At 36.6% G+C, this 57671-nt stretch carries 53 protein-coding genes; 18 read left to right on the top strand and 35 right to left on the bottom strand.

The window, feature by feature from the left end:
* Positions 1 to 20 precede the first annotated feature (20 nt).
* Positions 21 to 1232, top strand: coding sequence for a nucleotidyltransferase (locus ACTWQM_RS07335; RefSeq protein ID WP_443257534.1), 1212 nt, complete (start codon positions 21 to 23; stop codon positions 1230 to 1232).
* Between the two features lie 373 nt (positions 1233 to 1605).
* Here ACTWQM_RS07335 and ACTWQM_RS07330 read toward each other — a convergent pair whose 3' ends face one another.
* Complete coding sequence (locus tag ACTWQM_RS07330; protein ID WP_443257533.1) at positions 1606 to 2628, bottom strand: SepM family pheromone-processing serine protease; 1023 nt, start codon at positions 2626 to 2628, stop codon at positions 1606 to 1608.
* Positions 2629 to 2842: 214 nt separating this feature from the next.
* Between ACTWQM_RS07330 and ylbJ the strand changes: the two genes are divergently transcribed.
* Positions 2843 to 4051 (top strand): sporulation integral membrane protein YlbJ, encoded by a 1209-nt coding sequence (gene ylbJ / locus ACTWQM_RS07325; RefSeq protein WP_443257532.1) that lies wholly within the window; start codon positions 2843 to 2845, stop codon positions 4049 to 4051.
* 40 nt (positions 4052 to 4091) lie between these two features.
* Here ylbJ and coaD read toward each other — a convergent pair whose 3' ends face one another.
* From coaD to ACTWQM_RS07285, 8 genes are all read right to left on the bottom strand, one after another.
* Positions 4092 to 4571: a pantetheine-phosphate adenylyltransferase gene (gene coaD, locus ACTWQM_RS07320; RefSeq protein WP_443257531.1), complete on the bottom strand. Its 480-nt coding sequence runs from the start codon at positions 4569 to 4571 to the stop codon at positions 4092 to 4094.
* 16 nt (positions 4572 to 4587) lie between these two features.
* Positions 4588 to 5142 (bottom strand): 16S rRNA (guanine(966)-N(2))-methyltransferase RsmD, encoded by a 555-nt coding sequence (gene rsmD / locus ACTWQM_RS07315; RefSeq protein WP_443257530.1) that lies wholly within the window; start codon positions 5140 to 5142, stop codon positions 4588 to 4590.
* Positions 5143 to 5919: 777 nt separating this feature from the next.
* Positions 5920 to 6195 (bottom strand): YlbG family protein, encoded by a 276-nt coding sequence (locus tag ACTWQM_RS07310; protein WP_443257529.1) that lies wholly within the window; start codon positions 6193 to 6195, stop codon positions 5920 to 5922.
* A 68-nt stretch (positions 6196 to 6263) separates the two neighbouring features.
* Positions 6264 to 6707 carry a YlbF family regulator gene (locus ACTWQM_RS07305; RefSeq protein ID WP_443257528.1) on the bottom strand — a complete coding sequence of 148 codons (444 nt, stop codon included), beginning with the start codon at positions 6705 to 6707 and terminating at the stop codon, positions 6264 to 6266.
* A 57-nt stretch (positions 6708 to 6764) separates the two neighbouring features.
* Positions 6765 to 6998 (bottom strand): YlbE-like family protein, encoded by a 234-nt coding sequence (locus ACTWQM_RS07300; RefSeq protein WP_443257527.1) that lies wholly within the window; start codon positions 6996 to 6998, stop codon positions 6765 to 6767.
* A 10-nt stretch (positions 6999 to 7008) separates the two neighbouring features.
* Complete coding sequence (locus tag ACTWQM_RS07295) at positions 7009 to 7407, bottom strand: YlbD family protein (protein ID WP_443257526.1); 399 nt, start codon at positions 7405 to 7407, stop codon at positions 7009 to 7011.
* A 596-nt stretch (positions 7408 to 8003) separates the two neighbouring features.
* Positions 8004 to 9068, bottom strand: a complete 1065-nt coding sequence (locus ACTWQM_RS07290; protein WP_443257525.1) for a CAP domain-containing protein — start codon at positions 9066 to 9068, stop codon at positions 8004 to 8006.
* A 249-nt stretch (positions 9069 to 9317) separates the two neighbouring features.
* Positions 9318 to 9746, bottom strand: coding sequence for a CBS domain-containing protein (locus ACTWQM_RS07285; protein WP_443257524.1), 429 nt, complete (start codon positions 9744 to 9746; stop codon positions 9318 to 9320).
* Between the two features lie 156 nt (positions 9747 to 9902).
* On the opposite strand from ACTWQM_RS07285, the gene ACTWQM_RS07280 reads away from it, so the two are divergent.
* Both ACTWQM_RS07280 and ytvI read left to right on the top strand, forming a co-directional pair.
* Positions 9903 to 10268, top strand: a complete 366-nt coding sequence (locus ACTWQM_RS07280) for a YugN family protein (protein ID WP_443257523.1) — start codon at positions 9903 to 9905, stop codon at positions 10266 to 10268.
* A gap of 172 nt (positions 10269 to 10440) precedes the next feature.
* Complete coding sequence (gene ytvI / locus ACTWQM_RS07275; protein ID WP_443257522.1) at positions 10441 to 11499, top strand: sporulation integral membrane protein YtvI; 1059 nt, start codon at positions 10441 to 10443, stop codon at positions 11497 to 11499.
* 31 nt (positions 11500 to 11530) lie between these two features.
* Here the strand turns inward: ytvI and ACTWQM_RS07270 are convergent, their stop codons facing one another.
* The 7 genes from ACTWQM_RS07270 to cyoE form a co-directional block, all read right to left on the bottom strand.
* Positions 11531 to 11986 carry a DUF420 domain-containing protein gene (locus ACTWQM_RS07270; protein ID WP_443257521.1) on the bottom strand — a complete coding sequence of 152 codons (456 nt, stop codon included), beginning with the start codon at positions 11984 to 11986 and terminating at the stop codon, positions 11531 to 11533.
* Positions 11987 to 12425: 439 nt separating this feature from the next.
* Entirely contained in the window at positions 12426 to 13334 is a 909-nt protein-coding gene (gene ctaG / locus ACTWQM_RS07265) for a cytochrome c oxidase assembly factor CtaG (RefSeq protein WP_443257520.1), read from the bottom strand.
* 397 nt (positions 13335 to 13731) lie between these two features.
* Positions 13732 to 14055 carry a cytochrome c oxidase subunit IVB gene (ctaF, locus tag ACTWQM_RS07260; RefSeq protein ID WP_443257519.1) on the bottom strand — a complete coding sequence of 108 codons (324 nt, stop codon included), beginning with the start codon at positions 14053 to 14055 and terminating at the stop codon, positions 13732 to 13734.
* Between the two features lie 3 nt (positions 14056 to 14058).
* Positions 14059 to 14682, bottom strand: coding sequence for a cytochrome (ubi)quinol oxidase subunit III (locus ACTWQM_RS07255; protein ID WP_443257518.1), 624 nt, complete (start codon positions 14680 to 14682; stop codon positions 14059 to 14061).
* A gap of 1 nt (position 14683) precedes the next feature.
* Positions 14684 to 16537, bottom strand: coding sequence for a cytochrome c oxidase subunit I (ctaD, locus tag ACTWQM_RS07250; RefSeq protein ID WP_443257517.1), 1854 nt, complete (start codon positions 16535 to 16537; stop codon positions 14684 to 14686).
* 55 nt (positions 16538 to 16592) lie between these two features.
* On the bottom strand, positions 16593 to 17645 hold the full coding sequence (coxB, locus tag ACTWQM_RS07245; protein WP_443257516.1) for a cytochrome c oxidase subunit II: 1053 nt from the start codon (positions 17643 to 17645) through the stop codon (positions 16593 to 16595).
* Positions 17646 to 17710: 65 nt separating this feature from the next.
* Positions 17711 to 18652, bottom strand: a complete 942-nt coding sequence (cyoE, locus tag ACTWQM_RS07240) for a heme o synthase (protein WP_443257515.1) — start codon at positions 18650 to 18652, stop codon at positions 17711 to 17713.
* 511 nt (positions 18653 to 19163) lie between these two features.
* On the opposite strand from cyoE, the gene ACTWQM_RS07235 reads away from it, so the two are divergent.
* Positions 19164 to 20072 carry a COX15/CtaA family protein gene (locus tag ACTWQM_RS07235; RefSeq protein WP_443257514.1) on the top strand — a complete coding sequence of 303 codons (909 nt, stop codon included), beginning with the start codon at positions 19164 to 19166 and terminating at the stop codon, positions 20070 to 20072.
* Positions 20073 to 20181: 109 nt separating this feature from the next.
* Here the strand turns inward: ACTWQM_RS07235 and pyc are convergent, their stop codons facing one another.
* From pyc to ACTWQM_RS07220, 3 genes are all read right to left on the bottom strand, one after another.
* Complete coding sequence (gene pyc / locus ACTWQM_RS07230; RefSeq protein WP_443257513.1) at positions 20182 to 23625, bottom strand: pyruvate carboxylase; 3444 nt, start codon at positions 23623 to 23625, stop codon at positions 20182 to 20184.
* A complete protein-coding gene (ftsW, locus tag ACTWQM_RS07225) occupies positions 23613 to 24800 on the bottom strand; it encodes a putative lipid II flippase FtsW (RefSeq protein ID WP_443257512.1) in 1188 nt (395 codons plus the stop codon). Before ftsW ends, pyc begins: the two co-directional genes overlap by 13 nt.
* A 239-nt stretch (positions 24801 to 25039) precedes the next feature.
* The gene (locus ACTWQM_RS07220; protein ID WP_443257795.1) at positions 25040 to 25321 is read right to left on the bottom strand and encodes a DUF1507 family protein; all 282 of its coding nucleotides are present in this window, start codon (positions 25319 to 25321) and stop codon (positions 25040 to 25042) included.
* A gap of 165 nt (positions 25322 to 25486) precedes the next feature.
* Between ACTWQM_RS07220 and ACTWQM_RS07215 the strand changes: the two genes are divergently transcribed.
* The gene (locus ACTWQM_RS07215; protein ID WP_443257511.1) at positions 25487 to 25978 is read left to right on the top strand and encodes a hypothetical protein; all 492 of its coding nucleotides are present in this window, start codon (positions 25487 to 25489) and stop codon (positions 25976 to 25978) included.
* A 354-nt stretch (positions 25979 to 26332) separates the two neighbouring features.
* Complete coding sequence (locus ACTWQM_RS07210; RefSeq protein ID WP_443257510.1) at positions 26333 to 26932, top strand: YhcN/YlaJ family sporulation lipoprotein; 600 nt, start codon at positions 26333 to 26335, stop codon at positions 26930 to 26932.
* 823 nt (positions 26933 to 27755) lie between these two features.
* Here ACTWQM_RS07210 and ACTWQM_RS07205 read toward each other — a convergent pair.
* Positions 27756 to 28058, bottom strand: a complete 303-nt coding sequence (locus tag ACTWQM_RS07205; protein ID WP_443257509.1) for a hypothetical protein — start codon at positions 28056 to 28058, stop codon at positions 27756 to 27758.
* A 139-nt stretch (positions 28059 to 28197) separates the two neighbouring features.
* On the opposite strand from ACTWQM_RS07205, the gene ACTWQM_RS07200 reads away from it, so the two are divergent.
* The gene (locus tag ACTWQM_RS07200; RefSeq protein WP_375051568.1) at positions 28198 to 28401 is read left to right on the top strand and encodes a YlaI family protein; all 204 of its coding nucleotides are present in this window, start codon (positions 28198 to 28200) and stop codon (positions 28399 to 28401) included.
* A 33-nt stretch (positions 28402 to 28434) separates the two neighbouring features.
* Here ACTWQM_RS07200 and ACTWQM_RS07195 read toward each other — a convergent pair whose 3' ends face one another.
* Positions 28435 to 28677 (bottom strand): YlaH-like family protein, encoded by a 243-nt coding sequence (locus ACTWQM_RS07195; RefSeq protein WP_443257794.1) that lies wholly within the window; start codon positions 28675 to 28677, stop codon positions 28435 to 28437.
* Positions 28678 to 28899: 222 nt separating this feature from the next.
* Between ACTWQM_RS07195 and ACTWQM_RS07190 the strand changes: the two genes are divergently transcribed.
* Complete coding sequence (locus ACTWQM_RS07190; RefSeq protein WP_209480314.1) at positions 28900 to 29070, top strand: DUF5325 family protein; 171 nt, start codon at positions 28900 to 28902, stop codon at positions 29068 to 29070.
* Between the two features lie 473 nt (positions 29071 to 29543).
* Here ACTWQM_RS07190 and ACTWQM_RS07185 read toward each other — a convergent pair whose 3' ends face one another.
* Positions 29544 to 30353 carry an inositol monophosphatase family protein gene (locus ACTWQM_RS07185; RefSeq protein ID WP_443257508.1) on the bottom strand — a complete coding sequence of 270 codons (810 nt, stop codon included), beginning with the start codon at positions 30351 to 30353 and terminating at the stop codon, positions 29544 to 29546.
* Between the two features lie 163 nt (positions 30354 to 30516).
* A complete protein-coding gene (locus tag ACTWQM_RS07180; RefSeq protein WP_443257507.1) occupies positions 30517 to 30708 on the bottom strand; it encodes a hypothetical protein in 192 nt (63 codons plus the stop codon).
* A gap of 209 nt (positions 30709 to 30917) precedes the next feature.
* Between ACTWQM_RS07180 and ACTWQM_RS07175 the strand changes: the two genes are divergently transcribed.
* Positions 30918 to 31535: a YktB family protein gene (locus ACTWQM_RS07175; RefSeq protein WP_443257506.1), complete on the top strand. Its 618-nt coding sequence runs from the start codon at positions 30918 to 30920 to the stop codon at positions 31533 to 31535.
* Positions 31536 to 31644: 109 nt separating this feature from the next.
* Here the strand turns inward: ACTWQM_RS07175 and ACTWQM_RS07170 are convergent, their stop codons facing one another.
* The 4 genes from ACTWQM_RS07170 to ACTWQM_RS07155 form a co-directional block, all read right to left on the bottom strand.
* Positions 31645 to 31914, bottom strand: coding sequence for a UPF0223 family protein (locus ACTWQM_RS07170; RefSeq protein WP_443257505.1), 270 nt, complete (start codon positions 31912 to 31914; stop codon positions 31645 to 31647).
* 14 nt (positions 31915 to 31928) lie between these two features.
* The gene (locus tag ACTWQM_RS07165; RefSeq protein ID WP_443257504.1) at positions 31929 to 32888 is read right to left on the bottom strand and encodes an NAD(P)H-dependent flavin oxidoreductase; all 960 of its coding nucleotides are present in this window, start codon (positions 32886 to 32888) and stop codon (positions 31929 to 31931) included.
* Between the two features lie 210 nt (positions 32889 to 33098).
* On the bottom strand, positions 33099 to 33203 hold the full coding sequence (locus ACTWQM_RS07160; protein ID WP_375051574.1) for a GapA-binding peptide SR1P: 105 nt from the start codon (positions 33201 to 33203) through the stop codon (positions 33099 to 33101).
* 518 nt (positions 33204 to 33721) lie between these two features.
* Entirely contained in the window at positions 33722 to 34612 is an 891-nt protein-coding gene (locus ACTWQM_RS07155) for a polysaccharide deacetylase family protein (protein ID WP_443257503.1), read from the bottom strand.
* A gap of 328 nt (positions 34613 to 34940) precedes the next feature.
* Here ACTWQM_RS07155 and ACTWQM_RS07150 point away from each other — a divergent pair, with 328 nt between their 5' ends.
* The gene (locus ACTWQM_RS07150; RefSeq protein WP_443257502.1) at positions 34941 to 36449 is read left to right on the top strand and encodes a glycine betaine uptake BCCT transporter; all 1509 of its coding nucleotides are present in this window, start codon (positions 34941 to 34943) and stop codon (positions 36447 to 36449) included.
* Between the two features lie 206 nt (positions 36450 to 36655).
* On the opposite strand, the gene lpdA is transcribed toward ACTWQM_RS07150, so the two are convergent.
* The 5 genes from lpdA to ACTWQM_RS07125 form a co-directional block, all read right to left on the bottom strand.
* Positions 36656 to 38062 carry a dihydrolipoyl dehydrogenase gene (gene lpdA / locus ACTWQM_RS07145; protein ID WP_443257501.1) on the bottom strand — a complete coding sequence of 469 codons (1407 nt, stop codon included), beginning with the start codon at positions 38060 to 38062 and terminating at the stop codon, positions 36656 to 36658.
* A gap of 3 nt (positions 38063 to 38065) precedes the next feature.
* Positions 38066 to 39379, bottom strand: coding sequence for a dihydrolipoamide acetyltransferase family protein (locus ACTWQM_RS07140; protein WP_443257500.1), 1314 nt, complete (start codon positions 39377 to 39379; stop codon positions 38066 to 38068).
* Positions 39380 to 39402: 23 nt separating this feature from the next.
* Positions 39403 to 40380, bottom strand: coding sequence for an alpha-ketoacid dehydrogenase subunit beta (locus ACTWQM_RS07135; RefSeq protein WP_443257499.1), 978 nt, complete (start codon positions 40378 to 40380; stop codon positions 39403 to 39405).
* Positions 40381 to 40383: 3 nt separating this feature from the next.
* On the bottom strand, positions 40384 to 41466 hold the full coding sequence (gene pdhA, locus ACTWQM_RS07130; protein ID WP_443257498.1) for a pyruvate dehydrogenase (acetyl-transferring) E1 component subunit alpha: 1083 nt from the start codon (positions 41464 to 41466) through the stop codon (positions 40384 to 40386).
* Positions 41467 to 41912: 446 nt separating this feature from the next.
* Positions 41913 to 42605, bottom strand: a complete 693-nt coding sequence (locus ACTWQM_RS07125) for a YkyA family protein (protein WP_443257497.1) — start codon at positions 42603 to 42605, stop codon at positions 41913 to 41915.
* Between the two features lie 180 nt (positions 42606 to 42785).
* Here ACTWQM_RS07125 and def point away from each other — a divergent pair, with 180 nt between their 5' ends.
* The 3 genes from def (at position 42786) to rnjA (ending at position 45849) form a co-directional block, all read left to right on the top strand.
* Positions 42786 to 43337 carry a peptide deformylase gene (def, locus tag ACTWQM_RS07120; protein ID WP_443257496.1) on the top strand — a complete coding sequence of 184 codons (552 nt, stop codon included), beginning with the start codon at positions 42786 to 42788 and terminating at the stop codon, positions 43335 to 43337.
* Positions 43338 to 43962: 625 nt separating this feature from the next.
* Positions 43963 to 44178: a DNA-dependent RNA polymerase subunit epsilon gene (locus ACTWQM_RS07115; RefSeq protein WP_443257495.1), complete on the top strand. Its 216-nt coding sequence runs from the start codon at positions 43963 to 43965 to the stop codon at positions 44176 to 44178.
* Positions 44179 to 44181: 3 nt separating this feature from the next.
* Complete coding sequence (gene rnjA, locus ACTWQM_RS07110) at positions 44182 to 45849, top strand: ribonuclease J1 (RefSeq protein ID WP_443257494.1); 1668 nt, start codon at positions 44182 to 44184, stop codon at positions 45847 to 45849.
* 361 nt (positions 45850 to 46210) lie between these two features.
* Here rnjA and ACTWQM_RS07105 read toward each other — a convergent pair whose 3' ends face one another.
* Positions 46211 to 46873, bottom strand: a complete 663-nt coding sequence (locus ACTWQM_RS07105; protein WP_443257493.1) for a potassium channel family protein — start codon at positions 46871 to 46873, stop codon at positions 46211 to 46213.
* Positions 46874 to 47158: 285 nt separating this feature from the next.
* Here ACTWQM_RS07105 and ACTWQM_RS07100 point away from each other — a divergent pair, with 285 nt between their 5' ends.
* The 4 genes from ACTWQM_RS07100 to cydC are packed head-to-tail and all read left to right on the top strand — an operon-like array spanning position 47159 to position 52997.
* Entirely contained in the window at positions 47159 to 48505 is a 1347-nt protein-coding gene (locus ACTWQM_RS07100; protein ID WP_443257492.1) for a cytochrome ubiquinol oxidase subunit I, read from the top strand.
* Entirely contained in the window at positions 48505 to 49518 is a 1014-nt protein-coding gene (locus ACTWQM_RS07095) for a cytochrome d ubiquinol oxidase subunit II (RefSeq protein WP_443257491.1), read from the top strand. The genes ACTWQM_RS07100 and ACTWQM_RS07095 overlap by 1 nt, the downstream gene beginning before the upstream one ends.
* A 30-nt stretch (positions 49519 to 49548) precedes the next feature.
* Entirely contained in the window at positions 49549 to 51282 is a 1734-nt protein-coding gene (cydD, locus tag ACTWQM_RS07090; protein WP_443257490.1) for a thiol reductant ABC exporter subunit CydD, read from the top strand.
* A complete protein-coding gene (gene cydC / locus ACTWQM_RS07085) occupies positions 51279 to 52997 on the top strand; it encodes a thiol reductant ABC exporter subunit CydC (RefSeq protein WP_443257489.1) in 1719 nt (572 codons plus the stop codon). The genes cydD and cydC overlap by 4 nt, the downstream gene beginning before the upstream one ends.
* A gap of 526 nt (positions 52998 to 53523) precedes the next feature.
* On the opposite strand, the gene ACTWQM_RS07080 is transcribed toward cydC, so the two are convergent.
* Together ACTWQM_RS07080 and ACTWQM_RS07075 are read right to left on the bottom strand one after the other, a co-directional pair.
* Complete coding sequence (locus ACTWQM_RS07080; protein WP_443257488.1) at positions 53524 to 55365, bottom strand: ABC transporter ATP-binding protein; 1842 nt, start codon at positions 55363 to 55365, stop codon at positions 53524 to 53526.
* A 15-nt stretch (positions 55366 to 55380) separates the two neighbouring features.
* A complete protein-coding gene (locus tag ACTWQM_RS07075) occupies positions 55381 to 57129 on the bottom strand; it encodes an ABC transporter ATP-binding protein (RefSeq protein WP_443257487.1) in 1749 nt (582 codons plus the stop codon).
* Between the last annotated feature and the right edge of the window lie 542 nt (positions 57130 to 57671).

Here is a 57671-nt window from a genome sequence, read left to right as displayed (position 1 = left end):
CACATATAGGGGATGAGCTTATGGAAGTCTGTGGTCTAATCGTCGAATATAACCCATTTCATAATGGACATTTATATCATATACAAGAAGCGAAAAAAGTCGCTAAGGCTGATTGTATAATTGCTGTTATGAGTGGATCATTTTTACAACGTGGAGAACCCGCGATTATTGATAAATTTCATCGGACAAATGCTGCATTATCAGCCGGAATTGATATTGTATTGGAATTACCCTATCCGTATGCTGTTCAAAGCAGTGATATGTTTGCCAAAGGTTCAGTACATACGTTAAATGAAATTGGCGTATCCAGTATCTGTTTCGGCAGTGAATCTGGTGACATATCCCGTTTCACTAAAAGTTATGAAACCTATAACAAGCATGAGACCACTTTTAAGGAAACACTTAAAAGCTACTTGAACCAAGGTCTATCTTTCCCGGAGGCAAGCAGGAAGGCATATGAGAAGATAGGCTTAACCACAACGAATATGGATTTGTCAAAGCCTAACAATATACTTGGTTTCAGCTATGTTAAAACAATTCTTGCTAATGATTTACCTATTGAGCCTTTAACGATAACACGAACACAAAGCAGCTACCACGATCAGACGATAACAGGTGCAATTGCATCCGCCACGAGTATTCGAAACCAACTATTTACTGATCATGCTATCTCATCAGAAATTAAGGACACCATGCCAGCAGAGACCTTAAATCAGCTCCAATTGTATAAACATGAAGCAACTACCTGGCATAAATGGGAATGTTACTTTCACCTTGTTCATTACCGTGTTCTAACAATGTCACTAAATGAACTCGCCGGTATTCACGGTGTTGATGAAGGGTTGGAGTATCGTATTAAAAGGACTGCCAATGATGTCATTTCTTTTGAGGAATGGATTGAGAAGATTAAAACAAAACGATATACCTGGACACGGTTACAACGAATATTTGCTCATATATTAACAAATACAACAAAAGCAGATATGGAAGTTGCAAAAAGTTCCTCATCTGTTCCATATGTCCGCATTCTAGGTATGACAGAAATTGGACAAACCTATTTAAATAGGCAAAAAAAGAATATGATGGTACCTCTAGTAGCAAATTTGAGTCGTAATACAGACCCTATGCTATCCATGGAGGAAAAAGCCTCAAGAGCCTATTATAGTATACTTCCAGCTAAAAAGAAACGAGACTTTCATAAGCAGGAACTACAGCCGCCAATTTTAAAGTAAGCTCTTTTAGTTAAGAAACCAACATGCCCACCAAATGCACAGTCACCATCTGTCATTAAAATGAATTTGTAATTGATTTAGAGATGTGTTTTCATATAGCAAATTTGAGGTTTTACGGACACCAGAGACCTTATTTGGCAGAAATGCCCTATATTTACCATGACATAGGTGAAATAAGGGCTTCTGTGTCCGGGTAACTTCGAAAAGACTACTTTTTCAAAGAAATAGCGTCCCATGTGTCCGCTCGTTAAGCCCTACTCCACACTTCCTAGTTTATATCTTTTTGGTATTTTCTAATCAACAACAACCTATACTAAAAAAGTTGAAGAAAAAAACCTGCTTTATGCTCCGTAAGCATAAGACAGGTTTATTATTATTCCGATTCCATGTTCTTTAAATAATTCAATGCATCTTCGAATGTATCTACCGGAACAATTTTCATATCGGTGTCTATTTCTTCAGCAATTTTCTTTGCAACTTCATAGTTAGAACCTTCAGCTCCATCCTCATTAGGGGCAAAGAAGATATTACAGCCTTCCTGATCAGCAGCAATTATTTTTTTGTCAATTCCGCCAATCGGTAAGACATTTCCGTTGTAATCCACTTCACCAGTTCCTGCTATTTGATAACCATTTGTTAAGTCATTTTTAGTTAATTGATCATAAATTTCCAATGAAAACATCAAACCTGCACTCGGGCCACCAATACTCCCACTCGAGAAATTAACTTTTGGACTGACTTTCACACTTCGATCGGTAACAAGTCTGATTCCAATACCAACTTTATTATCTGCTTCTTTAAATTTCTTAAGATTAACTTCTTTAGTTAACTGCTTGTCATCACGCACAACTTCTAACATGATGGTATCCCCTGCCTGTCTATTTTCCACATAATTAATTAGATCCTTGGATTCCTTTATTTCTTCCCCATTGATACCAGTGATACGGTCGCCCGATTTTAATTTTCCATCCGCAGGCATTCCTTCAACAACCCCAACTACATAGACACCATCATAATTGATCGTAATGTCCTCACCAGCCGCTTTGTAGGCGACTACCTTAGACGCCTCCTGTGAGCTTTCCATCATCTGTAGCTGTGCATGAAAGTATTCATCTTCTGAAACACCCTCTGGTCTCACCTCGTTAAGAGGATAAATCTCATGATTGGGCAGTACTTTTGCCCATAAATATTGAATAGGTGTAGCTTGTCCTCCTCGAACCGTAACAAGATGCATGTCCCCTTCACTGTCATAACCACCTTCTACATTGACAATTGGGTTAAGTGCATCAGCGCCACCTGGTTTATAGACATAATATGGGAGTTGATATGTTGAAATGAAAAATGCTATTGCAATTACAATTATCAAAAAAATTATATGCTTTTTGGTAAATTTCACCGTTAGTCCCCTTTCGCCTTTCCTATTAACACCATTTTTCTATATATGATAAAAAGTGTATGGCATAAAAACATGATGTATGTGCGTATATTGATATAGACTCGTACAAATTTAATTATTACATTTCTAATAAAATTTATATATCAAGCTAGAATCATTCTACTACTATCAAAAAAAGAAGTACAGAGCTAGCTATACACTAGGGGGCTTTATGTTGACACAAAAAGTCAAAACAATCCTATTTGCCAGCATTACTGTTTTTATTGCTTTTTGCCTAATAAAATTCCCAGACCAATCTTTTGAGGCTAGTATAAGAGGATTAAAAATGTGGTGGGAAATCGTGTTTCCATCACTGTTACCTTTTTTCATAACTGCTGAATTATTAATTGGATTCGGGGTAGTAAAGTTCATAGGAATTTTATGTGAACCAATTATGCGACCGTTATTTAATGTTCCTGGTGCGGGGAGTTTCGCATGGGCCATGGGAATGGCAAGTGGCTATCCCACTGGTGCTAAAATATCAACACGACTTCGAGAAGAAGGTCAGCTCACCCAAATTGAGGCAGAACGACTTGTTTCATTCACAAACGCTTCAAGTCCTCTCTTTATATTTGGAGCAGTGTCAGTTGGGTTTTTTTACGACGTTAAACTGGGTATTTTGTTAGCATCCGCCCATTACATTGGAAATGCACTGGTCGGTATATGTATGCGTTTTTACGGCAGGGAAAAAGAAAAGGATGAAAAAAAGACTAAACAACAAAAAGTTTCTATCATCCAGGCTTTTAGAGAAATGCATCGTGCTCGAATGAATGACCCGCGTCCATTTGGAAAAATAGTTGGAGATGCAGTTTTAAATTCAATTCAAACATTAGTAATGGTTGGTGGCTTTATTATCTTTTTTTCTGTTTTAACAAAGCTGATGTTTATCATAGGATTATCACCAGCAATCTCTACCATTTTTGAATATATATTGCAATTATTTACCCTGCCAGTAGATTTAGCATTACCTTTGTTTTCTGGATTATTCGAGATTACACAAGGGGCAAGAGCAATATCGCAAACAGATACCGGAAGTTTATTAGCAAAAATTATTGTCGTAAGTTTCATATTAGGTTTTAACGGTTTTTCCATTCAAGCACAAGTTGCAAGTATAATTGCACCTACAGATATCCGGTTTTCTCCCTATTTTTTCGCTCGCATCCTGCACGGTATTTTTGCTAGTATTCTAACAGTTATACTGTATAAGCCGTTATATTTGAATCGAACATCTTTTGATTTTAAGGGGGTTCCGGTTTCAAATGGAGTTCCACAAGATTCATGGCTGGCAATACTTTACAACCTAAAAGAGTTCGGACCAATCATAACCATTACATTTTTACTGATTGCTTTCATGATATTAAGTAACCGGTTGCGAAAAAATTAAAAAGATGTTGTGTCATCTTACTGAACAACATCTTTTTATACTAGCTATACTTTTTCTTTAATGCTTTTTCTACTGCCTCTGGTACCAGGTCAGATACATTCGCCTTGTATTTGGCCACTTCTTTTACAATACTTGAACTTAAAAATGAATATTGATTATTCGTCATCATAAATAGTGTTTCAACTTTTTCGTTAAGCTTTCTATTCATAGATGTGATTTGCATTTCATATTCAAAGTCACTAACAGCTCTCAACCCGCGTAATACCACTTGTGCCTTTTGCTGCATAGCATAATCGATTAATAGTTCATTTGATTCATCAACTGTTACATTAGGTAAATGATTTGTGGCTTCCTCTAACAGTGCTACTCTTTCCTCAACTGTAAACAAAGGAGCTTTAGATTGATTATTAAATACAACAACTATAACGTTATCAAAAACACTAGCACCTCGTTCTATAATATCCAGATGTCCAAATGTAACCGGATCAAAACTGCCTGGACAAATTGCTAATCTGCTCAATGAAAAGCTCTCCCTTCTAGTTCTTTTTATAGATTGTAATGCCTATTGTTCCACCATAATGGTCTTGTTTTATTACGGAAAAATGATCATTGTCACCTGGCAACTCTTCTGCTGTATCATGTTCGCAATATATCATGCCATTTTCTTTTAACAGATGAAGTTTAGCAATTTCATCTAATATCTTTCCATAATTCACCTTCTTATATGGTGGATCCAGCAAAATCAAATCAAATTGTAACTCTCTTTTTGATGCTGCATTAATTGCACGAAAAGCTTCTGTTCTAAAAACTTCAACCCTATCATCTAATTTCAATGTTCTAACATTTTCATAAATAGTATGTATAGCTTTTGGGTGTTTATCAACAAATACACCACTTTTCATACCTCTGCTTAAAGCTTCAATCCCCAATGATCCGCTGCCAGCAAACAAATCAAGAAACATACCATCTTTGAACAATGGCCCTAAAATTTGGAATACAGCCTCTTTTACTTTATCTGTAGTAGGTCTAGTCGTTTTACCTGGCACCGCTTTCAATTGTCTACCCTTATGTATCCCCGCTACTACTCGCATATGACCACCTCAATAAACCATATTAATCCTAACAAAACAAAAGAGCAAGTTTATAAACTAATAAATTTTAAAAATATAAAGAGAGTGTGTATATAATTTATAACCATGTACATAATAGCATAGTGAGACAGCTAAGATAGCTTGGTTGTTTCAAAACACGGAGAAGGCTTACACTTCCCCATAAGTTCTTCCTCCGGTTTCTCCTCTCCCTTTGCCTTTTTGTTTTCTAACAGGAAAACAAAGGGACCTGCAGAAAATTATCTGCAGGTTTTTCTTTTGTCAGATAAGAAACATAACAGAGAAAACAAGAGGATTCGTTAGAATAAAGAGGGAGTATAAAAATACTTTCTTACTGCATAAGTGCAACTAAAAGCTTATCTATACTAAGGCTTGGCGATAAGCCAAGTTTTCTAATAGTTAAGAAACCATCATGGTTGTGAATGCCCAGCTACTATCTATCATGATTTTTTTTATTATTGCAAATTTGAGGTTTTGTGGACATCATGGACCTTATTTCACACAAATACAGTTAAATAAACCATGATATATGTGAAATAAGGGCTTCTGTGTCCAGACAACTTCGAGAAGGTTACTTTTATACAGAAATAGCGTCTCCTGTGTCAGCTAAGGTAAGTTAGAGAGGTAATTTTATGCAAAAAAGTTTAAATATTTTCTTACTGTATAATTACAACTAAAGTCTTGCGATAAGTCAAGCTTCCTTATAAACTATTAAACAAAACGAAACCTTTGCGGTCACCATATGTATCCCGCAAAGGTTTAAATTCCCATTTTATAGTCATATTGTTTAGCCTTATCAGGTTTAGCGTTTTCATAGTTAGTTCGTATAAAAGGTTTATATGAACGATCAACTTTTGACACAAAAGAAAGTTTTAGTAATTTAGTCTCTATCGTTTCCAATTCTTCCTGATCCACATAAATAACTGCATACTTTAACTTTCTGGAAGAGTATATTAAGTGACCATAACGCTTTATCTGTTTTAAGTTTTTCATATGCTGAAACCAAACAATTAACCCTTGACGTTTCGTTATCATCGGATACCCTCACTAACATTATGTTTGCAAATAAGTGTATCAGATTATAACGTATACATCAATATTTACTAGGATGCCTTACAACCACAACCACCGCTTCCGTGACCGTGACCACAGCCACCATCAGTTAATGCTGCTCCATCTTTCGGTGCTTTAATATCATCGCTGACACTAAAAGCAATGTACTCACTTACTTCGTCAAGCAGCTTTTGTAAGTTCCGTTCAGCAATCTTAAACGCTGCAATTTTGTCATTCATATCCATTTCACGTTTTGTAGAACGTACTTCTTTCATAATTTGATTATAGTCAGGATGATACCTTCCAAAACGTTGAACGTCTTCATAATGACCTTTTGTATCTTTAAACGCTTTAATAAGCCGTTGTGCTTCATCATCTTTTCTTACATTATTAAGGGAATCTTCGTAGGCTTCCATAACATCTGACTTTTGAATCATGTCACTGACTATATCAGAATGGTCAAGTATATCTACATATTCCATTGTACCAATCATTTTTTCACCTCCTACTTAATCTTACCATGTAATTCCCTTAATGAAAACGTTATTTGGTTAATCTTTCATTGCTCCTGCAAATTGGATAAGCATATTGACCATTTGCACTTGATTCCCTACTTTCTCAACTTGTTGAGGAAATGTTTTTCCATAAAATTTCTTGGATTCCTTGTTGAGCTCTCTGACCCTATTAGGATCTCTTGAAAGATATCGATACCACACAGGATTATAGCGTACAAAATTAGCTAGCTTTGGATTTTGTTGCAAGTATTGATATGTTGACGTCTCCATTGTTTCACCTCTAGTCCCTACCCCAATTAAATGGATTATCTGGTTTCCTGAACTGATGTGGTGGGGTATTTGTTGTCTGAAATTGCCCTAATACTTCTTGAATTGTTGTAATGGTACTACTTAATTGGTGTACTTGCTTTTGCACTTTATCTAAATCGACATTTTCCGACAGTTTCATCAGCTGACCAAACAACTCAGCTTTTCCTTCTTTTGACTTGCCTCCAACTTCATCCTTCTGATTATTCCTATAACTATCCCAAATCGGATCATCTTCACCGAGTAATGCCCACTTTTCGTAATACTCCTGCCAACCTCTTCCGCTTTTACGGACTTCTTCAATAAGCTTGGGATGCTTCTTCATAAATGCTTTAAACTCCCTAACACTAGGGTGAAGCTTATCATCGCTCACTATATTTCACCTCGTCATAGTTATCTGTTATTAATTATTTTATGTAGTTTAATCAAACACTGTGCGTAAATCATAGAGGCAAACTTATATTCTATTGTTAGAAAACCTGGTTTGTCGAAAAGGAATTCATTTTTGCCTTCATACAGTTTGGAGAATCCTTCAGGACGGGTTCCGCCCTCCCCTATCGCAAACTCGAAATTTACACTTTACTATGTAACTAATTTTGTATACCTATTTTGGATAGTATTTGTAGTGGATTGAACTCCTGCGAAATAAGCAAGCATTTACGATTAAATTGAATCTAACTGGGGGCGTTTAAGTGTATTTATTCATTAGACAGCTGGTGCCCTCTGATTTGGCGGATCGTCATTCCGTTATTTACCCTTTTCAGCCATTGTTATTGGGTAAACATTTGTGTGATTCATATTCCGCAAATCACACTACAATTTTTATGGATATTAAGCCGATACTACTATTAAACCAACAATAAACGACCATCAATTTAGAATACAAATTGATGGTCATTTACGTACATTTTTAATTTTTATGATAGGTAGGGGCCTGTAAATATATCTTATGCGTTTTTCAATCATTCTTTACTGTTTTTTCAAGAAATTTTGTGTGTAATAAAACCGATAAACTCCTACCCCTAAATGTGTATAGTCCTCATTCAGTAATGCTTGCCGGTGTCCTTCACTGTTTAGCCAGCCGTGCATAGCTGATGGCACGTCCGGGTACTGTGCAGCAATGTTCTCCCCTGCTGATTGATAAAATACTTTTTTTGTTGCTAATCGCTCTTTTAAGCCATTCCCATTTAAACCATAATGGGAGAAGTAATTATTTTCAGCCATATCTTTACTATGAAGATATGCAACTTCGCTAACGGTTTTATCCCATTTTAATGAAGCTTCCTCATATTGATTTCGGATAACGTTTGTTATATTAAAAATCTGCTGTTCCATTCCCGTTTCTACCTTTCCCCATTGTTTATCAGTGAGGTTAGGTTTTTCAGGCAAATCACCTCGATACTCCATCTCATACGGACGATGCTGTAACAGTATATCAGCAGATAATACTCGGATAGATGACAGCTTATCTGTAAATGTATCAAAATATAGTTGCATAAATATATCGTCCGTTAACTTTACTAATGGGCGTGCCTGTAATTCTTCATCCTTTAAACGAAACGTATAGGAAGCAAGTCCTTGCTGGTATGAAACTTCATTTGTAATAGAGAATTCCCTTTTTATTGATTCATAGTCCTGCCCAATCTCAATAGGTTCAAGTGACAAATCTGTTCCTACAGCATAGATTGAATTAATTTCATTATCATCTATTCCAAACTGAATGTATTGTTTTTGCTGATCTTTATATATCCACCAATCATAGCCATATCCGCTTTGATCCTTTCTTACTGGTTCTCCGAAAGCTTCAGTTAACACATCAGTTGACTTATCTATCCACTGAAAAATATCACCCGCTAACGGAATAGTTGACCTCTCTTCAGGTATTTGTTTGGTTTCTAGCATATTCTCCTTTTTTTCGAAAATACTGCTGAAATCATCTATTGCCTTTTCGGGAGGTTGATGATTTTTTTCAAAAAGGTAATAACCACCGATTATAATCAATACTAATAGTGCAAATACTCGAATAAACCGCATATATGCTTCCCCTTCTATTTAACCTTTTATTGTTAACTATATGTGAGAGATTCCGGGTAAATTCTCTTTTCTCTACTTTTTTTAGAAAACTTTACTTATTGTTTTGTGAGAATGTTTTCTTAGACCCTTGCATTTTGGAGTGCAAGCCTTAGTTACACTTATAGCAGTAAGAAAGCAGTTATACATTAATTAAACTGTCTATTGAAAAACAACCGTATAAATTTATACGGTTGTTCTCATTATACTACATTAATGGAGTTCTGGCCGCTCCGAGATTTCCTCAAGAGCATGACCTGCAGCATCATTTGATTTATCCTCAAGTGAAAGATCACCCAATGAAACAATGCCTACGAGTTTACCATTATCAACAATAGGTAAACGTCGGATTTGGTTTTCTGCCATTAGATTACTTGCTTCTTCTACTGAAGTATCTGGTGAAGTAAAATGCAGTTTATCACTCATAACATCCTGTATTTTTGTTGTATCTGGTTTCTTATCCGCATACCCTCTTAAAACTAAGTCACGGTCGGTAATCACACCTAGAAGTTCCTGGTCATCAGAACATACCGGTATCACACCAACATTTCTGTCTTTCATCTTCATAGCTGCATCATGTATCGTATCATCTTTTCGACAAACAGCTATGTCCGTACTCATTATTTCTTTAGTTGCTTTCATACGCTTCCTCCTTAGTTGATTTTATAGTATCACCTATTATTCATTCCCAAATTACTAAATAACTTTCATACATTCTTTATATTTTCTTTTCGATTGCAACTTAAGTCATTTCATATTATTATTGTTATGTGAGGAAAAAGATGTGAGGTGGATAAAATGAGATTAGAAAATACAGGAATTGAAGATTCTATTGTTGATGTAAAACCGTTAGATCATCTAATGGGAAAACACGCTTTTATTCGTGGAGGTCAGTGGGATTACGAACGTGTCACTTATGACTATAAAATAGGTTCGAAAGAAAAAAACATTACATATTATATTCGTATTTTGGGATATGCAGTCGAAGGTGACGTTGACCGTGGGAACGCTGTTATTAAACTTACAACACCACTACTTGGTAAACATTATTACCCACACGGAGTTGAATATGGTGAACAGGAAAATTTCCCTGAAAATCTAGTGGAACGTGCAACTAACCTGGTATCAAAAGTCAAAGAGGAAATTGACATATATAAAAAATAAACAGGTAACAAACACAGGCGCTAATAATCAAACCAACTGCTGAAAAAACAACAAAAGCAGTTGGTTTTTTAATCACTAACATGCTATATTTAACTGTTCAAACCGCGTAATTAGTGCTATATTTTTTATATACATATTTATCCTAATTAAAGAAAGGAGACATCAATTCAAATTGTTTCGATCTATATCAAAACGCCAATGGACATTAATTTTTTTAACTATATTTCTTATACTAGTCTTTTACTTTATACTACCAGTCTCTATACCTTTAATTATCGCATTAGTTACAGCCTTAATCCTTAACCCTTTAGTTAGGCTACTACAACGAAAAGTTAAAATCAGCCGAAAAACATCAGTAATTGTCGTATTTCTGTTGTTTTTGATATTCATGGGAATTTCGGGATCATTTGTCGTAACAAAAGCAGTTACACAAGTTGTTACGTTTGTCGAGGATATCCCTTCACACTTTAATGAACTTAATAATGTCTATGAAAAATGGGAAGCGGGTTTTGAAAATTACACACAAAGTTTACCTCCTGAATTTATAAACCAGATTTCCGGAAGTATAGAATCACATCTTACTAATTTAAGTAATGCAGCTAAAGAAAAAATAACCATTGAGAATATAGCACAAATCTTTGCACAAGTTCCACAGTATCTAATTAGTTTTCTTGTGTACATCATTGCACTATTTTTATTTATGCTCGAATTACCGTTACTTAAAGCGAAACTGTATAATTTAATGACAAAAGAAACAGCTGAAAAAGTTTCCTTTATGAATAACAGACTTGCAAGCGTTGTGCTTGGATTTCTCAAAGCGCAACTTCTTGTCAGCATCATTATTTTCTTTGCTACCTTATTAGGGTTGTTTTTAATAGCACCTGAAGTGGCTATTATAATGGCACTTATTGTTTGGCTAGTTGATTTCATTCCAATTATAGGTTCAATAATAATCGTTGGACCATGGGCATTGTTTATGTTGATCTCCGGTGACACCGTAATGAGCATAAAGTTAGCGATACTGGCAATTATATTATTGGCCATACGAAGAACAGTCGAACCAAAAGTAATGGGACAGCATATCGGGCTATCACCACTTGCCACCCTTATTGCCATGTTTTTAGGAATAAAACTGTTAGGTATACTTGGGTTTATATTAGGACCATTATTCCTGATTGCCTTTAATTCAGCAAAAGAAGCCAAAATAATAAAATGGAATACAAAAATATAAAGTGTGCGAGCATTAGCTCGCACACTTTAATTTATCCTCCTAATATTGCTTTTAACATACTTGTTGTCTGACCACCGTCATAAATAATATATAAGAGTAAATACACCATTACCCCTGTAATTGCACTGAAAAACCAAATAACACTTGTTATCGGTCCGATTTTTCGATGAATATTTATTTTACGCTTTAATGCTAAAGTAATTGTCACGACACCAAAAATAGCCCCGGTTGTTGCCAGAAAGATATGAAATATTAAAAAGATTGTGTAGTAAATCTTAATATCATCTGGACCGCCAAAGCTCGTATTTCCTATAAAAATAGTTCGTGACACATAGATAATAAAGAATATTAAAGCACTAATAGCAGCTAAAATCATCGTTTTTTTATGTGCATTTGCATTCCCTTTTATAATAAATCTCCATCCAAACGCCACTAAAATGGCACTTACTACGATGAAAAACGTGCTTATTGTCGGTAAAAACGGCATATTTACACTTTTCCTTTCTATTATATAAAGACTCTTTTCGTAAGTTTTATCGGTATTAACCGTCACAGTAGATGTAAACTGCGAACTAACATGCTGGAGTAATCTTTATAAACTCTCGTCCCGCCCGCTCACCCGGACTAGTGTATGGTGTCACACAATTATTCTATAGCAATTCCTATTCCAGTCAACAGCGGAGGAAATACACGTAGACTCCTGTGGGAGCTGAGGCCTAGATAGACTACGCAGCGACGTAGGAGCAAGAAGGCTCATCAGCCGCCCTAGGTGCGCGAAGTGTATTTCCGGAGCGGTATAATAGCACTAAAACATGTTAAAAATTAGTTCGCAGTTTATATAAATTACATCTAAAATTCATCACTTAGAAAAAGCAACATTCTTTAGAAAACAGGCTATATATTATAAAACATTAATATCACAAATTCTAACTATACTCGTTTTCGTTAGCCACGGGAAGTGGATCTATCTGTACGCTTTCTCGATTAAACCAGCCGAAGAATATTCTTGCTAAAATGACACCATACGTGATTTCCTGTGATATCTTCATGATAATCCCGCCAAGCTGCTGATCCTCCAGTGTAGTCATTGGAGAGAACATTTCAGGACCTGATATGGCGTATGTTATACCTTGTAATACATCATTCGGTACACATAAAGCTAAAGCTTGCATCCAAGCTCCATCCTGTGAATAAGTTGCATAAATCGGTACATCCGCAAAAATAATTAACACACATGCCGGCGTGATTAATACTCCATTGGCAAAGATATAAAATATTTTTCCAAGTGCTGGCATACTATCAAATTCCTTTAGCGGAGTTAAAACTGGCCACCACACAATAAATGCAGCAATTAAGATTGTAACCGATATAGATGAGTGTGCAATTTGAGATGACTTAGCAAAGTTAAAAATAGCTGGTAAATGGTAAAATGAAAATAATATATTAAACAACAATATTGAAATCAACGGCTTTGATAAAAACGATAATGCAGGCTTAATAACAGGCCTAAGAACAGCCTTCTCCCATAACCATTTTGGAATCCCCTTAATAACCAGAATAGGAAAAACCAAATAATAAATAGCCATCTGCATCATATGAGTCGTTAGCATAATGTGAGTCAGTAAATCTATTGGTGAACCCTTAACTGTATATAACAAAAACAAAGCAATATAAAAAAAGCTCTGTTGTTTTTTTGACGGTCTATCTCCACCACCAAACTTGTGTCGATATGGACCAGTTATCAAAAAAAAGGCCAAAGCAAGTCCCAAGACAAATAAAAGAAAATAAGGACTCCACAAGGCTCTAAAGCCAAAAATCTGTAATTCCAACCACATATTATCTCACTCCATAAACGGATTATGTTCTTTATTATAACGTATTAACTCCAGAATCACACAACATTAATGTGACAATTTGCGAACAAATTAGATGGTAATACGCTTTAGCAGTCAAGGCTTAGTGGGGTTGCTCACATCACTCTAAACAAATGATTCGAAATAAAGTGTATTTTGCTCCCTTTAAATCTCTTATATGTTAAGGGGGCACACTTATAATATAGATAAGCTTTAGATGAAGATAAAATAGTACTTGTTAACTGCCAAAAAGAAGATCGAGACATTGTGTCCCGATCTTCTTTGGCAGTTAAGAAAGCATAAATCCTTTCTTACTGCATTAGTGCAACTTAGGCTTTAGCCATTAGGGATTGGTGATAAGCCAAGTTTTTTTAATATCTTACCACCAAGTTATTACCCCTAATCCTGCTATTGTTAAGAGTGCTGCCCAGACACCGCCATAAATCATTAAAGCTGGCATTTCATGACCTTTATCTTTCATATGCATGAAATAGTAGAACTGAAAAGCTACTTGGATAACAGCTAGAATTAGTAACACTGGGATGACGAACATTTTTTGCATCATCCCTGTGGCAACAATTACAAAAGCTATAATCGTAAATAAAATCATTAATGCAAATGTAATTAACTGCTTTTGCATTTCCAATTTATTTTTATGCTTTTGATATGGATTAACTTCGTTGGAATTGGTGTTCTCTGCCATTAATTAACCCACCTTTCCCATTAAGTATACAACTGTAAATATAAACACCCATACAACATCAATAAAGTGCCAGTATAGACTGAATACGTAATACTTTGGTGCGTTGTATAAGTTTAAGCCACGTTTCGCATTACGTATCATCAACGCCAGAAGCCACAATAGACCAAATGTAACGTGACCACCGTGGAAGCCTACTAAGGTGTAAAAGGCTGAACCAAATGCAGATGATCGAAATGTAAAGCCATACTCATGTATATAATGATTAAACTCATACAATTCACAACCTAAAAATGCAAAACCAAGGACAGCTGTAATTCCTAACCAAAGCTGCATTTTTTTAAAGTTGTTGTTATGCATATGATACATCGCATATACACTTGTCAATGAACTTGTTAATAACAGGATAGTCATTATAAATACAAGCTCAAGCCCAAACAGCTCATTTGTTGTAGGGCCACCTGCTGTTGAATTTTTCAGCGCAATGTAGGTTCCGAATAAGCACGCAAATAAAACTGTTTCACCACCAAGAAAGAACCAAAATCCAAGGAATTTATTTTTACCCTCAAGGGTGGCTTTTTCTGGTTCATGTGGCATTGTTTCGGGATTTAAGGAATGATCGTGACTCATATTAGTCAGCCTCCCTTTCAAGTTCTTCTTTTGTAATATGGTGACCATGATCATCTTTAAGTGATCTGATTAGCATACAACCAAGTAATATACCCATACCAACAAATAAAGGAATATAAGCCCAAGTATAGTTAACTTGGTAAATAAAACCAAATCCAGCTATAAATAATCCGAATGACATCATAAATGGCAGGATTGATCCGTTTGGCATGTGGATATCACCCAATGGTTCTGCGGGCGTCATTTTTCCTTTACCTTCTGTCTTTTCAACCCATAATGGGTCTAGGCCACGAACTAATGGAGTTTGTTTAAAGTTATAGTGAGCAGGCGGTGAAGATGTCGCCCATTCAAGTGTACGACCGTCCCATGGATCATCAGGTGCTTTTTCTCCCTTAACTGCTGTGTAAACAACATTGTAGAAGAATATAATAACACCAATTGCCATTAAGAACGCGCCAATTGTACTAATTAAGTTACCTGTATCCAACCCTTGACCTTCTAAGAATACCCAGTAACGACGAGGCATTCCCATCAATCCTAAGAAATGTTGGATAAAGAAAGTTAAATGGAAACCAGTAAAGAATGTCCAAAAGGCAATTTTACCTAACTTTTCATTTAGAATTCGCCCAAACATTTTAGGCCACCAATAGTGCAGACCTGCTAAAATTCCAAAAACGGTACCACCAACAATTACATAGTGGAAGTGGGCAACAACAAAATAAGTATCGTGATATTGGTAGTCAGCAACAACTGAAGCGACCATTACCCCTGTCATACCTCCAACAGTAAATGTAGGAATAAAGCCTAATGCCCAAAGCATTGCTGAGTTAATGGTTATACTACCGCCCCATAATGTCGCGAGCCAGTTAAATATTTTAATTCCGGTTGGAACTGCTATAGCCATTGTCGCAATTGCAAAGATTGAGTTAGCTACAGGTCCAAGACCTACTGTAAACATATGGTGAGCCCAAACCATGAAACCTAAGAACGCGATTAAGATAGTCGCAAACACCATTGCTGTATAACCAAACAAGCGTTTTTTAGCGAATGTAGAGAATATATCACTAAATAACCCAAATGCTGGTAATATCAAAATGTATACTTCTGGATGACCAAATATCCAGAATAAATGCTCCCAAATAATAGTGTTTCCTCCCAACGCGACATTAAAGAATGCCGAACCGAACATACGATCAAACATTAAGAGAAACAGACCTATTGTTAATGCTGGAAAAGCAAATAAGATTAATATACTTGTTATAAATGTTGTCCATGAAAACAATGGCATACGCATGTATGTCATTCCAGGTGCACGCATGTTAATAATGGTCACTAGAAAGTTAATACCACCAATTAGAGTACCGGCACCTGATATTTGTAAACCGAGCACATAGAAATCAACACCATGTCCCGGTGATGTTGTCGACAAAGGTGCATATGACGTCCACCCTGCATCAGGTGCTCCACCTAAAAGCCAACTACAATTTAAAATAAGCCCGCCGAACAAAAACAACCAAAAGCCTAATGAATTTAAAAACGGAAATGCAACGTCTCTTGCCCCTATTTGTAAAGGCATGGCGGCATTCATTAAGCCTAATAATAACGGCATTGCCGCTAAGAATATCATCGTCGTTCCATGCATCGTTAGAATTTCATTATACAAACCTGCGCTAACAAAGTCATTCTCAGGTTTGATCAATTGAATACGTATAATCATGGCTTCCAGTCCACCAAGTATGAAGAAAAAACCACCGCCGAACAGATATAAATGTGCAATCTTTTTATGATCTACAGTAGTTAAATAATCCCATAGCACAGCGCCGAAGCCTCGTTTCTGAGTAGCTGCTATACTCACGACTTAAACCTCCCTTTAACATCTTCCATCCCTTGATTTATATGTGTGTGTTTAATTAATTCCCTGCACTTTCAGGCGTGATTTCAGATGGTTTTAATTGCAATAAGTATTCAGCAATTTTACCAGCCTCTTCCTCTGAAACTTCAGGATAGTTACCAGTCATTTTATTTCCTGGTTTAATGGATTCAGGATCCGTTATCCAATCAACCAAGTTTTCTTTTGTTGGATCTAAAATACCAGCGATTTTGGAACGGTCACCAAAGTTGGTAAGGTTAGGTCCAACCTGTACTGGAGATGAGCCAATCGCATGACAACTCATACAATTATTTTGCTGGAACAGTGACTTACCTTCTTGTGCAACAGCATCCTGTGGTTGCTTATCAGGATTTACATTTTTCATATCCTTTACCCACTGATCAAATTCTTCCTGGCTGACTACAACGACTTTAAAGTCCATAAGTGAGTGAGACGGGCCACAAAGCTCGGCACATTTACCCCAGTATACGCCTTCTTCATATGCTTCAATGTACATTGTGTTTTCGTTTTCAGGGTTAACATCCATTTTACCTGAGATAGTTGGTACCCAGAACGAGTGGATAACATCTGATGATTTCATATTTAAGTATACTTTCTCACCAACCGGGACATATAAATCCTGACTTGTTTGAATCTCTTGCCCCTGATAGTTAAAATGCCACCAATATTGATTACCAGTAACCTGAACATTTAAGCCATCTTTAGAGCCGGAATTATCAGCCAAATCAAATGTTGCAGTTACAGTTGGCACTGCAATAATGATTAACAGGATAATAGGTATAACTGTCCAAATTGTTTCAAGCGTTTTGTTGCCTTCAACCTGCTTCGGAATAAAGTCCTCTTGACCTTTTTTCTTACGATAGCGCAGTAAAACTGCTACATAAATAAGCATTACAATAAACAAGACAAACAACATTACAATAGTTGTAAGAATAATTAAATCCATTGCAGACTCGGCACCTTTACCTTTAGGTTCAAGTGCAGTCAAGTTTTCTTTACCACATGCTGATAACATTAATGCTATCGAGCCTAACAGAAAAAACGCTCTGAATTTTCCCATCCAACCTTTCATGTATTCATACCTCTCTTTCTCTTTGTAACTTCCTTATATATCAATTTGTATAAGTAAGGACGAGTTTAACTAAACGGGAACTCAAATGTTACGACAACCATAAGTAAAAATAAGATGGTTAAGTAATTTAAGGAATATATAAATATCATATTCGCCCATTTCAAATCATTTTTCGTAAAAAATCCACTAATTCCAAGAGCTAACCATCCAACATTCAGTAGTGTAGCGATTACCATAAATGTTGTTCCTAAAGATGCCAGCAAAAATGGCAGTGGCAACAAGCATGCAATGTAGACGACGATTTGTCGTTTTGTAAATTCAAAGCCATGTACAACAGGGAGCATTGGTATGTTTGCAGCCTTATACTCTTTGGATTTTTTCATAGCCAAAGCAAGAAAATGTGGTGTTTGCCAGATAAACATTGTCAGGAACAGCACAAAAGCTACCATATGAAGACCAGGGTCGATAGCTGCCCATCCGATTAATGGTGGCACCGCTCCAGAGAAACTACCAATTGCTGTGTTTAAGGTATATTTGCGTTTTGACCACATTGTGTACAGAACAACGTATGTGAACCATCCAAAAAATCCAATTAATGCTGCTTCTACTGTTGTGAACAGTAAAAGAATAAGCCCCAATGTGGTAGTTGAAATGCCTAAGAACAGGACATTCTTCAGCGATATACTCCCTGTAACTGTTGGACGCGTTTTCGTTCTCGACATAATAGGATCAATATCGACATCATACCAATTATTCATAATACAGCCACCGGCAATGACAAGGGCGCTCCCAGCCATGGTTAGAAGAAAAACTCCCCAGTTGGCTGCAAAAGATGTATTTGTGAAATAAAGCGCCAGCCAAAAGCCGGTAAATGTCGTAATTAGATTAGAATTCACAATTCCAACTTTAATTAACGCTTTAAGATCAGTAAGTAGTGTGACATCCTTATCCTTTGCTATAGCTGAGTTACCAATTAGAGGTGAAGAAGAAGTCTCCACTTTATTCATTACATATATTCCCCCCTTCTAATCCCAACAAAAGGCACAAATAAATTCCAGGCATACTACTTATCATACCTAAGTATTCCCAAAAGTATCCTAGATAATTATTCTAATTGTACCATGGAATTGTAATACAATCTATTTCCTACATCACATGATTTCACTTTTATAAACCTCCAATTGTGACAAATTTGTGAAATGGAGACCTAAAATAAAACAAAAGGCTATTAAAGCCTTTATCAAGTAAAATGTAAATATGTAGTTTTTCCATAGTAACCGGTATAGTGATTTGAAGCCAAGCAAATATCCCCTATATTATTTCTAGCAAACAAATCTCGACAATGCAAGGGTTTTTTATTTTTTTATAGTGAAAATGGTAATAAGCCATGATAAGATGACAATTGTGTGATTTTTACTATATATTTAGCGTTTTTCATTGCTCTAATAACCTGGAAGTATTAATATTAATATTATTCTATTGATATTTTATTTACTTGATATAAAGTGAGGCAGTCATATGATTAAAACATTAAAGTGGCTCTCTGTAGTTTCTACATTGGGCATGGTATTTGTATTATTGGGAGGTGCCCTTGTTACGAAGACTGAGTCTGGTCTGGGTTGCGGTGAAACCTGGCCACTATGTCACGGCGAATTTGTACCATCTGCAATAACTCCCGAACTTGTAATAGAATTAAGTCATCGAATGGTATCCGGAATAATGGGTATAACAGTTTTGACCTTATCCATCCTTTCCTGGAAATATATTGGTCATATTCGTGAAGCGAAATTCCTGGCCTTTTTATCTTCGTTCTTTTTAATACTGCAAGCTTTGATAGGTGCAGCTGCAGTTGTTTGGAATCAGTCTGATTTCATATTAGCAACACATTTTGGTATTTCACTAATTTCATTTGCTGCATTATTTTTACTGATGCTGCTTATATTTGAAATAGATACCAAGTTTGATGCTGACTCCCTGATAATCCAAACGAAACACCGTATAGAAATTTATGCCCTGACGATTTACACGCTAATAGTTGTTTATACGGGTGCGTTGGTTAGACATGCAAATTCAAGTATGGTTTGTGGAGATTGGCCGTTTTGCACAAATAATGCACCATTTTCTTTCTCTAACTACAGCTTCGATCAATGGATTCAGATGGGACATAGGCTCTTTGCAGGTATATTATTCATTTGGACTATTGTATTATTCTTCAAAATCATGAAAAATTATCGAACAAATCGTGTTATGTTCTGGGGCTGGATTACAACTGTTTTGCTTATAGTACTGCAGGTTTTCCTCGGAGCCATGATTATCTTTACTGTGCTGAACCTAGGGATCGCATTGTTGCATGCATTTGTAATATCCTGCTACTTCGCAATGTTAAGTTATTTTATATTGTTATCATCAAGAAGTGCAAAGCTTTAGAAAAGTTGGCTAATCGTTAAGGGGTTCTAGGAAAGCGTAAATTGCTTCCCTAGAACCCCTTTAATCGTAAAGAAGGGTAATGGAACGAGTCCATTACCCTTTTACTTTTTTATTCAAATTCAATTAGCAGATCATTTACCGCTATCGCTTCTCCATTTTTCACGTGAATATCTTTAATGACACCGGTATATGGCGCCTGAACTGTTGTCTCCATTTTCATAGCCTCGGTAATTAATAAATAATCACCTTTCTGCACTTTTTCTTCTTTTTCACATAGAACTTTAACCACTGTCCCAGGCATTGTTGCTCCGATTTGTTTGTCATTACCTTGATCAATCTTTGGCTTTGTTATAAGTTGTGATTTAACATTTTCATCTTTAACAATAACTTCCCTTGATTGACCGTTCAATTCAAAGTAAATGACACGGGTACCATCTGAACGTGCCTCAGAAATGGATACTAATCTTACAAAAAGCGTTTTACCTTGTTCAATTTCAACCTCAATTTCCTCACCCAGCTTCATACCGTAGAAGAATGTGAGTGTATCAAGAACTGACATATCACCATACATTTCAGTAAATTTATGATGATCCATAAATACTTTTGGATATAATGCATAAGAGATCATGTCAAAACTAGTTACTTGGCGATCAAGGGTTTTAAATAACGTTTCCTTTAATTGGGTGAAATCAATTGGATCTAATAACTCACCAGGGCGTACCTTAATTGATTCTTTTCCTTTTAAAATAATCCGTTGTAATTCTTGCGGAAAACCTTGATATGGCTGACCAATATAACCCTGTGCAAATTCAATTACGGAATCAGGGAAATCAATTGATTCACCACGTTCATATATTTCATCTTCTGTCAGGTCATTCTGGACCATAAATAATGTCATGTCACCTACTACTTTAGATGAAGGCGTTACTTTAACAACATCCCCGAACATATCATTTACTTGCCTGAACATCATTTTAACTTCATTCCAACGATCTTCAAGTCCTACCGCTTTCGCTTGTTGTTTTAGATTACTATATTGCCCACCAGGCATCTCATGTGTATAAATTTCGGTATGCGGTGCTTTCATACCACTTTCAAAGTCTTGATAGTAATCTCTGATACCTTCCCAATAGTGAGATATTTTTTCATAAGAATCGATATTTAATTTAGGCTGGCGTTCTTTACCTTCTAATGCGTGATATAGTGTTTGTGCACTTGGTTGTGATGTTAACCCAGCCATTGGGCCTGTCGCTACATCAACCGCATCTACCCCTGCATCAATCGCTCGGGCATACGTATAAATACCATTACCGCTTGTGTCATGTGTATGCAGATGGATTGGCAGATCAACTGTCTCTTTTAATGCTGAAATCAATTGATAGGCAGCCTCTGGTTTAAGTAATCCAGCCATATCTTTTATTCCCAATATATGTGCACCGGCCTGTTCTAGTTCTCTCGCCAAGTTAAGATAATAATTTAAATCATATTTCGTACGTCCTGAATCCAGAATATCCCCGGTATAACACATAGAAGCTTCAGCAATCTTATTATTTTCCCGGACTGCCTGAATAGCTGGTTTCATTCCCTCAACCCAATTCAAACTATCAAATATACGGAATACATCAATTCCAGCAGTTGCGCTATTTTCTACAAATTCATTAATTAAATTGTCAGGGTAATTTTTATAACCTACTGCGTTACTTGCACGTAACAACATTTGAAACAGAACATTTGGCATCTTTTCACGAAGCTTGATCAGTCGCTGCCAAGGATCTTCTTTTAAAAATCGATATGCAACATCAAATGTAGCTCCTCCCCACATTTCGACAGAAAAAAGTTGAGGCAGTAAACGTGCAGTAGGCTCGGAAATCTTTAACAGGTCCTTTGTCCTGACACGAGTAGCTAATAAAGATTGATGTGCATCGCGGAAGGTAGTATCTGTCAGCATCACATTATTTTGTGCTTTTAACCACTCCGCTAAATATTCAGGTCCATGCTCATCCAGGATCTGTTTAGTACCCTTTGGAATTTCTTCCAGTTTATCAATTTTGGGTACAACCGGCGTAGCTAACGATGGTTTCTTCTTCCTGGCAATACCTTCAAACCCATTCACTGTAGTATGTCCAATATAGGAAAGCATTTTAGTTCCGCGGTCTTTCCGCTTAGGAAATACAAATAACTCTGGTGTCTGATCAATAAATGTTGTGCTGTATTCTCCTGATAAAAATTGGCTGTGTGAAATTACGTTTTCCAAAAAAGGAATGTTCGTTTTTATTCCCCGAATCCGGAATTCTTTTAAATTTCTGACCATTTTTTGTGCGGCTTGTTCAAAAGTTAATGCCCACGTTGATACTTTCACAAGTAAAGAGTCGTAATGTGGAGAAATAACTGCACCCTGAAATCCGTTTCCTGCATCCAAGCGTACACCAAATCCTCCACCAGTTCGGTAGGCCATAATCTTCCCAGTATCCGGCATAAAATTGTTTAATGGATCTTCTGTTGTTACGCGAGATTGAATAGCATATCCATTTGTCACAATTTTGTCCTGATCTGGAATACCAATAGACTTGTCATGAATATCTTGTCCTTCAGCTATTTTAAGCTGGGTTTGGACAATATCAATCCCCGTTATCATTTCTGTGATAGTATGTTCGACCTGAACACGTGGATTAACTTCAATAAAATAATATGCATCATCTGTCACTAAAAACTCAACAGTTCCTGCATTTATGTAGTTAACATTCTTCATCAGGTCTACTGCAGCATCACAAATTTCCAGGCGTAATTCATCTTTTAACGAGACACTTGGTGCCATCTCAACTACCTTTTGGTGCCGGCGTTGTATGGAGCAATCCCTTTCATATAAATGGACCGTGTTACCGTGCTTATCACCTATCACCTGTACTTCAATGTGTTTTGGCTTCTCAATTAACTTTTCAACATAGACTTCATCACTGCCAAATGCTGCTCTTGCCTCGGATTTAGCTCGATCGTATGCTTCTGAAAGCCCACTTTCATTGCGAACGATACGCATACCACGACCGCCACCACCTAGTGAAGCTTTAATAATGATTGGATAGCCATGTTTGTTTCCAAATTCTCTTACTTCATCTACTGACGATACCGGGCCATCAGAACCTGGTATGATTGGAAGTCCAGCGTTTATTGCCTGTGTTCTTGCTTTCACCTTATCGCCAAACATATTCAAATGCTCGCTTGTAGGTCCGATGAAAATAATTCCCTCTTCTTCACAGCGCTTAGCAAAATGAATATTTTCAGAAAGAAATCCATAGCCTGGATGTATCGCATCAATACCGACATTCTTTGCAAGTTCAATGATACCTTCAATATCAAGATATGCATCGATTGGCTTCTTCCCTTCACCAATCAGGTATGCCTCATCAGCTTTATAACGATGATAAGAACTGGTGTCTTCTTTAGAATAAACCGCTACAGTACGAATATTAAGTTCTGTACAAGCCCGAAATACCCGTATAGCAATTTCACCACGATTTGCAACTAATACTTTTTCAATACGCTTTACCTCACCCATGTTTTTCCTCCTCTATTTTTAAACACATTTGTTTCAGGTTCTTCCTTGGTATTCACAGGAACTGGTTGTTGTTCTTTTTGTTTATTTGTTTTTGCAATATTATTGATTATCCCCATGGATATCATCATAACCAGAAGTGATGAACCACCATAACTCACAAACGGCAATGGCACCCCTGTAATCGGTAAAATTCCACTTATTGCCCCGAGGTTAATAAATGCTTGAATTCCGATCATCGAGGAAATCCCAATTGCTAATAATGCACCAAAACTGTCAGAACATTTTTTGGAAATAAATAATCCACGCAGTACGATAACTGATAACATTCCTACTACAATAATGACTCCGACAAAACCAAGTTCTTCAGCTATAACAGCCATTATAAAATCAGTATGAGGTTCTAGTAAATAGCCCAGTTTTTGAACACTTTGTCCCAATCCTTCACCGGTTAATCCACCAACACCTATAGCTAAGTAAGATTGAATCAGGTGATATCCATCGTCTTGCGGGTCTTCAAAAGGCTGATAAGCTCCATCAAACCTGGCAATCCGCTCATCGGTCACCATACTTGGTATGGCAAATGCAACTAATGCCAGACCTACCAAGACCAGAATGGTTAGATGCTTAAAACGAATTCCGGAACTAAAAATCACAGAGCAAGCAATCATAAAAATTATCGCCGCTGTTCCTATATCAGGCTGCGATATAATGAGACCTAATACTATAGCAGTTAATATCAAAGGTGGAAGTACACCTCTATTAAACTCATTAATATAGGCCTGCTTTTTGGAATAAACTGAAGCAAGATACATTATTAATCCCAGTTTCGCAAACTCTGCAGGCTGCATACTGATAAAACCAAAATTGAACCATGATTTGGAACCATTAACTTCATTTCCAAAAAAGAGCACCCCGACCAATAACACAACAATAATTAAAATAATCAGTTTCATCAACTTTTGGTAATATCTATAGGGGAAAATACTGGTAAAGATAAACCCTACCATTGCCATAGAAAACCATTGAATCTGCTTCACCAGGTAATGTGAGCTTTCATGACCCTCAACAACAGCTATTACCATACTAGCACTGTAAATCATTACTATTCCAAACATTGCCAGCAGTATTGGTGTAATCATTAACGTAAAATCATAACTCTTTAATTTCTGTATCATCTTACTTCTCCTCAACATATGTATTCGTAACAATAGTTGAAATAGAAATTTTTAATAGTATAACATAATTTTGTGCCATATTACATTTCTACTTCTACTAGATTAGAAAACTTGGCTATTTACCAAGCCTTAATAGATAGCCTTAGTTGAAATTACTGCAGTAAGAAAGTAACTGCTTAAATAAAAAAACCTTGCCATTATCCAATTAGGCAAAGTTTTTGCTAAGTTGTAACATGACATTACACCTTGTCTTGTGCTGCTTCATGTAATATATTAAGCTGCCTTTCTAAATTTTCAAGAAGGGCTTTACCTTCATTCTCGCTGATCATGTCCAAATTGACAGCAAAATCAATCTCCCTTGAAAGACCAAACATTTGTGTATCCAAAACCTCTTCATACAAAGGACATTGAGGCATTGTTAAGTTCTCAATTTGAACTTCTATTAGCCTCCAAATTTTATCAGCATCAGCCTTAAGAAGGGCATAGGCTTTTTCACGTTGAGTTTCAGTCACCTCAGGAATCAAATATATCCCCTCCGTTTAAAAGACTTTCTTCTATATTATATTATCGTTTGCACGTTGAAAATGCAAATAAAATTAAAGGAAATTTTAAATTAATCGTTTATAATGAAAAAATGAAAAATGTTTGCTATTCTTGTAAAAGATAATATTGAGAGGTGGTTATACATGATAGTCCCTATTACTGGAAATGTTACTTATTCAATCACACTAGACCCAACCGTCTGGATCTTTGATGATAGAAAAATACTGCTGGATGAAGCATTTTCGAAAAAGGAAAATGAACAGCAGGTTGAGGATAACGAGCTTGAAAATGCATCAAAACGGTGGAACAGAGCAGTTTATCAACAGAAAATAAATCCACCAGTTAACAAAAGTATTTCCCGGTTCGAAAGGGAAAAGATCCTGGTAAACTCCTATGTAATGCCAATTAACGAATTTGTAGATCACGCCGAAATAAAAGAAAATGCTACAGACGTTACACTTGTAACAAATAAGGGTGAAGAGCATATCTCACTTGAGGCATTGCAAAACTGCTACTTACTATTTGCTCTTGAAGGTAAACCCCTTAAAGAAGAAGGGCCTGTTCACTTATTCTATAAGGATGGTTCCAATAAAGATAATCCAATTACAGGGATTGAAAAAATAATAATTAATTAAATGATGGAGCTGTTTACATTTTTATATGTGAGCAGCTTTTTTTCAATTAAATCAATTTCAACTTTTAATAATAAGGCAATAAACCCAAACTAATTAGCGATAATAGTATGTTGAATTACCAATAATACATAGTTCGTAAAATCGTTAGGATAAATGAAGATCACAAGAATATGATTCAATTAAGAATTAATTCTTTTTCACTACTTATCTGTGACTAAGACCTATCTGTACCAAAGTTTTTGAGCCTTCAGATCACACATATCCTACTTCGTACTTAGGATGTATATTTTACAGCATTCGACTCAGAATAATAAGACAGTAATTCCGTTTGTACATTTTAAAGGAGGAGTACACATGTTGTTCCGTTTAGGGATACTGTCTTTAATGAGTTTTTTGTTATTAATTGGCTGTCAGCAAAATGAGAAAGACCAATCCTTGTCAACCGAACAGGAAAATAACCGTATTGTACAGGTAGAAGATTCTGATCCTGCAAAGGAACAAAATCCCACTAACAGACAAATTTCTACCCATTTAGCAAATATCGCAAGTGATGTACCAAATGTAAATGATGCTACATCCATAGTAGCAGGTCCATATGCAGTCGTTGGTATAAATGTTGATAAAGATTTAGACCGTTCACGTGTTGGAACTATAAAATATTCCGTTTTGGAAGCATTAAAGAATGATCCGTATGGAAAGACAGCAGTTGTTGTTGCTGATGGAGATGTGGTTGAAAGACTACGCGAGATGGGAAACAAAATAAACCAAGGTCATCCAGTACAGGGAGTTGTTGATGAACTCTCAGCAATCGTTGGTCGATATATGCCAGACTTTCCAATCAATGATGACCAGCCCCAGGAACCAGATCAGAACAAAGAAATGCTGCCAAAAGAAGATGAGAAAAAATTAGATGATATTGAGGAGAAACAATCAAACCATAAGAACAATGAGTGACTAAAATTTAGCTTATAGTTAAAGGAATTCTATTGAAAGTGTATTGTACTTTAAAAACGCTTTATGCTGGGAGTGTAAGCTGTAATATAGATAAGCCTTAGGTGTGCTTATTAATACTGCCAAAAATAAGCTAGGACAAATATGTTTTAGTCAAGTCAAAGTAAAATCCGAACTATTTAAAATTCTTGAAATAGAATTCGAATTAGTTCGGATTTATTTTGCAATAAGAAAGTATAACTATTTTTTCACACTGCATAAGTGCACTAAGCATTCACCAAAAGGCTTAAACTCCAGAATATAAGTGGTTCTAGAAAGAAAAATACGCTTTCAAAAGAATCCCCTTAACGAATGTCTAGTTTTCTAATGTTGCTGATTAGATATAAACTGCGAAACAACTTTATGTAAATTCCTTCTATTCCTTATAAGATGAGTGCTAATTTAACGAAACTTTATGGACTATAACTTCGCGTTAATCAGAAATCCTCTATTAGTGGAGGCAGAATACGTAGACTCCTGTGGGAACAGACGTTCCGAGGACCCCGGAAGAAGCGACTAAATGAAGGCCGACTAAAACCGTCCTTTGCGGACAACGTCGGCATACCCCTTTTGCCGGGGCAAGGAGGCTGAGGTCGTGCCCATGGAAAGCGAAGTATTCTGTAGAAACGAATGTAAGCACTCAACTATCATTAGAACAAAAGAAAATCTTCACTAATTCGCAGTTTATATCAACTACGTATTAGATCCAGCTATGAAAATGAACGTTCTAAACTTCCTTTTATTATTTGTCATTAAAGTGGAAAGTTTAGTTAATCACAGCCATTTTTTATTTCAAGTCCTTTTCTTCACTTTGGTTTTCCTTAACCTGATTATAATAATCTACTCCAAATTGGGATCCTTCCGACACCATTTTAGCGTTTTCCATTTGTGCAGGATCCTTATTATCAGCTTGGTCTGGAATACCAGCATCTTCAAAAGTTGAATTAGATTTATTTGTACCTTTTACTTTATTTTTGATATAGCTTGCTCTTTCCTTTAACTTATTTCTGTTTTCCTCTTTATTCAGAAACACTCCCATAATTCCCGCTCCCACAGCTCCTGCTACTGAAGCAATATATCTTTTTCTCATCTAATCACCCTTTCTAATTTAAATATAAGTTGATAATAAATATGTTCCCCATTATTTCTTTTATAAAACACTCACTTTAATACATAAGTATGTCATGTTATAGTTAATAGGTAGTTAGCCTAATTTCAGAGGTGATGAAATGCAAGTACAATGTGTGCTATGTGACACGATAGAAGATATTCAGGATAGTTCCTTACAAGCGAAACGATTAAGAAATCGCAGAATCCATATGTATTTATGCCAAGAATGTGATCATCGAATTTATAACAACACAAAAAAGAGACACGAAACTGGTAACTTCCGCTTGTATGAAGCAAAAAAACAAAAAAAGGATCTAATATAGCAAAAACTCCCTTATTTGGGAGTTTTTGTCTGTTTATGACTTACTTTTTGTTTTCCTCTCTTGATATAGCCTAAATCTGTATATCCCTAAAATGAGTGACATTATAAGTAAACTCTCTGTAATAGGATAACCAACTATACTAAAAAACGTTATGATTATCGAACCAAATGCTAACATTAAATAAATCAAAAAAGATTTTAAAATTGGTAATTTGCGAGCAAACCCCAACTTATATGTAATCGATGCAAAAATAAAGTTTAAGACATAAAAAATCATTAGCTCATGACCATGATAATTATCTACAATAAAATCATATAGCAAACTAAAATTAGTACCCATCCATATCCTCCATTACCAGTAAACGTTAAAACTCATTTTCTATCATACTAAATCTTATTGCAATATGCTAGTTAAAAACTTGTCTATTTATTAACTTTATTTTTTTGAACAATAACCAAAATTAATATATACTTGTTCCAGTAAAAAGAGGTGTAATTTATGAAAAATATCAATATTCCCATGCTGTCATTAGCAACATTGGTCATTCTCATGTTTGTTCTCGTTGGAATTTCCATTGCATTTCGCAATATCTGGTTTGTCTTATTATTTATATTATTGGGATTTGGATTTATGGGGTACGGTTTATCACTCAAGCGAAAAAGAAAGTGACTTCACTAATTGGGGTCAGTTTTGGGAGAAATCAACGTAATATTTAGCACACAATTAACCACTATTATTGAATAACCCATTTTTAACGGAATGAGGATCCGCTTTGATTGTTTGGCGGATTCTCATTCCGTTATTTCCTTAAAAACCCTCAATTTAATCTTGGGTTCGGATCCTCATTCCGCTATTTGTCATTTTTGCCTCATATTTGGCTGATTTTCTGTTTTTAGCGGAACGAGGATCCGTCTCGTCCTTTCGAGAGCACCTTTTCTGCTATTTAGCGGAATGAGGATTCATTTCGACCGTTTATCAAGGTCATTCCGAGTGGCAATACTTCATCCACTTCGATTGTTATTTACAATGAAGTATAAAAACTAATATGGTATATCAATAAAAATTGGATCACGAAATGTTATGCGTTTTATACTCCTAAACAGTGTGTTCCTCCCCAAAAATGACTCGTTACACTATTGGAGTCACTTTTTTCCTTTCAGCATATAATCTTCCACAATAGCACTTTTTATTGCCGGATTACATGTTAATATCGAATTTTTTTCAAGCATGTTAACTTGTTCACCGTAGATAGTTGTTGTCATGCCACCTACTTCATTGACAATGACTACTCCAGCAGCAATGTCCCATGGAGATAAACTCATGGTTAAATATCCATCCATAATCCCTTCTGCGACATAGGCAAATTCAAGTGCTGCAGAACCATAAGTTCTAGTGCCCCTAATTGTTTTCACAAAATCCTGCATTACCTGTTCATCAACTAATCTATTTTCACAAAGCCAAAAGTGATTTAAACCAACGATTGACTCCAACAGAGGTTTCTTATTGGCAAGCTTTGGTAAAGGTTCGTTATTTTTAAATGCCCCTTCGTTGTGTTTGGCGCTATATAGCACATCAGCCATTACATCATATATAAAACCAATTTTTCCTACACCATCTTGATAAATACCTACAGATATTGCAAAATTTCTCTTTTGATGGACGAAATTCATAGTCCCATCAATTGGGTCTATTATCCAAACTGTCCCATCAAGTGTTTCCAATTGATCACCATATCCTTCCTCACTAATTATAAAGTGATCAGGATAAGTTTTTTTAATATTTGATACAAAAAAGTTTTCTGTGTTTTGATCCATAGTTGTTACCAGGTCATTTGGATTGGATTTTGTATTAATCTCAATCCGATCATACATTTTCTCTCTTATCGTCTCACCTGCTTGAAGCACCCATTCTTTTGCTTGGTTGTATATCGAATCACGCATCTCCAAATTCATTTATAAGCCTCCATTACATTTCAACTATGTCTATAATACCAAATTGGATGCATCGAATCATTTTTTTAATCCGGCGAGTTTGTAAACCTATACATACAAATGACCCCAAAAGTGTTCATTAACTATCAATGAACATATGTAAACTTGGGGTCATTTCCAATTATTAATCATTTTCAATCTCCAACACTTGCAATCGTAATTGCTCTAAACGTTCTTTTGATTTTATCATTTCAATTTTATCATTGGCTTGCATTGCATCATGTAGCGTTACAAGTTCATAATCAATTTCCATTCGAATAACGGGTAATTTTTCTAGTGCTTCTTTCTTTCTCAGTGCCTCCATTACATATTTCACTTTACCCACAACCTTTCAGTTGGCTTTTATTATATATATGATATATTTTCCCAAATAGTTCATGGTAAATAGTAACTTTTGTTTTTACATTCCCCAATTTTCAATCTTTTTAAACATTTTTTGCGGGAAGATAACTTGACTGAATCCAATTTTTGCTTAATAATAATTATTATAATCTATGATGATTCACCATAGAAAGGATGATTTATATGGTATTTAAGGGATTTACGGAAGAAGATTTTAAAATATTTACGATTGATGGTCTTGATGAACGAATGAAAGCCATCAGGGCAAATATACAACCAAAGTTTAAGGTAATAGGTGAAGAACTGTCTGGGCCTGTTTCAGAGATGACTGGCAGTGAAATGTATATACATATTGCACAGCACCTAAGACGTACAAAAAATCCACCTAATGATACATGGATGGCTTTTTGTCATAATAATCGGGGTTACAAGAAACATCCGCATTTTCAAATCGGGTTATTTGATGACCATTTATTTGTATGGCTTGCATATATTTATGAACTGCCAGGAAAACAAGATATGGCTAAAACATTTTTAAATCACATGGATGATATCAAACAAACAATTCCAGATGATTATGTAGTGTCATTGGATCATACAAAAAAAGATGCGACACGTTTTGCTGATATAGATTTGGAAAAGTCTCTCACCCGCTTCCAAAATGTTAAAAAAGCAGAATTTCTAATTGGCAAGCACTTTAAACCTAGTGACCCGATATTAAAAGATGGACAAGTATTTTTAAAGGAAGTTGAAGCTACGTTTAAAAAACTGACACCTCTTTATCAAATTTCGATGAATTAAGGCTAATATTACAGACAAAAAACGCTACGATGAATTCGTAGCGTTTTTGCCATGTTTAATGCAGGTTGTTGATTGATGACGTCTATGATAAAGGGAGTCAGTCCTTTAACTAATCTAGTTTAATTGTTTTTTGTTCAGATTCTCTAGCTTGTTTCACAACAGGATAACTTGCATATCCCGAAGACTTTTCAAAATCAGCAAAATAGGTTTTCTCTTCACTTTTGGATGGTACAATCCTCTTAAACTTCCGATATGCTGCCAGAAGTTCTTCACGTTTCACATGCTGTTCATATGCCTGTTCTACCAATGCAAAAAAATTTACCACATCAATTATTTCCTCTTTTGACCATGATTCGTCAAGTGGGTAATGGTAACTCATAGTTGCTAATCACCTCAATTTGTCCATTTTCCCTTAATTAAATCTGCTTCACTAATTATTGAATTTATTAATTCCTTCACAGAGGGTATATCCTGGATTCTTGCTGCCCCTTGTCCAGCCCAGCCAAACCCTTCTGCCTCTTCACCTTTATGGATATATTGTTTATTAGCTTCCCCACTTATGTATGTTTTAAGTGCTTCATAATCACCATGTTCTTGCTCAATACCTAATATTTTGTCCGTCCATGGATTTTTTAATGCCCTGGCCGGGGTTCCTAATGTCCGTTTAATGACAACTGTTGCATTTTCATCGGCTTCAACTAGTGCCTGTTTATATGCGGGATGTGCATCTATACACTCTTTCGTCGCAATAAAACGTGTACCCATTTCAATACCATCAGCCCCTAATGAAAGTGCGGCCATCATACTTCTGCCATCTACAATTCCGCCAGAGGCGATCACTGGAATAGAAACAGAATCAACAACTTGTGGTGTTAACACAAAGGTTCCAACATCACCACGCCCAAGATGGCCTCCCCCTTCTTGTCCAACTACCATAACTGCGTCTGCACCTAGCTCTTCTGCCTTTTCAGCCTGCCTGCGCGCTGCAACAAGTACAAGTTTTTTGATAGGATGATCTTTTACCATGTCAAGCACACCTTTTGGATTACCACCGGTGACTGATATTACTGGGACATTTTCATCAATAGCCGCTTGAACCATATGCTCATATGGTCGTCCATGCTGCCCAATGGCAAAATTAACGCCAAAGGGTTTATCTGTCATTGTCTGCACTTTTTTAATCTCATTTCGTAATTCATCTGGGCCTTGCAGACTCATCGCCGTTATTTGCCCAAGACCGCCTGCATTTGAAACAGCTGCCGCTAAATATGCATACGCTAAATATGCCAGTCCACCCTGAATAATAGGATAGTCAATTTTCAAAAGTTTTGTTACTTTAGTTTCCCATCTCAATATAAACACCCCTTTTTCTTTTTATTCTATCATTTAATATTGGCTAATTCCTAATAAATTAAAGTGTTATTAGAAAACTTGGCTTATCGCCAGGCCTTAATATAGATAAGCCTTAGTTGCACTTATGCACTAAGAAAGCATTTATACTTATCTGCAAATAATAAGCTGCATGGATATCCATGCAGCTCTGATGTATCACTATTAATTAATTTATTCTCTATTACAAGTCGGACATGTACCATAAAGAGTAGTCACTTTTTCATCATCATAATGATCAATTACTTTCTGACAATCCTGACATACGATTGTACCCATCTGGCCCAACTCCTTTTCACTAATTATAACACTGTACAATTATTATAATGTGTCACAATTAAAGAATCAACCCTTAATTAGTATAACATATTAAATAATATGTGTTTTTGTGAATAAAATAACAGTCAGATAAAAAAATACCTGACTGTTATTGTTAACAAGTTTAGTTTTGTTAATTTTGGAAGGAATGTGCTCGCTTAAACGGAAAAACCGGTGAGCATCCTCAATCCTCGACCTTCTCTACTGGCAAATGTGATATATTAGCTGGATATGCAGGATATCAGCCGTTATTATAATATATCAATCAGAGAATTAAGGATATTGACTCGCAATTGTTTTATATCGTCCGGAAATTTCGGATATCGACCTAAATGACAAAACACAGCCCAAGGGGTGCAAGACAGGAGAATGCCAAGCTTAATCTTTATTTCATTAATGCTAAAAAAAGCAGTTCAATTAAGAATACAAATTGCGTAACTGTACTTATACTTCAAAATTGAACCGCTAGCTGTTTTATTTTACTTTATTGTTTGTAACAGTGAAGGGTCTACCATTTCATATCCTTTATCCCGTAGTCCGATTACTATGTCTTTCAATGCCGCTGCAGTCCATTCACGGTCATGCATAAGTAAATTGGCCCCTGGCTTCAGCAAACTGTATGGTACGTCCACTTTAGGTCCTTTTCCTGTTATCATCGCCTTTTTTAGTTTATCAGCATCCATATATGGCTTGAAATAGTCATACCCATAGGTCCAATTCATAACGATCATGCCCTCTTCTTTCGCAATTTTTGTTGAAAAGTCAGTGTTGGCACCATTTGGAGCTCTGAAAAATTTTGGCTTTTCTCCAATAATCTCTTCTATCCTATCGTTTAAGCTAGTAATTTCCTTTTTCTGTTCTTCCTGAGACGAGTCTGGTAAAAAAGCATGATTATATGTATGATTTCCGATTTCGAAACCCATTTTATGTATTTTTTTCAAAATCTCTTCATCCTCAGTAGTATCCAGAAAATGTCCATTTACAAAGAAGATTGCACTCGCGTTCAATTCTTTTAACGTTTTCGCCATCTGCAATGAATATTTATGTGGCGCATCATCAATAGTTAACAATACTACCTTTTTATTTATACCATCATTCAATGGAACTACCGAAGAATCTTCATCATTAATTTTATACTTTGCTTCTTCCGGACTGTCTTCTTCAGGTAGATTGACCTTTTCCTGTTTTTCTTCTTCCTTCTTTTGACTATCTTTTTCTGCCTTTTGTTTTTCCTCAACATCATCTGATTTATCCTGCGTTTTTTCCTGATCCGGATCCGGACTATTGTTAGCCGTATTAGTTGCCTCACTCTCCCCACAAGCTGAAGCAAATACAAGTAATAAAAGCATTAGCCATATAAATCTTCTCATTGCTGTTCCCCCTATTATATGTACATATGACGATATATTTATTATATACGATATCAGTGGTTGATGACTATACCTATTTTTACAGGTAACAAGTAACTGCATAAGCAGAGCCACCAAGTCTTTGTTTAATTTTTTGTTTTGTGGGAATATGTAAAAGGGCATATGCGGAGAATTATATTAGGACAAAAGGAAACAATAAGCACAACTACCTAAATACATGCGTAAGAATTGAACAATTTAATAACGTATGTTTCAATATTTAATTGTGCATGTTAACTCCCTTATCATACATTCTAACAATTAATACTACATAGAAAGGAATGTTCAAATGAAAAAAGTAACAAAGGTATTCTACATTTCAGCCGTTGTGGCAATATTATTTATAATTTGGGGGATCCTACCAAATAGTAATATGAGTTTTGTAACAACAAAAATCCAAGAGTATTTGGTAGAAAAATTTGGCTGGTTCTACTTGATGAGTGCAACAGCATTCTTGGTATTTGCAATCTATTTGATCTTTTCCAAGTACGGCAATATTAAACTGGGTAAACCGGGGGACAAGCCTGAGTATTCCTATCTAACTTGGTTTGCAATGCTTTTTAGTGCAGGTATGGGAATTGGTTTAGTTTTCTGGGGTGCTGCAGAACCGTTATCACATTATCATACACCTCCATATGGAGATCCTACTTCAAACGATACTGCTAAAACTGCTATGCGTTACAGTTTCTTTCATTGGGGGCTGCATCCATGGGCTATTTATGCCACCATTGCTTTAGCACTCGCATACTTTAAATTCAGAAAGCAATCAGCAGGTGTTGTAAGTGCAATTCTTGAACCTTTATTCGGTGATAAGGTTAAAGGGGCATGGGGAACTCTTATTGATTTTGTAGTTGTATTTGCAACGATTTTTGGGGTTGCAACTTCACTAGGTTTTGGAGCAATCCAAATTTCTGGGGGTATATCATATGTATTTGGTTTAGACAAAACCATTTCGCTACAACTGATTATTATTGGTATTGTTACCGTACTTTATATGACTTCTGCCATGACTGGACTTAATAAAGGGATTAAATATCTAAGTAATACAAACATAATTTTAGCAATTGCTTTAATGCTGTTTCTCTTATTTGCTGGTCCCACAAACTTCATCATGAATCTTTTCACAACAACGTTTGGCAGTTACGTACAAAACCTGCCAGGTATGAGTTTCCGATTAACACCTTTTGATATGAAAGACTCATGGATTCAAGACTGGACTATCTTTTATTGGGCATGGTGGATCGCGTGGGCACCATTTGTAGGTACATTTATTGCTCGTGTTTCCAAAGGCAGAACAATTCGGGAATTCGTACTAGGCGTTCTGCTAGTGCCTACCATTTTTGGTGCTCTCTGGTTCTCCGTATTCGGTGGATCGGCAATCAATCTGGAACATTTTCAGGGTGCTGAAATTCAGCAAGTTGTTGACAATCTTGGCACAGAAGCAGCATTATTTGCTGTCCTTGAACAATTTCCATTTGGCACTGTAATGTCTATCATTGCGATTTTATTAATCAGTACATTCTTTATCACATCTGCTGATTCGGCAACATTTGTATTGGGAATGCAAACGACTGGTGGAAGCTTATATCCACCAAATACTGTTAAGTTTGTATGGGGAATTATACAATCAAGTGCTGCAGCGGTGTTGTTGTGGCAAGGTGGACTCGGAGCTTTACAAACAGCCTCGATTATAGCAGCCTTTCCATTTGCGATAATCATGATTCTGATTGTATTTTCGTTGATGAAATCATTTAGAGAAGAGGCCAGAGAAATCGATTTACGGCGTAAGAGACAATAAATATAAAATTTACAGGCAGTTCAGTTGGCATGCAAAACAAATTTTGCATCCTTAACTGAACTGCTTTTTTTGATTTTTTATCAACTCACAATTTTTGACTTGACTTAACCCTAATACATAGTTGCACCAACGCATCGGAAGCCGTGTTGGTTTCTTCATGCAAAAAAAGAGAACTGCACTTTGGCAGCTCTCTTTATAAGTATAATTTACATTGTGTGTATTGGCATCCCTAAAGCTACATCAGCAGCTTCCATCGTAATTTCACCAAGACTTGGATGGTTATGAATTGTCAATGCTATATCTTCCGCTGTCATTCCTGCTTCAATTGCCAATCCAACTTCTGCTATCATTTCACTAGCATTTGGACCTGCAATCTGAGCTCCAATTACCAGTCCATCTTCTTCTCTAGTAATTAATTTCATAAATCCATCACTATCATTTAATGATAATGCACGGCCATTAGCTGCAAATGGAAACTTAGATGCCTTAGCATTATATCCAGCATCCTTTGCTTCTTTTTGACTATAGCCAACTGTAGCTAATTCAGGATCTGAGAATACAACTGTAGGTATTCCGATATAATCAATTTCTGATTTCTCTCCACCAATTACCTCAGCAGCCACTTTACCTTCATATGATGCTTTATGAGCTAGTGGAGGACCATCAACAATATCGCCAATTGCATAAATATTATCGATGTTTGTACGGCATTGTTTATCAATCTTAATAAGTCCATTATCATCTACATCAATACCGACTTGCTCTAAACCAATTTCTGCAGTATTAGGACGGCGGCCAACTGTTACCAATACATAGTCAGCGTCAACGGTTTCTTCTTTCCCGTTTACTTCATAAGTAACTGTAACACCATCTTTTGATTCTTCAACACCTTTAGCCATCGCTTCAGTAGTAACTGTCACACCTTTTTTCTTAAGGCGTTTACTAACCACTTGCTGCATTTGTTTTTCAAAAGCGCCAAGAATCTGTTTCGTACCTTCAAGGATTGTTACATCAGTTCCAAAGTTAGCATATGCTGTGCCTAACTCAGTTCCGATATAACCACCTCCGATTACAACCATTTTGTTAGGAATTTCTTTTAGAGCTAATGCACCGGTAGAATCAATAACACGATCCGTGAATTTGAAGCTTGGAATTTCAATTGGTGTTGAACCTGTTGCAATAATACAGTTGTTAAATGTATAAGTCTGTGAATTCTTTTCATCCATAACTTTTACTGTATTTTTATCAACAAAGTATACTTCACCTTTAACAATATCTACTTTGTTACCTTTCAAAAGACTTTCAACGCCAGAAGTTAGTTTGTTAACAACTTTCCCTTTCCATTCCTGGACCTTGGAAAAATCAACGGATACATTCTCCGTCTTAATCCCTAATTCTTCATTACCATGGGCGTTTTCAGCCAGGTGTCCAGCTTGAATCATTGCTTTTGATGGGATACACCCAACATTCAAGCAAACACCACCAAGTGTTCCTTTATCAACTATGGTTACATTTTGACCGGTTTGAGCAGCACGGATGGCAGCTACATAGCCACCCGGTCCTGCTCCAACTACTAATGTGTCTAACTCAATTGGAAAATCTCCTACTACCATAATCTACGCCTCCATCATAATTAATTGTGGATCGTTCAATAATCGTTTAATCTGATTTAATGCAAGTTGCGCAGTTGCACCATCAACGATACGATGATCAAAGCTAAATGACACCGCAAGAACAGGAGCAACAACAATCTCACCGTCACGTACAATTGGTTTTTCAGCAATTCGTCCAATACCTAGAATAATTGCTTCTGGATAATTAAGAACAGGAGTAAACCATTGTCCACCAGCTGAACCAATATTAGTAATTGTGTTTGATGCGCCTTTCATCTCATCAGATGCAAGTTTACCACTACGAGCCTTCTCTGCCAATTCATTTATCTCTTGTGAAATGGTGAAAATTGATTTGCGATCTGCATCTTTTACAACTGGGACTAATAAACCTTTATCAGTATCTGCTGCAATTCCAATGTTGTAATAATGCTTGTGAATAATTTCATCGGTTTCATCATCAACAGCAGCATTTAATATTGGATATTTCTTAGATGCTGAGACTAATGCTTTTGCAACGTAGGGCAGATACGTTAATTTAATATCCTGCTCAGCTGCTACAGCTTTAAATTTCTTACGGTGAGCAACAAGCTCTGTTACATCTACTTCATCCATTAGTGTTACATGTGGAGCTTTCGTTTTTGAATTAACCATTGCTTTTGCAATCGACTTGCGGATGCCACTCATTTTTTCGCGTGTTTCGGCGTATTCACCTTTTGGAACTTGTGTTTCTTTTGGTGCTGTCGTTTCTTCTTGCTCTTTGGAAGCAACATCTGTATCTTCTGCTTGTTGGTCACCGCTTAAGTATTTGTCTATATCTTCTTTCAGGATACGTCCATTTTTACCGGACCCCTGTACGTCCTGAATAGATACTTCATTTTCACGAGCATACTTACGTACAGAAGGCATTGCAATTACGCGTTTATCATCGGAAGATTTATCTTTCGTTTCTTCTTTATCGTCTGAATCATTATTCTTTTTTTCTGCAGATTCTTTTTTATCAGATTCCTGATCACTACTATCTTTTGACTCTTCCTTTGGCTCTTCCGCTTCTTCAGCGTCATCTTCCTGATCTTCATAGCCCTCTGCATCAATTGTAATGATAGTATCACCAACGGTTGATACTGTACCTTCTTCAACATGAACCTTTTCAACAGTTCCTTCAACTGGAGAAGGGATTTCAACGACAGCTTTATCATTTTGCACTTCACAAAGCACATCATCTTCTTTAATTTCTTCGCCTTCTTTAACAAACCATTTTACTATTTCGCCCTCATGAATACCTTCACCAATATCAGGCAGCTTAAAATTGTAAGCCATTATTACTACCTCCAATCCTTTAATTAAAAGTTAATTACTTGATTTACTCTTTCTACGATGTCTTCATGATTTGGCAGCCATATTTCCTCAGCTTGTGAGAATGCATAAACAGTATCTGGAGCCGTAACTCGTAAAATCGGTGCTTCCAGATGGAGTATTGCTCGTTCCTGAATCTCTGAAATAACGTGCGCTCCAACTCCTGCTTGACGCTGCGCTTCCTGAACCATAACCATTCGATTGGTTTTCTTAACAGACTCAACAATTGTATCTACATCAACCGGTGATACAGTACGAAGATCAATAACTTCAGCATCAATATTATCTTTTTCCAGTTCATCCGCTGCCTTTAAAGCTGCATGAACCATTGCGCCATAAGCAACAAGTGTAACGTCATTACCTTCACGTTTAATATCTGCCTTATCAAGCTCAACTGTATATTCCTCATCTGGAACTTCACCACGGAAAGAACGATATAGCTTCATATGTTCTAAAAATAAAACAGGATCATTACTTCGTATAGCCGAGATTAACAGTCCTTTTGCGTCATATGGTGTTGATGGAATGACAACTCTTATACCAGGTTGCTGTGCAATTAATCCTTCAAGCGAATCGGCATGAAGTTCAGGTGTGTGCACACCACCACCAAATGGAGAACGTATTGTTATTGGCATAGCTTTTGTTCCGCCCGATCGATAACGCATCCGTGCCATTTGGCCATTAACAGCATCCATTGTTTCATAGATGAAGCCAAAGAACTGAATTTCCGGTACCGCGCGAAAACCTTGCAGGGCAAGACCAATCGACATTCCACCAATCCCTGATTCGGCTAGTGGCGTATCAAATACACGTTCTTCGCCGAACTCATCTTGTAATCCTTCTGTGGCGCGGAACACGCCGCCATTTTGACCGACATCTTCACCATATACAAGCACATTTTCATCATTTTTTAATTCATTGTGCATTGCATCAGTGATTGCTTGAATCATAGTCTTTTGTGCCATGGTCTACTTCGACTCCTTTTCTTTATATTCTTCCAATTGCTCCTGTAAATTTGGTGGAAGTTCCTCATACATATTTTCAATTAAGTCAGTTACAGTCTGTTTCGGGTATTCATCCGCCTTTTTGATAGCTTTCTTAATATCATCTTTTGCCTCATCAATAACTTTGTTCTCTTCCTCTTCTGACCATAAGTTTTTCTCTTCTAAAAACGTACGGAATCGAACAAGGGGATCTTTTTTCTCCCATTCATCATTAAGATCATCAGAACGATAGCGTGTCGGATCATCCCCAGCCATGGTATGTGGTCCGTAGCGATAAGTTAACGTTTCTATTAATGTAGGGCCTTCTCCATTTATTGCACGCTCGCGAGCATCCATTGTAACGGCATAAACAGCTAATACATCCATACCATCTACCTGAATTCCTTCAATTCCAGCTGCTACAGACTTTTGTGCTAAGGTTTCAGCATTTGTTTGCTCTTCAACGGGCACTGAAATTGCAAAATGGTTATTTTGGATAAAGAAAATTGCTGGCGCGCCATATGAGCCTGCAAAATTAATACCCTCATAGAAATCACCTTGGGATGTACCGCCGTCACCCGTATAAGTTACGGCAACTGATTTCTTTCCACGTTTCTTCATTCCAAGTGCAACGCCAGCAGCTTGTGTATACTGGGCACCGATAATTATCTGCGGACTTAATCCTTTTACATCCTCCGGAAACTGGTTCCCATGGAAGTGCCCTCTAGAGAATAAGAAAGCTTGATATAATGGAAGTCCTTGCCAAATAAGCTGTGGAACATCACGATATGCTGGAAGTAAAAAATCATCTGCTTCTAAAGCATATTGACTTCCTAACTGTGATGCTTCCTGTCCTGCGGTAGGAGCATAAAATCCTAAACGTCCTTGACGGTTCAGTGCAATAGAACGCTGGTCAAGAATACGAGTATAAACCATTCTGCGCATAAGCTCTTTCAAATCATCATCTGAAAGATCAGGCATTGCGTCTTTATTAACAATCTTTCCATCTTCATTAAGAATTTGGAACATTTCGAACTGACTTTCAACACTTTCAAGTACGTGTTTCAAAATAGTTCACCTCTTCCTTTCTGAATACCTATTTTGTATTTTCTTTTTTAGCCTTCCCAAAATATGAAAAAATCTGTACCGTTTTGCACTTATTCTTGTTCCCTAGATTAAATTTTACTAATCACATTTCTAAAGCAAGGATTAAACTGTTACATAAGAATCGCAAAAATTAATGGTACAATTCATAATCTAGTTAGAGTTTAGCGTATAAATACCAATTTGGTCAATTACTTTGTTTTATTTATTTATTTTTAGCAAACGGGTTGTACCGCTTACATAAATTTCACTCTTTTATGACATTGCTCTGTTATAGTATCAAAGTATAACTGTATTAATTGACTGCCAAAAGATTATTATGAAGAGCGCATTTTGCTTTCTTAACTCCCAAAAAGAAGAGAACCGAATCAATATGATCCGGTTCTCCTGTTTGTTTCCTATTCATTTGCTTATTCTTTACTGTCCTTATCACCTGTTTGTTCATTATTTTCATATTCTGCATCTATCCCAGCAGCTGTATAAAACTCTTCTTTTAATGCATTATATTCGGTAGTAAGTTCGTTAAACTTTTTATTTACTTCAATTACCTGCTGATAACTTTTGTTAACCTTTTCGATATGCTTAGTTAGGGTTTCCTGCTCCAATTCTTTCTTTTGCAGCATTGTATACAAATCTTTCTCAAGCTTTAATGTCTTTGAATAAGCTTCATATAATTGATCATATGCATCATAGCGTTTAGTCATCACTTCATACATTTCTTGTGCACTCTTTTTAGCTTTTTCTTCCTCCAAATCTTCAATCATACCATCAATTTTTGTGAATTCTTCTTTGGAGGCATTAATACTTTCCTTTTCAAGCTCTATTTTCTCTTTTCTTTTTTCAATATTTTTAATCGCTTGCTTGGAAAGTTCCTTGATTTTTTCAAATTCATTCATGCCTAAATCAATAATTTGGCTATATATTTCCTGTTCCTTCTTTTCCAATTCTACAATTGGGTCCTGCTGCTTAACAAAGGTGTCTTCTAACTCCACCGCTTTTTCCAAGTGGTCATATATTTTTTCTGAGGTTGATGCCCCACTACAAGCAGTGACTATTGCTATTAAGAATAATAATAAAATTAAGAACGACTTTTTAAACACCACGCGTCAATATCCTCCTTCAAACAATCTGAGCTGTGAATTTTATACCTTAGTATAACATATTTTTCGAACAAAATAGGATTCAATTTCATTAATTTATACTTGTCCTATAGTAAATTTATGATGTAATAATTCATATTATGTTAAAATATTATCATTACGAACTGTAAGGAGTGTCAACGCATGATAACTATGGATGATATAGTCAGAGAAGGCCATCCATCATTACGTGAAACAGCAGATGAGGTACCAGTTCCTGCTTCTGACGAGGATAAATCGCTCTTAAATGATATGCTAACCTTTTTAAAGAATAGTCAGGATGAAACAATAGCAAGCCAATATGACTTAAGGCCAGGTGTAGGATTAGCGGCACCACAATTGGCAATAAATAAACGATTGGTTGCAATTCACTTTGAAGATTTAAAAGGAAAACTTTATAGCTATGGCTTAATTAATCCTAAAATTATCAGTCACTCGGTTGAAGAAGCGTATTTAACTTCCGGAGAAGGCTGTTTGTCAGTAGATAGAAATGTGGAAGGATATGTACCCAGAAACGCAAGAATTACCGTAAAAGCAATTGGATTGGATGGTACAGAACTTAAGTTACGTTTAAGAGACTATGCCGCAATAGTCTTTCAGCATGAAATTGATCATCTCAACGGTGTTATGTTCTATGATCATATAAATAAAGATAATCCGTTTAAAGTTGCTGATAACACTAAAGCTATAGAATAGCCTTTCATAAAGGGGCCATTATGTGGTCCCTATTATTATATTTTGGTATAAGAATCATTTATAAGTTAAAAATATACATAAGGAAAACCCGTGCAAAGCAATTCTAATATGGAAAAATGAGCCTTTTTTTAAACAATTGCAGTGTTTTTATTTCAAATTTACTCAAACAGTATTATACTGTAGATAAGAGGGTTGGATCGGTAGAACGTTTTTTGGTGCTTTTCTTAAATAATCGAAAGGAGATGTAGACTTCATGTTAAAACGCCTAAAAGAAAAGCTTAAAAAGCGCTGGAAGGATTTTTTAGGCAGAGGACGTGTACCTACTACTTGTAAAAAGGACTACCACCAGAGTTAACCATCATGTAATAGAGAAGTTACTAAATCAAATTTACTGCAACTAATTCCAATGCGTATTTTTTAAGCGATTGGATCGATACACATGTGAATGTTATAAAACAGCTGTTCGCCATAATGCCGTCAGCTTATTAAGTAATGACCAGTATTATCTTATGGATAGGAATGTATAATTACGGAATGCAATTTTAAAGTTACGCTTATGCAGTAAGAAAGTTTTTATTTTTTAACTGCAAAAAAATAGATTAAAAAAGAAGTTAGGAGAGATGAAATGATTTTTAAAGTTTTTTATCAAGAATTACCAGGAGAAGTCCCTGTACGCGAGCGGACTCAAAGCCTATATGTTGAGGCTGATTCAGAAAAAGAGGTACGAAATAAGTTATACGATCGCAAGTATAATATAAATATTGAATTTATCCATCCACTGGACGATGCACATTTAAAATATGAAAAACAATCCGAACATTTCAGCTTGGAGACTGTCTAAGTCATGAAATTCGTAAAGAATGACCAAACAGCAGTATTTGCATTAGGTGGATTAGGAGAAATTGGAAAAAACACTTATGGTGTCCAATTTCAAGATGAAATAATTTTAATCGATGCCGGAATTAAATTTCCTGAAGATGAATTACTAGGTATTGATTATGTTATTCCGGACTACACCTACCTGATTCAAAACCAAGATAAAATTAAAGGTTTATTCATAACACACGGACATGAGGATCATATCGGAGGAATTCCGTACCTCTTGCGTGAAATAAATGTGCCAATTTATGCTGGAAAACTTGCGATCGGATTAATCAGAAACAAACTAGATGAACATGGCTTATTACGAAATGCCAAATTGCATACAATTCAAGAAGAAGATGTTATTAAATTCCGTAAAACATCCATTTCCTTTTTCCATACAACCCATAGTATTCCTGATTCATATGGTATTGTAGTAAAAACCCCACCTGGAAACGTTGTTCATACAGGTGACTTTAAATTTGATTTTACACCGGTTGGCGAACCTGCAAATATCGCGAAAATGGCAGAGATAGGTAAAGAAGGCGTGCTTTGCTTACTCTCCGATAGTACAAACAGCGAAATCCCAGGATTTACAATGTCTGAAAGTGTTGTAGCTGATAATATTAGTGATATTTTTGCTAGAGCTGATGGTCGACTAATCTTTGCAACGTTTGCATCAAATATCTATCGCCTTCAACAAGTGGTAGAAGCTGCTGTTAAACACAACCGTAAAGTAGCCGTCTTTGGACGGAGCATGGAAACTTCTATTCGAATTGGACAGGAACTGGGCTATATTCAGGCTCCAAAAGAAACATTTATTGAAGCTAATCAGATCAACCGCCTTCCAGCGAATGAAGTTACTATTCTTTGTACGGGCTCACAAGGCGAACCAATGGCAGCATTATCTCGAATAGCTAATGGTACACACCGTCAAATTCAAATTATTCCTGGTGATACGGTTATCTTTTCATCATCTCCAATCCCTGGAAATACAGTAAGTGTAAGCCGGACAATTAATAAACTTTACCGTGCCGGGGCCGAAGTGATTCATGGTCGCCTAAGCAATATTCATACATCTGGCCATGGCAGCCAGGAAGAACAAAAGTTAATGCTAAGACTTATCCAGCCAAAATACTTTATGCCGATCCATGGTGAATACAGGATGTTAAAGGAACACACAAAGCTTGCTGAAGCATGTGATGTGGAGCCGGCAAACTCATTTATAATGGATACTGGTGACGTCCTTGCCTTAGGCAAAGACAATGCCATGGTAGCAGGAAAAATACCATCAGGTTCTATTTATGTAGATGGAAGTGGCATCGGTGATATTGGAAATATTGTATTACGTGACCGCCGTATCCTATCAGAAGAAGGACTTGTCATGGTAGTTGTAAGTATTAACATGAAAGAATTTAAAATCGCCTCAGGCCCTGACATTATCTCACGTGGATTTGTCTATATGAGAGAATCCGAAGACCTAATTAATGAGGCGCAGAAGCTTGTTTCAAATCATTTAGACAAAGTAATGGAACGCAGAACAACACAATGGTCCGAAATCAAGAATGAAATAACAGATACTATCGCACCATTCCTCTACGAAAAAACAAAACGCAGACCAATGGTATTACCGATTATCATGGAAGTCTGATTAAATAATTGGGGCGACATTGTTCAACAAGCATATCAGATAAAGTATCTGTGAATATGCTAATGAATAATGTCTCCCCTTTTTTATGTCCTTCTTCCCTAATACAATCGAATCTGCATTTTAGAAAACTAGGCATTCGTTAAATGAATTCTTATGAAAGCGTACTTTGCTTTCTTAGAACCCCTTATACTTTGGAGTGCAAGCCTTAATGGCGAAACCTTAGTTGGACTTATGCAGTAAGGAAGGATTTATACTTTTTTAACTGCAAAAAAAGTGGCATTAAAAAAATTTTTAATGCCACTTTTTATAGTTGGAAAACGATAATAGTAAAAAGTAATCCTGTTTACCCAATAGATACGGGTTAGTCAATAACGAGATGCTTCTCAAATCTGGAAATATCCTTATCTGCCCCAATAACGATTAATATATCTTCTTCTTCCAGGACCTCATCAGCAGTTGGCGAGACGTTAATATCTTTTCCATGCTTGATTGCGACAACGTTACACCCGTAATTCGCACGAATATCAAGATTAACTAACGTTTTGCCGCGCATTTTTTCTCCAGCTTTTACTTCAACAATACTATGATCATCTGATAACTCCAGATAATCGAGTATATTGTTCGAGATTATGTTATGCGCGATCCGTTTCCCCATATCTCGTTCTGGGTGGACAACCTGATCAGCACCAATTTTATTCAGTATCTTCTCATGATAATCATTTTGAGCTTTTACTGTTATTTTCTTAATACCCAAATCTGTTAAAACAACAGTAGTTAAGATGCTTGCCTGAATATTATCACCTATAGCGACAATAACATGATCAAGATTTTTAATACCTAGTTCTTTTAACGTTACCTCGTCAGTAGAATCAGCAATAACAGCATGTGATGCAATATTTTTAAATTCATTTACTTTATCTTCATCAACGTCAACTGCGAGTACTTGCATTCCTTCCATACTTAATTCTCGGCAAATACTCCCGCCGAAGCGACCTAAACCAATTACTGCGAATTCTCGTTTCATACTATTTCCTCCATCATTCAACGTACTTTAACTTAGTCTACCACACTACTATATGAAGTGAAATTGATTAATGACAATTTTAACGTCAATCATACTCTTGAATTTAAAAATGTCAATTAAATGTCATAGGCAAAGGGCTTTTATCATATCAAAATGTTTTATACTATTTACATAGGGAAAACTAAACCGATGTTTTTTATCAGTTTATATATCCTTAATAATTAAACATGCTCAGTATTGAATTTGTGACTAGCATATAATTTACTATTCAAGGAGGATTTCAAAATGGATTTTGATACAGTCTTAATGAGTAGATTAATCACCGCAATGACATTAGGATTTCATATAATATTTGCAACACTTGGCGTTGGAGTTCCCTTGATGATTTCGATAGCAGAGTTTGTCGGAGTTAAGAAGGATGATCCGCATTACAAGATGATGGCCAGGCGATGGGCACGAGGATTTGTTATTACAGTTGCGGTGGGTGTTGTAACTGGGACGGCAATAGGGTTACAATTATCGCTAGTATGGCCTAATTTCATGCAGGTTGCTGGAAATGTCATAAGCTTGCCGCTCTTTATGGAAGTCTTTGCCTTTTTCTTTGAAGCTATATTTCTAGGAATGTATTTATACACTTGGGATAGGTTTAAAAAGCCATTTACACATTGGTTGTTATCCATACCAATAGTTATTGGTGGTGGACTTTCAGCTGTATTTATAACAACTGTAAATGCCTTTATGAATACACCAGAAGGATTTGCCATGGAAAACGGCTCATTTGTAGCTGTTAATCCAATTGCAGCTATGCTAAACCCAGCTACACCATCAAAGGTTTTTCATGTATTAAGCTCAGCATACCTAGCATGTGCTGCACTTCTGGCCGCTATTGCTGCTTTTGTAATTTTAAAGAAAAAAGCGTCAGACTATCATAAAAAGGCGCTAAAGCTGACTGTGACGGTAATGTTTATATTTGCAGCTGCAAATTTATTGACAGGAGACACTTCCGCCAAATTTCTTGCCGAACACCAGCCGGAAAAACTGGCTGCTGCAGAGTGGCATTTTGAAACAGAAAAAGGAGCAGACTTGGTAGTGTTCGGCTGGCTAAATGATGCGCACGAAATAATAGGCGAAATTCGAATACCTAAATTCTTAAGTTTCCTTGCATATAGTGATTTCAATGCTGAGGTAACAGGGCTGGAAGAAACGCCTGAGCAAGAAAGACCACCACTCTGGATCCATTATATGTTTGACTTAATGGTAACCATTGGAATGGCTCTCTTGGGAATTTCATTTCTTTACCTAGTATTTAGTATGGTGAAAAAATGGAATGAACTGAATAAATGGTTTTTATGGTCCCTTCTGTTAAGTGGTCCTTTAGCCTTTCTAGCGATAGAATTTGGCTGGATTTATGCGGAAGAAGGGCGTCAGCCATGGATCATACGAGGCTACATGACAGTTGACGAAGCAGCTACTTCTTCCCCCTATATAGATTTAATGTTCTTTTTGTTCCTGGGTTTATATATCGTGCTGGGTGCTTTGTGTATTGTTACATTACGAAAACTCTTCCGCAACAATCCGGTCGAAGAAGAACTCGAAAAACAGTATCCATCCATAGAAAAGGGTGATGAATAATGAGTTATGAACTAATTGGAATTACCGTATTATGGCTATTCCTTTATGGCTATCTAATTGTGGCATCCATTGACTTTGGTGCAGGCTTCTTTGCGTATTATGCCAAAATCTCGAAAAAAGACCATATTATAAATCAATTAATTTCAAGGTATTTATCTCCTGTATGGGAAGTAACTAATGTTTTCTTCGTCTTTTTCTTTGTAGGTATTGTTGGGTTCTTCCCGGAAACTGCTTATTATTATGGAACTGCTTTACTAGTCCCTGGCAGTATTGCAATCATACTGCTGGCGATACGGGGATCATTCTATGCATTTGAAAACTATGGTTCCAAACAGAGCAATATTTATATGTTTTTATATGGTGCTACAGGGTTATTAATACCTGCTTCATTATCTACTGCTTTAACCTTGTCAGAAGGCGGCTTTATTGTTGAGGAAAATGGAGAAGTATCATTGAAGTATTTAGAACTATTTACAAGTCCATACTCATGGAGTGTAGTATTCCTGGCAATTATGTCAGTACTTTTTATCAGCGCTGCATTTTTAACATTTTATGCGGCACGCGCACATGACTTCCCGGCATTAAAGTTAGTAAGAACTTATGCGTTATTCTGGAGTGTACCGACAATAATCGCTAGTTTAACAACCTTTATTGCATTAAGTCAGCACAATGAGAGACATTACGAAAAAATGCTTGACCTATGGTGGATGTTTGGCTTATCAGTCGGATTCTTTATGCTGGCAATAGGGCTGATTTATCAAGGGAAGCATTATGGTGTGGCATTTATTAGTGTAATGTTACAGTATTTCTTTGCCTTCTTTGGCTATGGAATTGGCCACTTACCTTATATTCTCGATCCTTATATTACAATAGTTGAAGGTGCAACCCACGAATCGATGGGGATTGCCCTGATTGCAGCATTCATTGCCGGTTTGTGTTTATTAATACCTTCTCTCATTTTACTATTGCGACTGTTTTTATTTAATGCTGAATATGTAAAGGGTAAAAAATAGCCTGTCTAAGTTAGGAGACTGCTTACCGATATGAGTACTTTAAAAGATATTGCCTTCACGCAGAAAAAAAGCATATCACTTCTGTTTGCCTCATCCATAATGACAGGAGCGATGATCATTTTACAGGCGTATTTCTTTGTTGCAGTAATCGACGGAGTTTTCCTGCAAGAAATGTCATTTTCTAACGTCCTTCCTATGCTGGGAGGACTCTTAATGACTCTTTTAGCTAGAACAATTCTAACTTATATAAGCGGTCGTAAGGGTATACAAATGGCTGCAAAAGCCAAGTCGTATTTTCGAAAAACACTTTTAAGTAAATTTTCAGGAAATCCCGTACAAAATTCATTACAGGGACAATCGGGACAAAAGGTAAGTGTCATGATGGATGCTGTTGATGAAATAGACAGCTATTTCAGTCAATACCTTCCTCAAGTTATTCAAACAGCATTTATACCACTTTTGATTCTAGTTGTAGTTTTCACACAGCATATAAATACCGGGATCATAATGATAATCACTGCACCATTTATCCCCCTCTTTATGATTATTATCGGAATACAAACTAAAAAGAAATCAGAAGAACAGTTAGATAAGCTTGCATCCTTTTCCGGGAAATTCCTGGATACGTTACAAGGACTTACTACTCTGAAGTTATTCAGCCGGGCAAAACAGCAAATGGAAGCTATCAGGAAAAGCAGCCTGGGTTTTAGAGATGCAACAATGGAAATATTGAAGATTGCTTTCACCTCTTCCTTTATGTTAGAGCTTATTTCCATGCTTAGTATTGGAATTATAGCACTGGAACTAGCGATTCAACTAATAATATATAAAAGCATATCATTCTTTACTGCCTTTTTAATTTTAGTGTTGGTTCCAGAGTTCTATACATCACTTAAGGAGTTAGGCAGCAGCTTTCATAACAGCCGTAGCAGTATGGGGGCGGCTAATAAAGTAGCAGAGGAATTAGAGGAAACAGAACAGACTATTCCATGGGGAAATAAAACGTTATCAGATAATAATCCCCCAGCCATTTCACTTCAAGGAGCGGGTTACAGTTATGGAGATGGTCAATTTTCATTAATTAACATATATACAGTAATTCGACCCTATGATCAACTAGCGATTGTTGGTCAAACTGGTTCTGGAAAATCAACCCTTTTACATCTGATTGCAGGGCTTATAACTCCTTCAGAAGGGGAAGTAGTCATAAATGATACGAATTCGATGACTGATTATCAAGAACAGGACTGGTTTAATCATTTAAGTTACATTTCTCAGCACCCTTATATTTTCTCGGGCTCTATTGCAGAAAATATTGCCATTGGCGGAAAAACGGATGCATCACGTACAGAAATCGAACAAGCTGCTGAAAAAGCTGGGATCGCTAAAATGATACATTCACTTGAAAATGGCTATGATACACAAGTAGGTGAAGCAGGTAGAGGTCTGTCAGGTGGAGAAAAACAAAGAGTTGCCATTGCACGGGCATTTTTGAAAAAACCATCTATTATCCTATTTGACGAGCCTACAACAGGGTTAGATCTTTACACCGAAAAGATACTGCAGGATTCTATAAATGAATTGTCACAAAACTCAACTGTTATCACGGTTGCACACCGCCTCCACACGATCAAGAACGCTGATAAAATTCTTTTCCTGGAGAACGGAAGATTATTATCGCAGGGAACCCATAAGGAACTTATTGAATCTGTCACAGCCTATCGTAATATGGTATCTATCCAGCAAGGAGGGAATCCACAATGAAAGATTTAGCGCTTGTCGTTAAGTTAATGATGATTGAAAAAAAAGACATTCTTTATTCAATTATTTTTGGCTTTCTAGCTGGTATTGCTGCTGTTGGCCTCTTTGCTGCCAGCGGGTATTTAATTTCCAAAGCAGCACTGGCACCTCCTTTATATGCCCTAATTATTCTTACATCTGCAGTAAAGCTGCTTGGATTTACGAAAGCAATAAGCCGCTATGCTGAAAGATATTTTTCTCATCGAGCAACATTTACGATCTTAAGTAACCTCCGTGTCTCTTTTTTCGAGAAACTCGAGCCCCTGGCACCAGGAATTTTTCAAAAATATCGCAGCGGTGACCTTCTTTCGAGGATTGTTGGAGACGTCGAAAGTCTGCAAAATTTCTTTTTAAGGGTTTTTTACCCACCGATTGTTTTAGTTATCGTCTTTCTATGTACGATCTTATTCACGTCATTCGTTTCCATTTATGTAGCACTTGTATTACTGATAGGTCTCCTATTAACAGCTTTTGTCGTTCCAACTTTGTTTGCTGTGCGGCAAGCGAAGATTGACAGTCATGTACGGGAAGGAAGAGGAAATTTAACAACAGAAGTTACCGAATTTCTTCACGGCTTTCGTGATTTAAAGATATACCAGAAGCTTCATGAGAAGGAAGAAAATCTATTGCAATCGTCTGACACTTATATTAGAGCGCAGGAACGTGAAAACACCAACACACTGTATAGTCAATCCATGAACACATTTATAGCGCTGTTTATATCCTGGCTGGTACTAGCATTAGGGTCCTTTTTAGTCGTAGACGGTCAATTGGATGGTATCTTCTTAGCGATGCTTATCATGATTTCCCTTACCGTTTTTGAGGACGCTTCACCGATGGCAGTTTTCCCTATCCATATACAAGACAGTAAACAGGCAGCAACACGCCTGTTTTCCGTCGTTGACTGGGATAATAACACCGAAGTGAAACAAAATAATGCAGAGCAATTACAGCAAAACAACCCTCTTTCCATCGAAATGACTGATGTTACTTTTTCATTTCCGGAAGAAGCCAGGCCAAACTTGGAAAATATTAATTTAAAGCTGCCTGCATGTTCAAAGACCGCAATTGTTGGACCAAGTGGTTCTGGTAAATCAACATTATTACAATTGCTGCTAAAAATCAGTCCAACGAATCAAGGGGATATTTATTTAAATGGCGTCTCTATCAATCAAATAAGCCAGCAGGCAATTTGGAAAAATGCTAAAGTTGTTCTACAGGAAAATCATTTTTTCTTCGGTACAATACGCTCTAACCTGCAGCTTGCTAAAGATGGATTGACTGACACAGAAATGAAAGCTACTTTAGTATCTGTAATGCTTGATAACTTCTCCTTAGAAGATCAAGTATATGAAAAAGGGGAAAATCTTTCTGGCGGAGAGAAGCAGCGACTTGCAATCGCCAGAGCAATGCTGAAAGATGGACATCTATGGTTACTGGATGAACCCACATCGTCTTTAGATGCAATTACAGAACAATCCATTTACGAGAACCTTTTCGAACAAGCTAAGAATGATACCCTTGTTCTCATCAGTCATCGCTTAACAAACTTGGAAGATATGGATCAAATTATTGTGATGGAACACGGAACTATAATAGAATCCGGCACATTTAATGAATTAATGCAGCAAAAAGGATACTTGTATAAAATGAAAGAGATCGAGAAAGAATTGCTTTAAATCATGCGCTTATCGTGAGTTTTGTGGATTGTAAGCTTGGCATTCGTACCTTATTGTTTAAGTGGTAACACGGGTACCGAAGAAATCACTATTGGCTATGTGTTAAATGATAGATGCAAAACCAGCAACTGCTATGTAAGAATCAGAACTATAGAGCATTTTTACGTTACTGCTATGAAAGGGATTGGATTTAACATTACTATTGTATTGAATTGAGGTGTAAAGTATAGATGGAGAACTCCTACAGGTCACCGGCCGAAACCGGTCACGTCCTGTGACCGACGCCGGTACTAGAACGTCCTGTTCGTCGAAGCAACAGCTGAAGATCACGCAGGAAGCGGTTTTTGCTTCCGAGGAAGCTGAAGCGTTGCCCGCAGAAAGCGTAATGTATTTCCATAGCGATGTCACAGCAGACAGCCATTTTTCCACGTTGATTCGCAGTCTATAGACATAGTCACACACCGACAACAACTCTTATAAACAGCCAAAGTTAAAAAGCAACTTCTCAATTGAGAAGTTGCTTTTGTTAAATTGCATCGAGCATTTGAAATTGTGATTTCACAAGATCAAAGTATTCCCCTTCCTGCTTCATTAACTCATCATGACTGCCATTCTCAAGTACTTTTCCATTTTCCAAAACAAAAATGTTATCAGATTCTCTGATTGTCGATAAGCGATGGGCAATAATGATTGCAGTCCTTCCCTTCAATAATCGTTGAAGAGCTTCCTGAATTTTCATTTCTGTTTCCGTATCAATACTAGCTGTTGCTTCATCCAGAATTAATATTCTCGGATCAGCAAGAAGTGCCCTAGCAAATGATAGCAATTGCCGCTCACCTGCTGATAATATATTTCCCCTTTCCTCTACTTCTGTTTCATACCCGTATGCAAGCCGCTGGATAAACTCATCAGCACCAACGACCTTTGCAGCTTCGATTACTGCTTTATCCGATGCCTCAGGTTGACCAAATCGAATATTTTCCATAATCGTTCCTGAGAAGATGAAGGTATCCTGTAAGACTACACTGATTTGCTGACGCAAGCTGTCCAGCTTCACGTCTCGTAAATCGTGTCCATCAACTTTAACAGTCCCCTGCGTTGGGTCATAAAAACGGCTAATTAAATTAGCTATAGTAGACTTACCGCTTCCTGTATGTCCCACTAATGCAATATTTTGGCCTTGTTTAATATCTAATGAAATCTCATGCAGTGCGATACGGTCGTTATCGTAAGAAAATTGAACCCGGTCAAATTCAATTCGGCCTTTCATGTCCGTCAATTCAATACTATCTTCTTTTTCTTTAACATTTGGCTTTTCATCCAGAAATTCAAAAATACGCTCTGAAGCAGACATCGCCATTAAAAGCTGATTATACATTTGGCCTAATCTGGAAATCGGCTCCCAAAACATCCCCAAAATTAAGGCAAACGTTACAAAGGTACCAATTTTAATTCCACCATCAGCCTCTCCCAATAAAATTAGGTGGGAACCATAAGCAATCAAAATAATTGTTCCAATCGCATTACTCATTTCCACAAACGGACGGAACATGGCACTTTTTTTCGTAGCAACACGCCAACTCTCAAAGTTATCAGTATTTATCCCATCAAAGAATTCTGCGTTCTCTTTTTCCTGTGAAAAAGATTGTGTTATACGAACACCTTGAATACTTTCATTCAAGTGAGAATTCAAGCGGGATTGCTGAATACGTACATCCTGCCATGAACGGCGGATTTTCCGGCGAAGCTTCGTTGAAATATAAAACATAATTGGCAGAATAACAATAACCGCAAGTGCCAGCTTAGGACTTAATGCAAACAGAATTACAATCATTCCTGTTAGCGTTACAACATCCATCAGCAGATTAATAATTCCATTTGTAAACAACTCTTGCAACGAGTTAATGTCATTCATAATCCTAACCAATATTGACCCTGCTGAGCGTGAATCGAAAAATCGGTGTGAAAGCCGCTGAACATGGGAAAATAAATGCTGTCGTATATCATATATAACATTCTGCCCTAATATATTAACCCACTTTATCCTGTAAACATTGCCAACATAGCTTATGAGGTATAGTACCCCAATTCCGATAACAAGATAGGTAAGCATCGTTGGATCCTCATTGGCTATCGCTACATCAATTGCAACCTTACCGATTAATATTGGTACTAATAAGCGTACTGCGGTAGAAACAAGCATCGCTATCATAGCACCAGGTAAATATGTTTTTGAATATGGTTTTAAATAACCAAGTAAACGCCACATTTGCTGCCAGTTAAACGGCTTTTCGACTGCCTGATCGACTGTATAATAGAAACGCTTCAGATGACGATTTTCTTTTGGTACCTTTTTTTCTTTTGCCATTTTATGTCCCCCCTTTTATGTTGCAGTATTCATTATTGCTTCACGATCCTGGTACTGAATATCGTAAACTCGCTGGTACGGTCCATTATTTTTCACTAAGGTTTCATGGGGACCACGTTCGACTATTTCACCATGTTCAAGTACCAGAATTTCATCAGCGTGTTTCAGAGATGAAATCCGATGTGCAATGATAAAGGTGGTTCTGCCCTTCATCACTTCTTTTAGTGCTTTCTGGATTTTGAATTCAGTCTCCATATCTACTGCAGATGTTGCATCATCGAGTACCAATATACTAGGATTGATGCAAATTGCCCGAGCAATAGCTATACGCTGTTTCTGACCACCCGACAAGCCCATTCCTCGTTCACCAAGCATCGTTCCATATCCCTCTGGCATCTCCATTATAAAATCATGCGCTTGTGCCCTTTTGGCCGCGTCAATTATTTGTTCATCCGATACATCAGGTGAACCGTAGGCGATATTCTCTCTAATTGAAGTTGAGAATAAGAAAGACTCCTGTAAAACAAAACCTATATGTTTTCGCAGCGTCTTAATCTTATAATTATCGACAGGACGGTTATCAACCAGCACGTCACCTTTTTCCGGTTCATAAAAGCGTGTGATTAACTGTGTGATACTCGTTTTACCAGAACCTGTAGAACCAACAAGACCAACTACTTTTCCTGGAGGTGCATCAAATGTGATATTTTTAAGTGCTGTATCATCGTCTTTTGTATACGTTAAAGTTACATTATTAAATGTTACATGGCCGTTGATTGGTGTATCTATCGCATCATCCTTCTCGACAATGTCTTCTTCTGCTTCTAATATCTCCAATAAACGTTCACCAGAAGCTTTAGCTTGAGAAAACTGATTAATGACAAATCCCAAATTCATAAGTGGTCCTAATATATACCAAACAAGGCTAAAAAATGCTACTAATTCTCCGAGTGCCAACTGATTATTAATAACCAGATAACCACCAAATGCTAACAATGCAACCGCACATACATTTCCAATGAATTCCATAAGCGGCATAAACTTTGCCCATATTTTTGCAGTAGTTAAAAAGTTCTGCTTATAGTTGTCATTACTGCTGGAAAATCTCCCTATTTCAAAGTTCTCCCTGGATAAAGATTTAACTGTATTCATACCACTAATATTTTCCTGGACACGCGTATTCAAACGACCGAACGATTTTCTAATCCCTCTAAATGCCGGATGTACACGTTTATCAAACTGGAATACTACTATTGCCAAAAGCGGCATAGCAGCCATCGTTACCAATGCAAGTGGAATAGAATAGTAGAACATAACACTTAAACTGAACAGGATAAGTAATATGATTCTAATTAATTCTGAAAATCCAAACGAAAGGAAAAAACGAAACATCTCAACATCTGCGATTAGCCGAGACATTAGATCTCCTGTCTTTGCATTATCATAATATCTGAACGATAGTACTTGAAGCTTTTCATATAATGCTTCCCTGATTACATAAACAGATCTGATTCCAAAGAATTCTCCAAGATATTGATGATAGTAAGTTGAAAATCCTTTAATAACCATTATTAGGAAAAATGCAACTGAAATATAAGGTATCAGTGAATACCTGCCCGCTCTCATTACTTCATCAATCGTTATTTGCAATATTATTGGGTATACAACAGTAATAGCAGCCACAAATAATAAGAAAACTAATGAAGTAAAGAAAAACCTTCTGTATGGCCAATAAAAATGCTTTAACTTTTTAAAAGTATCCAATGTGTTCCCTCCCCCTGTTGTTTATACGCAATATCTAATATAACGGGTTCCGAAATAAATTTCCACTCCTTTTGCTTAATTTTTTTAACTTTTTATTTATTAAAAAAATAAGTTCTGTAAGTATAAATAAAAACAAAAACGTTCAGCTGAATTCTGAACGGGCTCACATCGAGATGCAAAACAGTGATTCTCAAGTAATTTTCAACTATTATCACATAATTTGCACCGTTAAAATTCACAATAAAAATGGCTTGGATGTTTCTCCAAGCCATTTTTTAATATCACTTATTTAATTAAAGCACCAAATATTTACTTGAAATTATTTACTAGACGGGCTAGTGTCCATGGAATTGACGGATCCTCATTCCGTTATTTCCTTAAAAATGCCTATTTTGACCGTGTTATGTAATCCTCATTCCGCTGATATGAACAAAACTGTCAAGTCCCAAGCTGTTTTTCCCTTTTTTGGGCATACTTAATACAAGAAGCCGTTTTTACTTCTTTTTATGGGTTAACCGTTTTGGTTAGACTATTTCCTTCTT

Source organism: Virgibacillus sp. L01 (assembly GCF_052246775.1).
Lineage (GTDB): Bacteria > Bacillota > Bacilli > Bacillales > Amphibacillaceae > Lentibacillus.
This window is presented reverse-complemented; position numbering and strand designations above follow the sequence as displayed.

Bases quoted from the DNA above. Each gene is read 5' to 3' on its own strand.
- ACTWQM_RS07335 (WP_443257534.1), top strand. From the start codon at position 21: ATGGAAGTCTGTGGTCTAATCGTCGAATATAACCCATTTCATAATGGA.
- rsmD (WP_443257530.1), bottom strand. From the start codon at position 5,142: ATGCGAGTAGTAGCGGGGATACATAAGGGTAGACAATTGAAAGCGGTG.
- ACTWQM_RS07310 (WP_443257529.1), bottom strand. From the start codon at position 6,195: ATGATAACGAAACGTCAAGGGTTAATTGTTTGGTTTCAGCATATGAAA.
- ACTWQM_RS07305 (WP_443257528.1), bottom strand. From the start codon at position 6,707: ATGATTGGTACAATGGAATATGTAGATATACTTGACCATTCTGATATA.
- ACTWQM_RS07300 (WP_443257527.1), bottom strand. From the start codon at position 6,998: ATGGAGACGTCAACATATCAATACTTGCAACAAAATCCAAAGCTAGCT.
- ACTWQM_RS07290 (WP_443257525.1), bottom strand. From the start codon at position 9,068: ATGCGGTTTATTCGAGTATTTGCACTATTAGTATTGATTATAATCGGT.
- ACTWQM_RS07285 (WP_443257524.1), bottom strand. From the start codon at position 9,746: ATGAAAGCAACTAAAGAAATAATGAGTACGGACATAGCTGTTTGTCGA.
- ACTWQM_RS07280 (WP_443257523.1), top strand. From the start codon at position 9,903: ATGAGATTAGAAAATACAGGAATTGAAGATTCTATTGTTGATGTAAAA.
- ACTWQM_RS07270 (WP_443257521.1), bottom strand. From the start codon at position 11,986: ATGCCGTTTTTACCGACAATAAGCACGTTTTTCATCGTAGTAAGTGCC.
- ctaG (WP_443257520.1), bottom strand. From the start codon at position 13,334: ATGTGGTTGGAATTACAGATTTTTGGCTTTAGAGCCTTGTGGAGTCCT.
- ctaF (WP_443257519.1), bottom strand. From the start codon at position 14,055: ATGGCAGAGAACACCAATTCCAACGAAGTTAATCCATATCAAAAGCAT.
- ACTWQM_RS07255 (WP_443257518.1), bottom strand. From the start codon at position 14,682: ATGAGTCACGATCATTCCTTAAATCCCGAAACAATGCCACATGAACCA.
- coxB (WP_443257516.1), bottom strand. From the start codon at position 17,645: ATGAAAGGTTGGATGGGAAAATTCAGAGCGTTTTTTCTGTTAGGCTCG.
- cyoE (WP_443257515.1), bottom strand. From the start codon at position 18,652: ATGAATAAAGTGGAGACTTCTTCTTCACCTCTAATTGGTAACTCAGCT.
- ACTWQM_RS07235 (WP_443257514.1), top strand. From the start codon at position 19,164: ATGATTAAAACATTAAAGTGGCTCTCTGTAGTTTCTACATTGGGCATG.
- pyc (WP_443257513.1), bottom strand. From the start codon at position 23,625: ATGGGTGAGGTAAAGCGTATTGAAAAAGTATTAGTTGCAAATCGTGGT.
- ftsW (WP_443257512.1), bottom strand. From the start codon at position 24,800: ATGATACAGAAATTAAAGAGTTATGATTTTACGTTAATGATTACACCA.
- ACTWQM_RS07215 (WP_443257511.1), top strand. From the start codon at position 25,487: ATGATAGTCCCTATTACTGGAAATGTTACTTATTCAATCACACTAGAC.
- ACTWQM_RS07210 (WP_443257510.1), top strand. From the start codon at position 26,333: ATGTTGTTCCGTTTAGGGATACTGTCTTTAATGAGTTTTTTGTTATTA.
- ACTWQM_RS07205 (WP_443257509.1), bottom strand. From the start codon at position 28,058: ATGAGAAAAAGATATATTGCTTCAGTAGCAGGAGCTGTGGGAGCGGGA.
- ACTWQM_RS07200 (WP_375051568.1), top strand. From the start codon at position 28,198: ATGCAAGTACAATGTGTGCTATGTGACACGATAGAAGATATTCAGGAT.
- ACTWQM_RS07195 (WP_443257794.1), bottom strand. From the start codon at position 28,677: ATGATTTTTTATGTCTTAAACTTTATTTTTGCATCGATTACATATAAG.
- ACTWQM_RS07190 (WP_209480314.1), top strand. From the start codon at position 28,900: ATGAAAAATATCAATATTCCCATGCTGTCATTAGCAACATTGGTCATT.
- ACTWQM_RS07185 (WP_443257508.1), bottom strand. From the start codon at position 30,353: ATGAATTTGGAGATGCGTGATTCGATATACAACCAAGCAAAAGAATGG.
- ACTWQM_RS07175 (WP_443257506.1), top strand. From the start codon at position 30,918: ATGGTATTTAAGGGATTTACGGAAGAAGATTTTAAAATATTTACGATT.
- ACTWQM_RS07170 (WP_443257505.1), bottom strand. From the start codon at position 31,914: ATGAGTTACCATTACCCACTTGACGAATCATGGTCAAAAGAGGAAATA.
- ACTWQM_RS07160 (WP_375051574.1), bottom strand. From the start codon at position 33,203: ATGGGTACAATCGTATGTCAGGATTGTCAGAAAGTAATTGATCATTAT.
- ACTWQM_RS07155 (WP_443257503.1), bottom strand. From the start codon at position 34,612: ATGAGAAGATTTATATGGCTAATGCTTTTATTACTTGTATTTGCTTCA.
- ACTWQM_RS07150 (WP_443257502.1), top strand. From the start codon at position 34,941: ATGAAAAAAGTAACAAAGGTATTCTACATTTCAGCCGTTGTGGCAATA.
- lpdA (WP_443257501.1), bottom strand. From the start codon at position 38,062: ATGGTAGTAGGAGATTTTCCAATTGAGTTAGACACATTAGTAGTTGGA.
- ACTWQM_RS07140 (WP_443257500.1), bottom strand. From the start codon at position 39,379: ATGGCTTACAATTTTAAGCTGCCTGATATTGGTGAAGGTATTCATGAG.
- ACTWQM_RS07135 (WP_443257499.1), bottom strand. From the start codon at position 40,380: ATGGCACAAAAGACTATGATTCAAGCAATCACTGATGCAATGCACAAT.
- def (WP_443257496.1), top strand. From the start codon at position 42,786: ATGATAACTATGGATGATATAGTCAGAGAAGGCCATCCATCATTACGT.
- ACTWQM_RS07115 (WP_443257495.1), top strand. From the start codon at position 43,963: ATGATTTTTAAAGTTTTTTATCAAGAATTACCAGGAGAAGTCCCTGTA.
- rnjA (WP_443257494.1), top strand. From the start codon at position 44,182: ATGAAATTCGTAAAGAATGACCAAACAGCAGTATTTGCATTAGGTGGA.
- ACTWQM_RS07105 (WP_443257493.1), bottom strand. From the start codon at position 46,873: ATGAAACGAGAATTCGCAGTAATTGGTTTAGGTCGCTTCGGCGGGAGT.
- ACTWQM_RS07100 (WP_443257492.1), top strand. From the start codon at position 47,159: ATGGATTTTGATACAGTCTTAATGAGTAGATTAATCACCGCAATGACA.
- ACTWQM_RS07095 (WP_443257491.1), top strand. From the start codon at position 48,505: ATGAGTTATGAACTAATTGGAATTACCGTATTATGGCTATTCCTTTAT.
- cydD (WP_443257490.1), top strand. From the start codon at position 49,549: ATGAGTACTTTAAAAGATATTGCCTTCACGCAGAAAAAAAGCATATCA.
- cydC (WP_443257489.1), top strand. From the start codon at position 51,279: ATGAAAGATTTAGCGCTTGTCGTTAAGTTAATGATGATTGAAAAAAAA.
- ACTWQM_RS07080 (WP_443257488.1), bottom strand. From the start codon at position 55,365: ATGGCAAAAGAAAAAAAGGTACCAAAAGAAAATCGTCATCTGAAGCGT.